Origin of the sequence: Microcoleus sp. PH2017_12_PCY_D_A (assembly GCF_020738565.1) — a bacterium.
In the GTDB taxonomy this organism is placed as follows: domain Bacteria; phylum Cyanobacteriota; class Cyanobacteriia; order Cyanobacteriales; family Microcoleaceae; genus Microcoleus.
Genome location: NZ_JAEQCI010000113.1, coordinates 1 through 41,780 on the forward strand (window position 1 = coordinate 1; position 41,780 = coordinate 41,780).

The window sequence follows — 41,780 nt, forward strand, 5'->3', positions numbered from 1 at the left end:
AAAAAGCCTCAAATGATTGCAGAGCAATTATTTGAGGTTTTGAGAATTCTGAATTCTTTTGAAATTAAATCCGATCGAATATCTGCGGAATGTGGGTAATAACATCAAGAAAGCGCTTAACTTGTTTTTCCCAAGTCCAATCGAGCATAAAATTCGCCGCAGCTAAACCGCGATTTTTGGCAGCTTCGCGATTAGTATAAACTTGCTCTAAAGCCTCGACCACTTCCTCAACATCAGACTCTCCCCAACCTTCTACACCGGGAAAATGAGCAGTCGGCTTAACTCGTCCCTGATGCGACAAAGGATAGCAAATATTGCTGTAAATTAAGTCTAAATGTCCGGTATTTGCTGATAAAATAGTAGGAATTCCGCAGGCCATACTTTCCATTGCAACTAAATTAGTGCCGCCTTCGCAGCGGTTGGTGAAAACAGCGCAGTCGGCTTCTCGCAATATTTGTCCGGCGAGGTGATTGGGGATTAAACCGATGTCGATAAAAGATTCAACTGGTAAACCGTTAGCTGCCAACCATTGGGAAATTCCTAAACTTCCGTCGCGGTTGATATTGGGAAGTCCCGCCACGTTTCCGGTTTGTTCGATTCCCAGCATATATTGAGGCCAGAAGTTGTGCCATGTTGTTAGTAGTAAAGCTTCTGGATGTTTGGCGCGAAATCGTTTGAAAGCGGCAATTACAATGTCTTGGCCTTTGCGATATTCGAGTTTGCCGCCGGAGAATATGACGAAGCGATCGCCAAATAAGTTAGATTTAGGTGCAGGATGGAAAATTGCGGGGTCAATTCCTTGATTTACCATCGCCACGTTAGTCAAGCCGCAGCTTCTCAAAACATCGGCATTCCAGTGGGAACCGGCGACGATGGCGCGATATTTTTTGGCTGTTTCTAGGGCTGCTGCGGTGATGCGGGTGTCTTCAAAAAAGATCACTCCTACTTGACAAGGGCTGATTAGGTGATTGTCAACTCCCGAGGATGCTAAGTTATTCCCCAAAGCGTACAGTACAGGAAAGTTACAACTAATTTGTTTGTCGGAATTTGCTGTTACTAATTCCTGAAATTGTTTCTGCTTTTCTACTGCGGGTAATAACAGGGATTTGTGCAGCGGATTGATGGATTCTGAGGTGATGGATGGCGGTACTAAAAGTGCAACTTCCCAGGCGGGATTTCGCAGCAGTTGCAGTGTTAAATTCATGCCGTAAATTCCCCAGCCGCTGGTGATGCTGACTGGCCAACTGATGCCAATTCCTGTTATTTGTGGCGGGGTTTCTGGGGGAATCTGTAGGGGTGGTGGATGGTGCGTGCCCGCCCCTTGGAAACGGGTAATTAGCTGTTCTAGGGCTGCTTTTATACGATCGCCCACGGCATCCCAATCACCCGCTTTTGACTGCCTAAACAACCGCACAGTGGGATACCAAGGGCTGTCTTCCCGTGTCAACATCCACCGCCAATCCGACATAAAAGAGAGCAAAATCCAAACCGGTTTACCCAAAGCACCGGCTAAGTGGGCGATCGCAGTATCAACACAAATTACTAAATCCAGTTGCGAAATAATCGCTGCGGTGTCGGCAAAATCGACGCAATGTTCGCTTAAATCGGGGATTTGCTGTTGATTTAATAAAGTTAAATCGCCCGCCGACAAGTCTTTTTGAAGGCTGTAAAAACTCGCTCCCGGAACATCTAAAAACTTCAGAAAATCGCTCAATTTACACGATCGCTCGTGATTCTTGCGGTGCAGCGGGCCGCCCGCCCACACAATACCTACTTTTAGTTTATTGTTCGATTCTAGGGAAATTTTACCATCATCGGGCGCAGTTAAATAAGGAATATTTGCCGGGATTGTTTCCAAAGTTGTTCCCAGAATTCGCGGCAAACTTAGCAGCGGCGCTTGCACCTGAAAATCTCGCAAATTCTGCGGGTTTGTTACTACATTATCTACGCCTGCCACTTTTTCAAACAAACGCTTCAGCGATTGATGACAAGCAACCATAACTTTGCCGCCTTTTTGCTTGACTAAAGGTGCGTAGCGGATAAAATGAATCGCATCGCCAAAACCTTGTTCTGGGTGCAATAAAATTGTTTTTCCATGCAAATCTGAACCATCCCAAAGCGGGTAATTGGTATATTGTTGTTCTAATTCTTGAGTTTGCCAGCGCGATTCGTATTCCGCAAAACCACGCTGGAAATTGCCAGTCAACAGCAAAGCAAATGCTAGTCTTAAACGTAACTCTGGAGATTCTGGAGAGAGTTGAATTGCTTTAGTATAGCAGTCGATCGCCTCCGCAACTCTTCCTTGTGATTCCAGGGCGCAACCTAAATATAAGTTGGTTTCGCCCAGGTTGGGATTGGTTGCTAGTGCTTGTTGGTAGTGCTCCATTGCCTCGGTTATTTGTCCGTTTTCCTGTTTGAGATAACCTAAATAAGTGTGGGCTTCGGCGTGGTTGGGCGAACCGGCAATTACTTGTTCGTAACGCGCGGCTGCGGCTGCTTTGTTGCCTTGTTTTTGTAATGCTTTTGCTATGTGAAACTGTACGTCTATTTCTGCGATCGCACTTGATGATTGTTTAGCTTCAGTGGGAGTGGGAATTAACTCTTGTAAAGCGGTTTTTATGCGATCGCCCACGCCATCCCAATCGCCCGGTTTTGACTGCCGAAACAACCGCGCAGTGGGATACCAAGGGCTGTCTTCCCGTGCCAGCATCCACCGCCAATCGGGCATAAAAGAGAGCAAAATCCAGACAGGTTTGCCCAACGCACCGGCTAAGTGCGCCACAGCGGTATCGACGCAAATCACTAAATCTAGTTGCGATATCACCGCCGCAGTATCGGCAAAATCGTTCAAATTGTCGCTCAAATCTATGACAGAAGTTTGAGTTAGCAAACTTCTGTCATCCGCCGACACTTCTTTTTGAAGGCTGTAAAAACTGACACCGGGAATGTCTAAGAATTTCAAGAAATAGCTGAAATCGCTCGATCGCACAAAATCCTTCAAATGTTCCGAACTTCCCGCCCAGACAATTCCTACTTTGAAATTGCGATCGCAATTTAGCGAAAATTGCCAATTCGGCGGCGCCGCTAAATAAGGAACATTCGCGGGTATATTGTCTAAAGTTGTTCCCAGAATGTGCGGCAAACTCATCAGGGGTGCTTGCACTTGAAAATCGGGCAATTCTTCCACCCGCACCGCCACTTGTTCGATGCCAGGAATCTGCTTAAATAAACGCTTCAGTTCTTGATAGCAAGATATAATGACTTTGCCGCCTTTTTGCCGGACAATTGCGGCGTAGCGCACAAATTGAATTGCGTCGCCCAAACCTTGTTCGCAGCGGAGTAAAATAGTTTGTCCGTTCAAATCTGAACCCTCCCAAACTGGCTTGTCAAAATTCAACCGCTGCAATTTCTTCGCCTGATCTGTGTGCCACCGCCACTCGTATTCTGCTAAACCGCGCGGCAAGTCGCCAGTTAACAGCAAGACTAAGCCTAAATTGAAGTGAGCTTTAACACAGTTTGGATCCAGTGCCAGGGCTTGATTGTAATATGAAATTGCCCGATTTACGTCTCCTAATAGTTCCACGGCACTGCCTAAATTAGTAAGAGCTTCTACATAATTTGGCTGCAAAGATATTGCTAGCTCAAAGCTAGAAATTGCCTGCTCTATTTTGCCCGCAGCCAAATATGAATTTCCCAGATTATAGTGTCCTTTAGGATTGTTCGGTTCTGCTTCAATGGCACGCTGGTAAAGCCGTTGGGCATCGGCTGGTTGACATTTTGCTTGCATCGCCGCGCCCAAATTTACTAGGGCGGACACGTAATTGGCATTGAAGGAAAGTGCTTGCTGAAAATAGACGATCGCACTTTGCAACTCGCCCTGCTGCTGGAGAGTCGCGCCGAGATTGTTCAAAGCTTTGACATAAACGGGATTTAGGGCGATCGCCTTTTGAAAACAAATTACAGCCTCGGCGATATTTCCCCGATCTTGCAGCAAAATACCCAAGTTATTTTGCGCTTGAGCGCAGTTCGGGTCAATTTCGATCGCGCGCTGATAATACGTCGCAGCTTCGGCTAAATCGCCTGTTTGGTGCAGCGTGACGGCTAAATTAGTAGCGGACTCGATCGAATCTGGCTGCAAAACCAAAGCATTTTTGAAATACGCGATCGCCTCGGCAAGATTTCCTTGGGATTTCAGCACGTTTGCGCGATCGAATTGTTTCCTAGCCAACTCAATATTAGACGGAATTTCTACGGGCTCTCTAGCTTCTTGATGCTGGGAAATTTTTGCTTTCAGCGCCAAAGTAGCCCGATCTAAAACTCCATCCCAATCCCCCGCTGCTGACTGGCGAAACAGCCTTGCACTGGGATACCAAGGACTATCTTCGCGCTCCAACATCCACCGCCAATCCGGCACAAAACACAGCAAAATCCACACTGGTTTGCCCAAAGCACCGGCCAAGTGCGCTACAGAAGTATCTACAGAAATCACTAAATCTAGAGCCGAGATTACTGCCGCAGTAACGGCCATATCGTGCAAATCAGAGCTTAAATCTGTGACGGGCATTTGCTCTAACCAAGTCCGATCTTCGGCTGTCATGTCCTTTTGCAAACTGTAAAAATCTGCTCCGGGAATATCTAACAGTTTTGCCAACAAATCTAGCGGGAACGATCGTACCTTATTTTGTGAATGTTGGGAATTTCCAGACCACACAATCCCTACTTTCAAATTAGGAGTGTTCCGCAGAGTGCATTCCAAACCGGGGGGCGGAGCTAAATAAGGAACATTAGCCGGGATTGTTTCTAAAGTTGTTCCCAGAATGTGCGGCAAACTCATTAACCGCGCGTGAACTTGAAAATCTGGCGCATCATCGGGATTAATTATTAACTCGTCGATTCCCGAAACTTGGGCAAATAAGCGGTGCAAGTGCGGCAAACACCAAACAATTACCTTGCCGCCTTTTTGCTTGACTAAATCTGCGTAGCGGATAAACTGAATTGCATCGCCCAAACCCTGTTCCGGGCAAAGCAAAATTGTTTTTCCCTCCAAATCTTTGCCGTCCCAAATCGGCTGAATAAAGTTGTGGAGCGGGAACTGTTTTTCTTTAATCAGGAGCCGCCATTCGTACTCGGAAAAACCGCGCTGCAACTCTCCAGACAGCAGCAAAGCCAAACCTAAATTTAGGTGAGATTCTGGGTTAGTCGCATTGAATTGAACTGCTTGACTGTAGCAGGTGACAGCATCGGCTAATTGCCTGCCATTGTGCAACACTTTTCCCAAACCGTTGAGGGAATTCATGTTACCGGGTTTCAACTCGATCGCCCTACGGTAACAATCGATCGCCTCTACCGTGTTTCCGGCTTCCTCAAAAGCTTTACCCAGATTGTTCAAAGCTTCGGGAAAGTCGGGTTGCAGGCTCAAAGCTTGCTGGTAACAGGCGATCGCACCTGCAATTTTGCCCTGTTTGTGCAGGACAATTCCTAGATTGCAGCGAGCGGCAGCATTGGCTGGTAACTGCTGAATCGCTTGCTGGCAAACGGCTAGAGCCTCATCTAACTTGTCTTGCTGTTGCAGGGAACTCCCCAAAGCGATCAGAGTTTCGGCTAAATTCGGTTGCAGCGCCATAGCTCGATCGTAATAGGCGATCGCATCTGCAATTCTGCCCTGTCGGATCGAGGCGTATGCTAAGTTGTGCAAGGCGTCCACATAATTGGGCTCCAGCGCGATCGCCCGTTGGTAATTCGCGATCGCGCGATCGTAATTCGCCCCCGCTTCCTCCCCTTGCTCCTCCAGCACAATGCCCAAATTCAAATAAGCCACAGCACAATCAGGATTGACTTGAATTGCTTGCTCGTAAAGCGAGCAAGCCTCCGCCACATCCCCTTGCTCTTCCCGCAGCAGGCCCAAATTAACCAGCGCTTCCGCGCAATTCGGATTCAAAGACAGCGCGCGCTCGTATTCTGCGATCGCCCCTTCATTCTCCCCTGCTTCCGCCAGCGCACTGCCCAAATTGCTCGCAGTTTCCCCCAAATTCGGGTCGATTTCTAGGGCTTGCCGGTAATGGGCGATCGCCTCTGTCAACCGCCCGCTTTGCTGTTTGACAACACCTAAATTGCTGTGGGCGGCTGCGTAATTCGGATCGATCGCGATCGCCCGCTGGTAACACTCGATCGCACCGCCCAAATTGCCCTGCTGCTGCAAATCTCGGCCCAGCCGCAACTCTGCATCCGCCAAATCCGACGGCACAAATCCAGCGGAAACAGCGCCTAGAGCCTCCGCCACCCGCTGAAAAACAGGTTCCCAATCGCCCCTTTCCCGTTGCCGAAACAGCCTTGCACTGGGATACCAAGGGCTGTCTTCGCGCTCCAACAACCACCGCCAGTCGGGGGAAAACGCCAGCAAAATCCACACCGGTTTGCCCAAAGCGCCCGCCAAATGGGCGACAGCGGTATCGACAGTAATTACTAAATCCAGTTTGGCGATCGCAGCAGCAGTATCAGCCAAATCGCCAAAATGCGGGCTCAAATCGACGATCGGCGTTCCATTCAACAGCGCGCGATCGGCCTCTAAAACCTCTTTCTGCAAGCTGTAAAAAGTTACGCCCGAAACGTCCAAAAGCGGCAGAAACTGACTTAAACCGCAAGAACGCTGCATATTTTTGCGGTGTTTGGGATTCCCCGCCCAGACAATCCCAACTTTCAAATTGCGATCGGGCAAAAGTCCAAATTCAGCATCCGCAGGCGGAGCTAAATAAGCAGCAGTTGCCGGAATTGTTGAGAGCCTTGTACCGAGAACATAGGGTAAACTCAACATCGGCACTTGCACGTCAAATTCCGGCAGCGGTTCACCTCTAACTATCAGTAAATCAATGCCATCAATCATGGCAAACAAACGGCGCAATTGCGGGTAACAGTCAACAATTACCCTACCGCCTCGATTTTTGACAATCTCAACGTAGCGAATAAACTGAAGCGAATCGCCTAAACCTTGTTCGGCGTGCAGCAAAACAGTCTTTCCCTGCAAATTGGAACCATCCCACAGAGGCCGGTATTCTCTCGCCGAAAGCGTATTTCCCGGCGCCGTCAAAAGACAGGAATGGCCTGTTTTAAATTCTTTAATTTGCCAGCGCCACTCGTATTCAGCGAGGCCATTTTCCAAATCTCCCGCCAACAGCAAAGCCAAGGACAAATTCAGGTGAGCGCTAGCATGATCCGGGCTGAGAGAAATTGCGCGTCTGTAACAGGCGATCGCATCTTCAACCGCGCCTTTTTCCAGAAAAGTCCTGCCTAAATTGTTGATAGCTTCCACAAAATCCGGCAGCAATTCCAGCGCTTTGTGATAATACTCCAGGGCCTCTTCTAAATTGCCCTGTTCTTGCAAAACCGTTGCCAAATTGTTGTAAGCTTCCCAGCTATGCGGCTGAATTTCCAGCGCCCGCCGGTACAAATCGAGCGCCCTTAAAAGTTCGCCCTTTTCTTGCAGCGCCACCGCTAAATTAATCAGTGCGGGCACGAAATCCGGTTCAGCAGCCAGAGCTTGTTCGTAATGTGCGATCGCCTCTTCAACTTTACCTTGTTCCTCAAAAATCTTTGCTAAGTTGTAAGCTGTTTGAGGAATATTGGGAGCGATGGCTAAAGCTTCCTGGTAATGCGGAATAGCTGCATCTAATTCCCCATTTTCGTGTTTGAGAAAACCATAATTAATTCGCGCTTGGAAACAATAGGGAGCGAGAAATATAATTTGTTCGTAAAGGGCGATCGCCTCTAGCTTATCGCCTGTTTCCATTAAATGTTCGGCTTGTTGCAATAAATCCTCTAAAACAGCCGAATTTTGGTCGCCCGTTGCGACAACAGATGTCTCAATTCCCTGGGAATGCTTGACTGCTGAGTCATTTCCTAAAGCTTCGCCCGCAGTCACAAATATTTGTTTGTTTTCCTCAACCAAGCTGGCGCCTGTTATTTCCAGCGGCAGATTTTTCGCAGCATCCTCGCCAGAAGTAGCAGAATTGGCGATCGCAAATAAACTCAAAGCCGCCTGCACATCCTGAAACAATTCTTGCCAACTTTCCGGCTGACTTTGGCGGAAAAGCCTTGCAGTTGGATACCAAGGATTGTCTTCGCGATCCAGCAGCCAGCGCCAGTCAGGAGCAAAAGAAAGCAGCACCCAAACCGGTTTACCCAAAGCACCAGCCAAGTGTGCAACAGAGGTATCGACACTAATCACTAAATCCAGTTGAGATATAGCCGAAGCCGTATCAGCAAAGTCGCTCAGATGCGGGCTCAAATCCGGTATTAAGTGCTGGTGCAACAAAGTGCGATCGCACTCCGACAAGTTTTTTTGTAAACTATAAAAAGCAATTCCCGGCACATCCAAAAATTGCATAAAATCGCTCAAACTGCAAGAGCGCTGATTATCTTTCCGGCGCTGCGGACTTCCCGCCCAAACAATCCCCACCTTCAATTTTGCATCAGAAGCCAGCGCAAAATTGCACTCAGCAGGCGGAGCCAAATAAGGAACATTTGCCGGGATTGTTTCCAGAGTTGTCCCCACAATCCTCGGCAAACTCATCAGCGGTGCGTGAACGTCAAATGCTGGCAAATTCTCAAAACAGACTGATAAATATTCAATGCCGGCAACAGTCGCAAACAACCGCATTAAATCTGGATAGCAAGCCACGATAACTTTAGCGCCTCGGCGGTGCAAAATCGGCGCGTAGCGAATAAACTGAATCGAGTCGCCGAAGCCTTGCTCGAGGTGGAGTAAAATAGTTTTCCCCTGCAAATCCGCACCATCCCAAAGCGGCTGTGGAAATTGTCTCGCTTCTACTTGGGAAGTGCGCCACCGCCACTCATATTCAGCAAAACCGCGCTGAAAATCTCCAAACAATAGCAAAGTCAAGGCTAATTCCAGATGTGCGATGGCGTTGTCTGGCTGCAATTCCAAGGCTCGACGGTGACAAGCAAAAGCCTCTTGAAATTCTCCTAAATCGACTAAAGCGTGGGCGAGATTGTTAATAGCATCCACGAAGTCCGGCTTAAATTTTAATGCTTGTCGGTAGTGGGAAATTGCTGCTTTAGTATTGCCTTGTTCGTGGTAAAATGCTCCGACATTGTTCTGAGCTTCGGGATTGTTGGGTTCTAATGCTATAGCTTGCTGGTAGCAGTCGAAAGCTTCGGCTAATTTACCTTGCTGCTGAAAAATTCTTCCCAACCCGATCAGAGAATATGTCAATTTTGGATTAATTTTTAAAGCGTGCAGGTAACAGGCGACTGCCTCATTTAATTGATTTTTATCTTTTAATAAGCCTGCCAAATTGTGGGCAGTTTCCAGCAGGCTTGGATCGAGCTGGAGCGCTGTTTGATAATAGGAAATTGCCGAGTCAATTTCGCCCAAGTGCTGTTTGAGCCAGCCCAAATTGTTGTATGCTAGTGCGGTATTTGGTGAAAGTTGGATGACTTGTTCGTAACTGGCGATCGCCCTTTGACTTTCCCCTCGATCCATCAAAACATGGGCTTTGTTTAAATGTGCCTCTACAAAATCGGGGTTTTGGGCGATCGCGCGATCGTAAAAGTCGATCGCCTCAGCCACTTTTCCCTGCTGTCTGACTGCAATTCCCAACAAACACAACACATTTGCTGATTCCGGCTGCACTTCCACAATTTGCCGATACAAATTTTCAGCTTCTAACAAACGCCCCGCTTGGTGATATTCCCAAGCTATGTTTAAAGAATCTTCAGCACGCATTTTGACGGCAGATTTTTGCAATTTTTTCTTAGAAGCCATAGTTGTCTTTGTTGTTTGGGAGTTCGCCAACTTGTAATTGCCAACTTATTCTACTAATCCGTTAACTATTCCTACCTTCTTCCCTCAACATCCCTGCGTTAAATCCGTTACATCCGTTACATCCGCTACAAAATCCGCTGCCGAACTTCTACCCCAACAAACAAGCTGCGGGAAAAATCAAATATTCCAAGAAAAACAACTTCCAGATAAACTGATAAAAATCAGCAATTTCTTTTTGCTCGTCCAAATTAACCTTCGCACTCCAAAACCACATCAAACCCAAAGCCACCAAATGAGCAACCGCCAAAAACACTAAATTAACATTACTAGACAAGGCGACAGATCCGGCTAAAGTCGCGCCCAAATAGCAAACCGTCAATACCCAGCGAGACAAATTAAAGACAGCAGGCTTGCCCAGCTCGATCGTAAACGTAGTAATATTGTATTGCTTGTCGCCCTCCATGTCAGGGATATCTTTGAAAATGGCGATCGCAAAAGTAAACACGATCACAAAAACCGTCAGCACCCAAACTTGGGCCGGAATCACCAAAGACAGACTATTTAAGCTCCAGCCCGAAAAAACGCTTTTCGCCCTAGACAAACCCAAAACCCAATTAAAGTGTAGAAACAGCCCTAAATTGACGATCGCCCCCCGCACGCCCAAAATGCACAGCGCCGCCCAAAAAGGAAACCGTTTCAACCGAATTGGCGGCAGAGAATAAGCAGTCCCGATCGCCAAACTAACGCCAACTGTAGCCAGCAAAAACGGGCCTTGCAAAACAGCAGTCACAACCGCGATAATTCCCGCGGCAATTACAATCCACTCCCCAGTTTTGCGAGAAAACGCTCCCGAGGCGATCGGCAAATAAGGCTTATTAATTTTATCAATTTCAACATCTTCTAACTGGTTCAATCCCACAATATAAATATTGCCGCCAATGCAAGCCAACCAAGCAAAAGCTAGCGGCAGAAGTATCGGATTCACAAATAATCGAGTGCTTTGGGCGATCGCATACAAAGCCATTACGCTCAACGTAGTCCCGATAATCGTATGCGGTCGAGAAAACTCCCAAAATGCACTCACCCAGCGCTGCATCACATCATTTTTATCAATCCCAGACTTGTCGATCGAATCCTTACCCATAAATCACACAAACGCACCAAAAATAATATTCTGTAGGGTGCGCATTGCGCACCTTACGCCTTAACTTAAAAGTCAGTAAGGTGCGCATTGCGCACCCTACTCATCACACTCAAAACTCAAAATTTCTCTGATATAGCGGTTCTCAAAAAAGAGAGGTATGCCCACGGCGGCCTAGGCCCGCGGCGGCCTAGGCCCACGGCGGCTTATGCCCTATAGCACCTCATGTTACTGAGAAAGGCTATATTCTTTTCCTGTTATTTTACAGCACAAATCAGCCCGAAACGAATCAATCCGCTCTCATATCCCCGGCTCATCAATCCGAGAGCAAGTGCAGCTTGAATAGTCGTCCAACCGCTAGTCAGTAAACCCCAAATAGCACTCGGAGTAAAAGCAGAATCGATCACCACATCCCAAAAAGGAGCCACAGCTTTTGACCAATCAGCGCTGCGAATACTTGTCAGAGGCAAACTGCGGACAATTTCCTCATATTCCGGCAAAGAAATCACGTAAGGCAAAGCATAAACTCGGTAAATTTCTGCCAATTCCCTCCTCTCTGCATCTGTCAATTCTCCCGCCGTTTCTCCCAGCGGGCGGTGACACCAAGTAGCCAAAATCAAAGTTCCTCCCGGCTTTAGTACGCGGCAGCATTCCTGCAAAAACTTAATTTTGTCCGGCATATGTTCCCCGCTTTCGAGCGACCAAACTAAGTCGAAGGACTCATCAGGAAAAGGCATATTTAAAGCATCTGCCACCAAAAAGTTAACATTGCTTTCTAGCCCAGCAATTTTAGCGCGTTCCTTTGCTCTGTTTGCCTGTACCGGACTCAGCGTAATGCCGGTCGCTGTCACCCGATCGCCCGCTTGATTTGGTTGGCCCGATCGACTAAAATCAGGCTCGACCCCACCATCCGACTTTAAATTATTTTGCGCGATCGAACCAAACTTTTCGGTTAAATACAACGTGCTCCCGCCAATGCCGCAACCGACATCCAAAATGCGGTAAGGTTCTGATAGTGCCTGCTCTGTCGGCACTCGGGCCCAGCCCAGCAGTTCCTCGATCAAATCAATCTGAGCCTGTCGGCGCTCTTTTTTCAAATTGCCATCCGGGCCGTAGTAACCGTGGTGCATATGTTCGCCCCACACCTGCTCCCACAAACCGCTAGAAGCGTCGTAAAGTTGCTGAATTTGCTGGTAAAGTGTTGATGTCATCGCACGATCGCAAGTTGTTAAAGGAATTCTACCGTTATTTTCCCGTTGTTGTCATCGAAGTTGGCGGCGATCGTGCGATCGACCGCAGACACTCGCAGACATATCCTTATTTCAAGCTCGACGATCGATTTGTGCCTTCCCTCTCAAATCTCAAATCTCAAATCTCAAAATCTCAAAATCCCCAATCTAAAATCCCCAATCTAAAATCTAAAATCGAATGACTGTCTCGCGAACCATTGCTTTGGGATTTCTCGCCGTCATTACCGCAGGTGCTCTATTACTGATGATGCCATTTTCCACAATAGATGGAACTTGGAGCGATCCAATCACAGCACTCTTTACCTCTACTTCCGCTGTCTGCGTCACAGGCTTGTCGGTTGTAGATGTCGGAAAATATTACTCTTTTTGGGGGCAACTGTGCCTAGTTTTACTGGTGCAAATAGGAGGCTTGGGCTACATGACAGCCACGACTTTCTTGCTGCTGTTATTGGGCCGCCGCTTTGGCTTGAAAGACAAAATTGCCCTGCAACAATCCCTTGACAAACCTGGACTAGCCGGTGTATTGCAACTCGTGCAGTCAATTCTAGCAACAACCCTGTTGTTTGAATTAACAGGAGTGTTTTTGTTGATGTCGGTTTTCGTCCCAAAATACGGATTTAACCAAGGCGTGTGGTCTGCTATATTTCACAGCGTTAATGCCTTTAACAACGCCGGGTTTAGCATCTATTCAGATAGTTTGATGGGCTACGTAAATTCCCCTGCGATCAACTTCACCGTCACCGGTTTGATCGTATTTGGGGGAATCGGCTATCAAGTAATTATGGAACTGTACCTGTGGTTGCGCGATCGCTTCAACAAAAGCCCGATCTGCACAGTTTTTTCCCTCAACTTCAAAGTTGTTACCACTACAACTGCTGTCCTTTTAATTTTAGGAACGGTAGCATTTTTACTGCTAGAATACAACAACCCAGCAACTTTCGGCCCTCTCAATTTTCCGCAAAAGGTGATGGCAGCTTGGTTTCAATCAGTTACTCCCCGCACGGCAGGATTCAATACAATTGATATCGGCAAAATGAGCGAAGCAGCGCTATTTCTGACGATCGCCCTCATGTTTATCGGCGCCAGTCCCGGCAGCACCGGCGGCGGCATCAAAACCACAACTTTTAGGATATTGTTTAGCTGTACCGCAGCAGTTCTAGAAGGCCAGGAAGAGGTGCAGTGCTATCAGCGTCAAATCCCGCCCGCACTGATTCTGAAAACCATTAGCGTAGTCTTCGGCTCGCTGTTAGTCGCCTTCACATCTGCAATTTTAATTGAACTGACCAATCCCCAACTAGAATTTATCCAAGTGCTATTTGAGGCAGTTTCAGCTTTTGGCACCGTCGGCCTTTCCACAGGGATTACAGCCAAGATTTCGGCGATCGGCAAATTAATTTTGATTGCTACGATGTACATAGGTCGGGTTGGCGTACTGCTGCTGATGAGTGCCGCTGTCGGCGACCCCAAACCCAAAACTTTTAAGTATGCTGAGGAAAGTTTGTTAGTCGGATAGCAAAATCATACCTCGTTCCTGATAATCTAAACAATGGGTAACAACCCAAATCCATTTTTACAAATCAAAAGGAGGCAGCGCTGTCTATGTTAAAATTTGAATATCCAGACCTTCAGCGCTGAATATGAGCGTGAACCTTTCATCTTTAAAATTTTTTCGCAGTTTGCGGGCCGAAAACAAGCAATTTGCAGTTATTGGTTTGGGGCGTTTCGGCAGAGCTGTGTGTTCGACTCTGCACGGCTTGGGCTACGAAGTCCTCGGGGTTGACACCGACGAAAAAAAAGTAACTCAAGCTTTGAGCGATCGCATTTCGGCTCACGTTTTGCAGTTAGATTCTACAGAGCCTAGCGCTCTACAGGAAGCAGGTATATTTGAATTTGAAACAGTGATTGTGGCGATCGGCAATTACCTCGCCGAAAGCATTACCACCACCCTCAACCTAAAAGAAGGCGGGGTAACTCACGTCATCGCCAAAGCTTCCTCGGAAACTCACTTAAAACTGTTGAAAAAAGTCGGCGCCGATCATGTAGTTTTTCCCGAACGAGAAATGGGCTGCTCTTTGGCCCGCATTCTTACACAACCCAGCATTTTAGAACGCTTTGACCTCGACCCTAATCACAGCATTGTTGAGTTGCTCGTTCCTGAAAAATTTGACGGTAAAACCATTGCCGATTTGGATCTGAGGCGCCGGTACGGTTTGAACTTGCTCGCAGTCGGCCGCGGCGACAATTTCGAGATCAATCCCCAGCCAAACGAACGCTTGAAAAACGGCGAGGTGATGGTAGTAATTGGTTCTAATAAAGATATCAATCGCTTGCCAATTTAACAGCTCGCCATTTGAGATACTCGATTCTGTAGGGTGCGCAGTGCGCACCTTATATTATGTCCGATATTATGTGTTCTGGAAGAACCACCTCGATCTTTTAAATTTTAACCTAAATATCTAGAGTTAATTTCACCAATGCTGGGGTTGCAGCTTCCGATGAGAAGACAGCCGGAACAATAGCCAAAAACGAAATTTTCTCAAAAAAGTAGAAGCACCCCTGAACCCTCCCGCAACTTAAGCAGCGCGCGAGGCTTGAAAAATTAGCCGAGTTTTAAAATCTTGTCCAAGTAAGCTTTGCCAAAAACCAGCACTGCCAACACTAGGGCGAGTTCAACAGGCCAAGGACACAGGGCCAAAAACCAAATTAGCGAACACACCCCAATAATTGCAGCTATGGGAGCCGGAATCCCGTCTAGCGTTCTGTTGTCAGTCCCAGCAGTCACGAGCCCAGCGATCAAGCAGAGCGTAAACGGAATCAAGCAACTTGCGATCATGGCTTTTACCTCATTAAATTTTTTTTACATATGGCAGATGAGCTTATTGTAACGATACATTAAAAATTCGGAAATATACCAGAAACTTTGATATTATTTAATGTTACGTAACGAATACCCTCTGACAAAAGTTGTTAAATTTTGAGCTTTGACTCTGTCCGAAGCCATGAAGTAGCTGAGCCGAAGGCAGAATTTGGGAATTTTGGTTTTGGCATCCGCGATCGCAGCCGAATACCTGGAGAGGAACTGCGATGCACCCTCGATCGCAGTTCTGGAATACATCACCGACAAAATGGGACACTACGGAGGCTGGGCTGATTTCCGGTAGCCTGCCTTTTTGCTGTCTGTACAGACACGATGTCTGTAGAAGGCCGATCGCCCCGCTAACCTTTGGCTCGATCGAACAAAAGATGATATTGCTGGGCGACCTTTTTGTGATGGATTGTGCGATCGGTCTTTGCTTCCCCATCTCTCACTAAAAAATAAATTCCCAAGCCATTAACCGCCTTTTTTGCCGCCATTAATTAATATAAATAATTAACAATAAATTGACTAAAATAACCCCCTATTGTATAATCGTAAACCCTCCCTATAAAAATAGCCGACACTTGACAACTAATCACCGAAAAAGTTAACTATTTAATAGATAAAACTCCTACAGCAATGATCTCATACCTCATCTCATTTTCCTACGGTATTTGCCTGCTACTATCCCTCATCGGTTGGGGAAAAGTCCTCAACCACATCCTGTTCCCCAACCAGCGAATTGACTGGGGACAAAGAGCCGCTTGGGGTCTAGCTTTTAGCATTCTAATTGGCGGCATCTTAAATGCAACCTGGACTATTTCCCAAACCACAATTCTATTTTTTTTAGGTTTGGGACTCATTTACTGTCTAATAGACTTAGTAAATCACAGACAATTAATTATTAATAATATCTTGCACCTATTTCAAGAATGCCGCAAAAATAGAGTCATCTTAGCAGGCATTGCCATAGTTAGTCTACTAATTTTAATTCAATACGCCGGATGGCTTTATACAGGCAGAATCAACATTGCAAATATGGTCTACGCTGACGGGTTTAATACCAGCGACGACTACCACGCTTACTTAGTATTTCCCCACAAAATGCTGCAACTCGGTTCCATGGGCCCAGACCCTTTTAGCGAACGAAGAATAGTATCTTTCGGTGGGCAGTCATTTCTCCAAGCATTGATTTTAAGCGGACTTTCCGACACTAATTTCAACCTCATCGATCCCGCTTTGCCCCTGATAATTACTGTCGGACTAATTCTCGGGTTTTTCAAAGAAAATAAAGCCTCAACCAAACGAATCATCTTCACTATTTTATTCTTGCTTTTGATTCCACTCCCCAAAGCTAACACTACAAGTATCATGCTACCCGTTGCTTTATTTGTAAGTTTGTTCGGGACGCTTGACAGTAAAGAAATAGAAGGCAACCATTGGGCGGCAAATGCTTGCATATTAGCTTTAATTGCTGCGGCTATTTGTGCTTTAAAATCCTCGCTGATACCCGCCTGTGTATTTCTATTTGCCGCGAGCTATCTTTGCTATTTAATTAGCTCCAAATCAAAACAAAAAGTTTTATTTGAATTGGTCTTGACAACCGTCTTAATCGGAGTATTTCTAATGCCTTGGATGATTTCAATGTATCAATCCTCAGGCACTTTATTGTATCCTCTATTGGGAAAAGGCTATCACGCCTCCGCCTACGGCATTACCTTCAAATCAGGTTCGACGTTATTCGGGACTGCTAAAAGCGCCATGACAGCATTCCAAGGTATTTACGTTTTTATACTGATATTGCTCGGCTGTTTGAGCTTGAGCATCCGACCTTGGAAGTTTGGCAATTTACCCGAAGAAACCTCCTTCTCGAACCGCCAAGCAGTTTTATCTATGACAATTGCAGCGGGATTGGCGACAATTGCTGTAGGCGTACTTACCGAAAATGCTGACCCTTTTCGCTATTCATTTTCTCACCTTTTCCCAGCAATTTTAATATTGATAGCGGTCGCAATGACCGACACTGGAGCATTAAACAAAAATGGAACAGCCAATTTCTTTATTGTTGCAGTATTTTGTGCGGGATTGGCAATTAGCTATAACTGGCCTATCGCTAAACAGACTTATTCAGCTTATGTAAAAAATATTGAATTTGGGCTAACAAATCCATCCTTAGTTACAGCAAAGCAAAAATCGCAGTACGCAGCAATGCAGGAGTCTGTGCCACAGGGAGAAACCGTTTTGACCAGACTAGATGCACCTTTTATCCTCGACTTCAAACGCAATCAAATTTTCCTAGCAGACTGGCCGGGGGGAGCGAGTTTGCCGCCCGGTATGCCTGCATTCAAAGGCCCTGAAGCCTTAGCCAACTATTTAGTTTCAAAATCTATTCGATACATAGCTTATTCGTCTTGGAGCCTCAATCATCCCGCAGATGTAGATACTTCTGGCCCTGGATTGTCATCTTGGTTTCGACTGCAAGCAAAACTCTCTCACGACTTTCGGGATAACGTGCGACAACTTGCAAAAACTCGCAAAAAACTTTATGAAGACGGAGAAAATTTTGTGCTGGATTTGGGAACTAAAGCCATCTCTACGGGTTTGTAGTTCGGAACAGTTGTTAGAATCAAAGCAAGCTGAAAAAGTCTTGCATGATACGCTAATGATAGCGGTAAGGTGCCCATTGCGCACCCTACAATAACTAATGATAGCGGTAAGGTGCCCATTGCGCACCCTACAATAACTTTATTCAGGCATTCTTTGTGAACAATAACTTTATTCAGGCATTCTTTGTGAGCGGTAAGGTGCCCATTGCGCACCCTACAATAACTAATGATAGCGGTAAGGTGCGCATTGCGCACCCTACAATAACTTTAATCTTTAGTCCGCGGAGGTGGACTTTGTTTGACAAGGAGCGGTTTCAACCGCGCCCGTCTTATCTAATCAAAGGGGATTTTTAACATAAAAGAGCAGATTGGATATCAAACCGAGAAGCCGAAAATGTCTGGTAGAAACTTGAGCATCTGCTGGCAACATCTTTAACACATCTTTCTCGGATAATAGGTTGAGATTCTCCTCTTTGGCGAAGAAGTTTTTGCCGAGCAATCTCAACAAAGCTCGAAACCAAGAAGGGGGAAACCAGTGTATTAGGGGAACAGCAGTATGGAATTCTACGGGATACCAGCGGTTGGGAGTGGTGATGCAGCAAGTTTTGCCGACTCGGCAAAGTTCCCGAACAAAGGCTTTTTGCTGAGTTCTATTGCCGACGTGTTCGATTACGGCAAAACTCACGACTAAATCAAAACTTTTGTCGGGAAATGGTAAGGTCAACCCGTCGGAACGGACGTATTTTAAACCGGGATATTCTTCTTCTAAAAACGCAGCATCTTCCATGCCGACTGCGGTTATTTTATGGGGGTACGGATAGAGTTTTTCAAAGAAATTGCAATCTTCGCGGCGGTCGGAAGTTACTCCTACATCGAGGACTGTTGTGTCGTCGCTGGGATTGGCTAATGCCAGGAGCAAATCGAACATTTTTTGGCGGGCGTACCAAGATAGTTTAGTTGCGAAACCGCCTAGCTTGGGACCGATATACTCGCTGGATTTGTTTTTAGTTACTGTCATAGGATTTGAGGTTTTGGATGCACTGATTATATGGGTGAAGCGTGATTGTTCGCGATCGCTTTAACACAGCATTTGGGCAAGTCAGTCGATTTTAGATTTTAGATTTTAGATTTTAGATTGACTCGATATATTAATTGGGGAGCTTGAAGCTTGGTCTAAAATCTAGGGATATCTACTCAGGAGCGTCGGCAGCCTGTATCTGTTTGTGGGCGGGTTGAAATCATCTTTGCTGACAATGGTAATAAGATTTGAGGTTGAATTATTTTACCTGCGTTTTAAGCTCAGGACGCTGAGAAAAAAGCTGGACAGAACCATCTGCAAACCGACGGTCAGGCAGGTGAGCGAGGGAATAACTAAACGCAGAGTTTTAGAAGGGTCTAGAGAACCGAAAGCAGTTTCGCTCCAGATAGTTAATGACAAGAACGAGCCAATTATTCCGATTAATATTAGCGTGAATCCGACAATCAATCCTGTCTCTAGGGTGACATAGCGAAATATTTTGTTTAGTTTGGGGTCTTCCGGCAACAGTTTCTCGCTGATGGCGAAAAATTTGGTGAAGAAAGCGAATGTTACTGCTTGAAAACCGACGATAATTGCGATCGCACTATAAAGCAGCGTATGTACATCAAAGCTGATACTTCCAATTTTTTGAGTACCGGGTAACAGCCAAATGCCAACAATTAAACCCAATATCATCAGCGCTGTACCGGGATACAGAAACAGCCACCGGGGGCTGTACAGCAGCAAAAATCGGAGGTGGCGCCAGCCATCTCGCCAAGTTCGCAGGTGTGGCGGGCGCGATCGGCCGTCGGGAGAGAGTACGGTTGGGACTTCAGTTATTCCCAACTTGTACAGAGATGCCTTGACGACCATTTCGCTGGCAAATTCCATGCCCGTTGTTTGCAAGTCGAGTTTCAAAATTGAGTCTCTCCTGAAACCTCTGAGCCCGCAGTGAAAGTCGCCGGCGGGACTTGAAAAGAATAAGCGCCCAACCCATGTCAGCACCGGATTTCCTAAATATTTGTGCAGCGGCGGCATGGCCCCCGGTTTGATGCCTCCTTGAAAGCGGTTTCCCATGACTAAATCGCAGCCTCCCCGCAATTTTTCGACAAAGGCGCCGAGGCTGGAAAAGTCGTAGCTGTCGTCAGCGTCGCCCATGATAATATAAACTCCGCGCGCTGCTACGATGCCTCCCATCAGGGCGCTGCCGTAGCCTTTGGCTGCTACGGGTACGACTCGGGCCCCCAATCTGGTGGCGATATCTTGAGAACCGTCTGTGCTGCCGTTGTCTGCTATGATGACTTCGCCGGCAATATCAAGTTCGCGCAGGGACTTCTGTGCTTTGTCGATACAGATTTCTAAAGTTTCTGCCTCGTTGAGGCAGGGCATGAGTATTGAGAGTTCGAGACTGTATTCCTCGCTGGTGTTGGTCTGTTCTGCCATATGTTTGTTCCAGGCGTTACTGGCGATCGACAATACTTACTGTTCCAGTATCTATGCTTAAATTATTAGTGGTGAAGAAAACTCAACAAAACTTAATTAAAGTTTTTCCGGTTTTTGGGGATGGCAATTTTTGCTGTAATACTAGGTTACTTAATTTATGAGTAGAAGCGTTTTTCTAGTTTTGCTCGCTGCTATTTTGTGCAGTGTGGTAGGTCAATTTAGCCTGAAAGCGGGAGCGAAAATATTAGGGCCGATTGGCGCTGCTAATTTAGTTGAAAAAGTTATCGCAATGGCAACTCAGCCTTTGATAGTTGGAGGTCTGTGTTTGTATGCAGTTTCTTCGATCGGCTTTATCGTAGTTTTGTCTCGCGCCAACATTAGCATAGTCTCGCCTTTACTGTCAATTAGTTACTTATTTACTGTTCTCGGCGGCAAAATTGTATTTAACGAGCCTTTGCCGCCGCTGCGGTTGGTAGGTGTGGGGCTAATTATGACGGGAGTAATTTTTGTACTCAGAGGTCAGGCTGGGGGAGTGACTGGCGGCAATTAATACGATTTTAGGTTTTAGATTTTAGATTTTATATTCAAGCGGTAGGGTGCGTCGCAATTAAAAATCCCTAGTATAAGATCGATCGTCTAATAGCCACGCACCTATGCTAATAGGATTTGAGATTAAAGACTTGAAGATTGAAGCAGTAGGGTGCGTCGCAATTAAAAATCCCTAGTATAAGATCGATCGTCTCATAGCGACGCACCTAGGCCATCGCCCATTGAGCAAACCAACTCAAAAATTATAGCGGTTCGATCGCGTAGTGAGGTATGCCTGCGTGCCCGCAAACCCCATGCCCGATGCCCTGTTTGGCCTATGCCCCATGCCCCATGCCCCATGCCCTAGACCGGATAGTACCTCATCTTTCTGAGAACCGCTATATGTTTGTGTCCTCTGAGTCTATGAATCCACTTCAATTATTGCGCGATCGCACGGCCGTTCTGGCTACTATGCACCAAAAAGAACGAGCGATGGCTCCCATTTTGGAACGAGAATTAGGCGTCAATATCCTAGTACCTGCGGATTTTGACACTGACCCATTCGGCACCTTCACCAGAGAAGTTAAACGCTTAGGTACTCAAATAGAAGCGGCTCGCCAGAAAGCAGAAAAAGCTCTAGAAATTGCGGGCGCAACTCTTGCCTTTGCGAGCGAAGGTACTTTCGGCCCTCACCCAATGATGCCGTATCTGCCAGCCAACAGAGAAATTGTAATCTTATTAGATAGAGCCAACAATCTAGAACTAATCGGCGAATCTTTGTCCGTGGAAACTAACTACAGTCACCAGCTAGTTGTCAGTATAGAAGAAGCCGAGGATTTTGCCCAAAAATCTGGATTTCCCGAACACGGACTGGTGGTTGTAGTTGGCGAGGCTGCACTAGGTAAGGGCGAAATTGTCAAGGGCATTGCGACTGAAAAACAACTTTTTGATGCTGTATCGGCAGGTTTGAAACAATCGTCAACTGGCAAAGTTCACGTCGAAACAGATATGCGGGCGATGTACAATCCAACTCGGATGAAAAACATCGAAAATGCAACTCTCGATTTAGTTAAAAAATTCAAGCAATTCTGCCCGGAGTGCGGTTGGCCGGGTTTCGAGGTTGCCCAGAGGAAAATCGGGTTGCCCTGCGGACTTTGCTATTTTCCGACTCAGTTGGTGCGATCGACAATTTATCTATGCAAAAATTGCGGTTATACTAAAGAAGAACTGTTTCCCGATGGTCGAGAGACTGCCGATCCGGCTCAGTGTCAGTATTGCAACCCTTAAAAATAAGTTACTAATGATAGCCGTAGCAACCGATCGCAACTGGAAACCCGTTATTAAAGAATTTGAGGCTGTAGTCGGCAAAAACGGCGTAGTGCAGCGCCGTGAAGAATTGATTGTTTACGAGTGCGACGGACTCGCCAGCTACCGCCAGCGCCCCGCCGTGGTGGTGTTGCCGCGAACTACCGAGGAAGTGGCGAATTTGGTCAAAATATGCGATCGCAATTCCATTCCCTGGGTAGCCAGAGGCGCAGGAACCGGGCTTTCCGGCGGCGCTTTACCAGTAGAAAACTGCGTGCTGATTGTCACCGCCCTGATGCGAAAAATCCTGAAAGTAGACTTAGAAAATCAGCAAGTAGTCGTACAACCGGGAGTAATTAATAACTGGGTAACGCAAGCAGTTAGCGGCGCCGGTTTCTACTACGCGCCCGATCCTTCGAGTCAAATTATTTGTTCGATTGGCGGCAACGTTGCCGAAAATTCTGGCGGCGTACACTGCCTGAAATACGGAGTTACAACCAATCATATTTTAGGATTAAAATTGGTAATTCCCGACGGTTCGATTGTCGAGGTTGGCGGCGAAATTCCCGAAATGCCAGGTTACGATTTAACGGGTATATTTGTCGGTTCCGAAGGCACTTTAGGCATCGCCACAGAAGTTACTTTGAGAATTCTCAAAGCGCCAGAATCGATTTGCGTTTTGTTGGCAGATTTTCCTAGCATAGAAGCAGCGGGCGAATCGGTTTCCGATATTATCAGCGCTGGCATTATTCCCGGCGGCATGGAAATTATGGACAACATCAGCATCAATGCTGTCGAAGATGTGGTAGCAACTGGATGTTATCCCCGGGATGCGGCGGCAATTCTGCTCGTAGAAATTGACGGTTTAGAAGTGGAAGTTGCTACCAACAAGCAGCGAATTGCGGATATTTGCAAGCAGAATGGTGCGCGAAATATCACCACGGCTCACGATCCGGAAACGCGGATGAAAATTTGGAAAGGGCGGAAAGCTGCTTTTGCGGCGGCGGGTCATCTCAGCCCGGATTATTACGTGCAAGACGGCGTAATTCCGCGCACGCAAATGGCTTATGTTTTGAAAGAGATTGAGGGTTTGAGCGAGAAATACGGCTACCGAATTGCGAATGTATTTCATGCAGGAGATGGGAATTTGCACCCGCTGATTCTGTACGATAATTCGGTAAAAGGTGCGCTGGAAAAGGTGGAAGAATTGGGCGGGGAAATTCTCAGGCTGTGCGTGAAAGTTGGCGGCAGTCTTTCGGGGGAACACGGGATTGGTGCTGATAAGAAGTGTTTTATGCCGGATATGTTTTCGGAGGTAGATTTGGAGACGATGCAGTGGGTGCGTCAGGTGTTTAATCCGAAAGGTTTGGCGAATCCTGGGAAGATGTTTCCGACGCCGAAGACTTGCGGGGAAGCGGCGAGGGCTAAGGTGGAAACGATGAAGAAGTTGGAGGGTGCGGAGGTTTTTTAATTCGCTATTTATGCGGTAAGGTGCGCATTACTGAAGTCATTGAGGCATAATCTCTATATGTAGGGTGCGCAATGCGCACGGCGGTGCGCATTGCGCACCCTACGTTAGTAAGTAGTTGGTAATTGCGCACCCGACGTTAGTGAGTAGTCGGTAACGCTAATGTGCGATCGGCATTTTGATAATAAATTCCGTGCCTTTCCCCAATTCTGAAGTACAATATAATTCTCCTTTGTGTTTTTCTACAATAATTTGATAGCTAATTGACAAACCCATTCCCGTGCCTTTACCAACGGGTTTAGTAGTAAAAAATGTATCGAATATGCGCTGCTGAACTTCCTCAGTGATTCCCGGCCCGGTGTCGGCTATTTTGATTTCTACAAAATTGCCGACAACTTCGGTACAAATTCTAATTTGGCGGAAATTTTCGGGCATTTCTTGAAAAGTTTGCTTACTGTTTGCATCATCTAAAGCATCTATCGCATTACTGAGAATATTCATAAAAACTTGATTGAGTGGGCCCGCGAAACACTCGACAAGCGGCAAGTTTCCGTATTCTTTGACAATTTGAATTGGCGGCTTTTCGCCGTTTCCTTTTAAACGGTGATTGAGAATTAGCAGGGTGCTGTCAATACCTTCGTGGAGGTTAACGGGTTTCATCTGTGAATCGTCGTGCCGTGCAAAGTTCCGCAGCGACTGCACAATCTGGCAAATCCGCTCGACGCCAACGCTCATTGAAGATACTATTCTGGGTAAATCTTCAGCTAAAAAGTCGAGATCGTTCTCTTCTGTTTCCTGTTGAATCTCTGCGACTGGATTGGGATAATGTTGTTGGTAAAGTTCGAGGAGGTGAAATAAGTCTTGGGTATAATCTTTGAGGTAAGCGAGATTGCCGTGAATGAAGCTGACGGGGTTGTTGATTTCGTGAGCCACTCCGGCAATTAGCAATCCCAGACTGGACATTTTTTCGCTTTGAATTAATTGGGAATGAGTATTTTTTAGTTCGTCAAGTGCTGCTGCTAGTTGCACTGCTTGTTCTCTGCTTTGTGCTTCGGAATTTCGCAAGGCTTCTTCGGCTTTTTTGCGATCGGTGATGTCTCTCTGTATGCCGATGAAATGAGTTAATTTTCCTGTTCGATCGCGCACGGGAGATATTGAGAAACAATTCCAGAAAGCGGTTCCGTCTTTGCGGTAATTTTTTAATATTACCTTGCATTCGCTCTCTGTTTGCAAGGCTTGGCGGATGATTTCTAGCGCCTCGGAGTCGGTATCGCTTCCTTGCAAAAATCGGCAGTTTTTCCCGATAATTTCTGCCCGCCGATAACCTGTCATGCTTTCAAATGCGGGATTGCAATAAATAATTGGATGTTCTGGGTTGGTGGCGTCAAAAATCGTAACTCCGGTGCTGGTAGCTGCCATCGCCCGATCGTACAACCAAAGCATTTCTTCTGCGCGCTTGCGATCGGTAACGTCCCGCAGCGTCGCTAAATAAGCCATTTCTCCCTCCCATTCCGTTTCCACCACCCGCATTTCTACTACAGCATTTGCTTTGTGCTTGCGAATAGCTGCAACTTCTGTTTGCACGACGCGCATTCCTGCTGCTTCTGTTTCTCCAACTTGGGGAATAATATCCGTGTCCATCTCAATGTCGCAAGCTGAACCTTCTACTACCAAATTGCCAAAAAATGCTTGGCCTAAAAGTTCTTCTGCTTTGCAGTTAAACAGCGCTTCTGCTGACGGGTTGGCAAAACATACAAGCCCTTGCTTGTTGACGATTGCGATACCGTCGGCATTTTTAGCGATCGCATTCCGAAACCGAGATTCGCTAGCTTTCAAATCCTGTTCTAACTGTTCTATTGCTTCCTGCATCTGCTGGATTTCGCACAGATTAACAAGATAAGCTTCTGAAATGTTTGCCTCTGCCGAATTCTCTGCTAATTTTTTGGGCAACTCTTGATAGTTTATTCTCTCGATCGTGTTTTTAGCAATTGTTTTCTGGGTACTGCTAATATTACTGAGCTTATTTTCTGGATGGGCTTCATGAAAAGACATATTTAAACCTCCCATTTTTTTTATTAATGTGTTGCAATCGCCCAATTTTCCTGCCAATTTAGGGAAATCCGAATTTCCACTCGATGCTAACACATTACTTTTAGAAGTCATCCTAAAATATCGTTAAAATTCAAGATCTATCTCCATCGAAGGATCTATTCCACTTGAGTAAGTAATTTCAACAACATCGGCATTTACGTAGTAGAGAGATGGGCTATTAAGGCGACAAATGGCTTCAAGCCCTCTGGCAGCGGACAAAATAACAGGAGCGAGGCGCCAGTTATAAATATTTAGAAGCAACTGCCAAGTATAAAATATTATATGATTTATATAAAAAATAAAGTTTAGAAGCAGGCTCATCTTTGATTGAGTAAAAAAATAATCACAATTACCAATTAGCAAATTATCTACCTGCCGCCAGATTTGATATAGAATGTAACCTGTCTATTTTTGCGATCGCAATTTCAAACCAATGGCACGTCTAGCACTTCTGAGCGTATCGAATAAAACCGGGCTAATCGACTTAGCGCGCAGTCTAGTAGAAGAATTTGAATTTGACATTATTAGCAGCGGCGGGACAGCAAGCGCCCTCAAAGAAGCAGGCATCCCAGTCACGAAAGTTGCGGAATATACTGGTTCTCCCGAAATTTTGGGCGGGCGAGTCAAAACACTTCACCCGCGCATCCACGGAGGTATTTTAGCGCGCCGCGATGTACCGGAAGACGTCGCAGATTTAACCGATAATCAAATTCGGGCGATCGACTTAGTTGTAGTTAATTTGTATCCCTTTGAACAGACAATTGCCAAACCGGGTGTTACTCTAGCAGACGCGATCGAACAGATAGATATCGGCGGGCCCGCGATGCTGAGAGCTTCCGCGAAAAACCACGCTCACTTGAGTGTTTTGTGCAATCCCGAACAGTACAATACTTATTTAGCAGAACTGCGGCAAAACGGCGGGGAAGCATCCTTAGAGTTTCGACAAAAATGCGCGTTAGAAACTTTTCAGCATACAGCTAATTACGATCGCGCGATCGCCAATTATCTCAGCAGCCAATCCGAGCCAGAATCGAAGCTACCACAGGAGTTTAGCGTATCGGGAACCGAGCTGCAAACACTCCGCTACGGCGAAAATCCCCACCAAGCGGCCACTTGGTATCAAAGCGGAAATGCACCGACAGGCTGGACAACTAGCACCATCCTGCAAGGCAAAGAATTGAGCTACAATAATTTAGTAGATTTAGAAGCAGCAAGGCGGCTAATTGTAGAATTTCCCGAGACTCCCGCCGCCGCGATTTTGAAGCATACAAATCCTTGCGGTACAGCCTTGGGCTCGACTATTTCGGAAGCGTATCAAAAAGCTTTTGACACGGATTCAGTCTCAGCTTTTGGGGGAATTGTCGCCCTCAACCGCCCGATTGATGCTGCTACCGCCACGGCGCTAACTCAAACATTTTTAGAATGTATTGTCGCACCGGGGTGCGAACCGGAAGCGGAAGAAATTATCAAGAAAAAGGCGAAAGTTCGAGTATTGATTTTGCCGGATTTGAATCGAGGGCCAGCGCAAACTGTGAAAGTAATTGCAGGCGGTTTGCTGGTGCAAGAATCGGATAATGTAGTAGAAGAAACTAGCAAATGGCGCGCCGTTACCGAGAAGCAACCGACGGCGGGAGAGTGGGAAGAATTGCTGTTTGCTTGGAAAGTAGCGAAACACGTTAAATCGAATGCGATCGTTGTGACGCGCGATCGCACTACAATCGGTGTCGGCGCCGGACAAATGAACCGCGTGGGTTCGGCTAAACTAGCGTTGGAACAAGCTGGAGAGAAGAGTAAAGGAGCGATTTTGGCTAGCGATGGCTTCTTCCCCTTCGACGATTCGGTAAAAACGGCGGCTGAGGCGGGGATAATTGCGATCGTCCAACCGGGAGGAAGTATGCGCGATAAAGATTCGATCGCAGCAGCCAACCAACTCGGAATCGCAATGGTTTTCACCGATATCCGCCACTTCTTGCATTAGGAATAATGCTTAGAAATTATCAATTGTGTAGCCTATTATAGGGATATAATGGTCTTAACTTAACCCGAAAGACCGCCAGGGACTTAAGTCCCTGGCTCATAGCGAAAGTCCTCTGAAGAGGACTAAAGAACTCATCAGTCCTCTTCAGAGGACTTTCGCTATTAGACAGGGGTTTTAACCCCAGGCGGACTGTGGGTTTAACGCGATTGTTGACATCAATCAACACTGTTATATCCCTAACGAGTTCCCAGTTGCATATTTCAAAAATCATGACTTACACTGAACAGCAAATTAAAGCCCAAGACATAAAAGTTAAAATCCTGCTCACCGGCGGACATCAGTGCACCGTCATTCTCAAATCCGATACACCATTATTGCACAGCCTTGTCAAAGCATTAGTCGATCGCGCGCAACAGACAGTAGGTTTTTCCACATTATTTCAAATTCCCATAGACGACGGGCGTTCCAGCCTTTCCTTTCCCGCCGAGCACCTAATCGGATTAGTCACCGAACCCCCAATTTTCTTGCAGCAACCGCAACCGCAGCAGCCCGCAATCCCCCTAGAAATTCCCGCAGAAATTCCCGCAGAAATTCCCGCCCCCGCACCCGTAAATGACGATTTAATATCTCGCTACGCCCAAATAGATAACTTTTTGACAACCGCAGAAAAGAACAAACTAATTAAATATGTTTTAGCCAAAGAATCAGAATTTGTGACTACCAGCACCTCAACAAATGCCGAAGATTACCGCCGCTCCATGGTGCTCCACTCCTTCCCCGAATTCTCTACACTGATGGTGAATCGCATCAAAGCAATTCTCCCCGACGTGCTGCGAAAATTAAATATTCCAGCATTTGCTATTGGTGACATAGAAGCTCAGTTAACTATGCACAATGATAACAACTTTTACAAACTTCACAACGACAGCGGCTCTCCCGATACCGCAACCAGATTTTTTACTTACGTTTATTATTTCAACCGAGAACCTAAGGCTTTTTCCGGCGGGGAATTGCTGATTTACGACAGCAAAGTCGAGAACAATTTTTATGTTGCAGATGAGACATTCAGAAGTGTTGAGCCTCGGAATAATAGCATTGTATTTTTTCTGAGTCGCTATATGCACGAAGTTTTGCGAGTTAGCTGTCCCTCGAAAGCTTTTGCTGATAGTAGGTTTACGATTAATGGCTGGGTGCGAAAAGCGGATTGAGATGAGATTTGTGGGTTAAGTCGCATATCCCCAAGCCGGATAGGGTATTACCCAAGATAAGACGGCGGTTAAAACCGCGCCTACAAAAACAAAACCCGGATGGTGCGCGGGTTGAAGAATGGATCGTTAACATGATATTTTTTTATTGACACCGCATTTTCCTCAGTCCGCGCACCATCCGGACATTGTTTGTATAGACGCGGTTTCAACCGCCGTCTGCATCTACATCTGCATCTGCATCTGCATCTGCATCTGCATCTGCATCTACGTCTCCCGCGATGCGATGTTTATTCCTGAGCTCCGGCATTTTTGAGCAATTTCACGACAGTGGAATAACCTTTAAATTCAGCTAACATTAAAGCTGTATAATTTCCCGGATTTTTGTGATTTAACTCTGCACCAGCGGCGATTAAAATCTTTACTGCATCAGCATAACCCCGATGGGCGGCCCACATGATAGCAGTTGCGCCGGAATCATCGAGCAAGTTGACATCTGCGCCTTTTTCGACTAATATTTGGACGATCGCCATATAACCGCGATCGCACGCCTTCATCAAAGCCGTTTTCCCCAAATCCGCCGGGATATTCGGATCCGCACCACCGTCAAGCAAGGCTTTCACCGTCTCAGTATGTCCGTGAAATGCAGCCAGAGTCAAAGCCGTTTCCCCAAAGTTTTTAGCATTCAGGAAATCTGGGCGATTTGAGTTTACTTTTTGCAGCAAAGCTGATACGATCGCACTGTGACCGTGAACCGCCGCCACCAGCAAAGGCGTATCGCCCAACCGATTTCTCGAACCGACATGAGCGCCTCGATTTAACAGCAATTCCACGACATCTTGACAGCCTTCAACCACCGCAAAATTCAACGCAGTTTCATCATCTCTGTCCTTAGCGTTGATATCGGCGCCAGCATCTAGTAATATATGTGCGATCGCGCAATTTCCCCCAGCAGCCGCCGCCATTAAAGCCGTCCCGCCATCTCCACTTTTGACATTCGCATTAGCACCCGCAGCCAGCAAAGCTCGCACCGCATCCACATTACCGCAATCCGCAGCCAAAGTTAAAGCAGTTTCGCCCTCTTTGTCGGGAATTTCCAAATCAGCACCAGCGGCTAGCAGCGTCTCGACTACCGCCAAATTGTCCGCCGTAGCAGCCTGCATCAAAGGAGTTTTACTCTGTAGATTTTTAAGATTAACATCCGCAGCGCGATCGAGCAAAACTCGGACAATTTTAGCGCTACCTTGACTGATAGCTGAAAACAGCATAGAATTATCAGCCACAGCACCCGCCTCAGCCAAAGCTTTTACAACAGCTTCGTGTCCCGACAAAGCAGCTATTTTCAAAGCCGAATCTCCATCTTTATCGCGGACATTCACATCAGCCTTAGCATCAAGTAAAAGCCGCACAACATTGATATCACCTTTGAGAGAAGCAGCCATCAAAGCCGTACTTCCATCATCATTTTTAGCCTCAACATCAGCACCCGCAGCCAACAACAGCCGCATAACATCAGCCTGTTTGTGAGCCGCAGCCAGCATCAAAGCCGTCAGCCCAAAACGCCTGCTCGCGAGGTTGACATTAGCGTCATTGTTTAGTAAAATACGCACGATTTCCGTATAGCCCTTTTGGGCGGCAAACATCAAAGCCGTCGTCCCCTCAGAGTCTTTGGCGTTAGCGTCAACCCCCTTAGCGAGTAAAGCTTGGACGTGAATAATGTTGCCAGTCTTGGCAGCTTGGATCAATACAGCGTCTTGTTTAGTGGCAGGCATAAATAGTCTCTCATCCCGTATATTTGTACCGTCGCACGAGACGGACTTACTGGTATGCTAAGTTTTATGAAGTATGTTTACTAATCCTGAGAACACTATGAATCTGGAAATTCCGCAGTCTGTAAAAGTTTGGAGTCAATTCTTCCACCCAGTTTTAATGTGGGTATTGCTAGCAATCTCATTTTATGCTTTGTATCTGGGAATTCAAATCCGCCGTACCAGAAGTGCCGAAGGCGATGTCAAGAAAGAGTTAATCAAAGGCAAATTCAATATCAAGCACCACCAGATGGGCTCTTTGCTGCTAGGCTTGATGGTAACAGGGGCGATCGGCGCCATGGCAGTCACCTACATCAACAACGGCAAACTATTTGTCGCCCCGCACCTAGTAGCAGGCTTGGGAATGACCGTAATTATTGCCATTTCAGCCTCCCTGACTCCGTTCATGCAAAAAGGTCAAAATTGGGCGAGATACACTCACATCTTCCTAAATGTGGGGCTGTTGGGGCTATTTGGCTGGCAGGCGGTAACAGGTGTAGAAATCGTGCAAAGAATTATCAGTAAAATGTAACCGTTAGAGTACGATTCAGGACTTGCGCGCGGGTATCCAGAAACCGGGTTTTTCACGAAAATACCCATTGTAGACGTAAATTCTGCGAAAAACCCGGTTTCTCTAATCGTAACAGTCCTAGGGTGTGTCGCGATCGACAATCCCTCGATCAAAATCGACAATCCCATAGCGACACACCTTGGTTGTTCAACAGTTGAATAAACAACCCTCTCTTTTACTTTTTCCCAACACTCGCAAAGTGCATCGCAATGAGATTCTCGATGGAATTCATAAATTTTTATAGCGGCGCACCATAAAAAGAATCAAAGCCATGCTAGAAACCCTCATCAACTATTTTGTTTGCGCCACCAAAGGCCACATCACAAAAACGCAATTAATCAAATTCTTATATTTAGCAGACCTTTATGCTGTCAAATGGACAAACAAACAGCTTACAGACCTCCATTGGCGTTATTATCACTATAGCCCTTGGAACGAAAACATAATAGTCGCCTTAAATAAAATGAATGGCAAAACAATAGTTCAAGAATTTGTGGGAGAAACCATATTTATCCGACTTGGTGCCGAAGCAAGTAATATCGATGACTTAGAATTACCTATAGGATTAAAACTAATGCTGGAAAACATTCGCAGAGAATGGGCAGGCTCAGGACAGGATAAACTCCAAAAGTTACTAAAGTATGTGCACAGCACCGCCCCAATGATTGAGATTAAAGATAGCCATCAACTAGAGCAAGTAGTGAGGCTAAATCTTGAGACAGAAAGACAAAAATTAATCAGTCAATTAGGGTGAAAACGTGGCTGGAAAAACACCTCGTCAAGGTTGGATTTATTTAGTAAATCCCCAGAAAATATCTGTTCGTTGCAAGCAAAATCACAATCACATTTATGATTTAAGTCAAACAGGGAAGATTGAATGCAAAACAGTTGATTGCAATCGGATAATTAATTATAGCAGAGTTTTTCGGGGAGAGCATCATTATCTTATTTGGACAAGCGACCAATTTCAAGATAACTCTAAATGCTTACAAACTTTTACGGTGATTCCCTTAACGTTCCAAGAAACCTTCAAAGGTTTACCAACAGCGTATCCCATTAACTCGACCAGCAAAAATGGTCTCGATCGCAATTCATTGGCTTTAGTGCATCAGATATGTACTATTGATGCTAATTGTTTTAAGGACTCCCAAGGGAATTGGTTTGAGCGAGTTGGACAAGTGGATAAAGGAGATAAGGAGTCGATAGAAGAACGTTTAAATTATTTTTTGAATCTTGAGGATAATTCTAGTAATGATTGGTTGATGAACAATGTGTCTGTGGAAGTTTTAGAGAAAGTCTTTGATTATTTGCCGAAGGAGATGACGAAAAACATTGATTTAGAAAAAGTCATAAGCGATCTAGAACTATGGTAAGATGCAGACGGCGGTTGAAACCAGGTTTATACAAACTATTCATCACCTCGATCCTAATATTGTTCAGATAAGACACGTTGTGTTTTTATAATAAACCCGGTTTGTAGGGGCGGGTTCACCAAAAATATCTGGCACAAACAAATAATATTGTAAACCCGCCCCCACCCAACCGACCATCAAAATGTACCATTTTGTAGGGGGGCGGGTTCACCAAAAATATCTGGCACAAACAAATAATATTGTAAACCCGCCCCCACCCAACCGACCATCAAAATGTACCATGAATTTATCGGCAAGATGTTCATGTAAACAATGGTGGGGATGGGGCGGGTTTATGAGATTTTTTGTGGGTTTTATAGATGGTTGGTGAACCCGCCCCTACAAAATTTTGTGATTTTATTGATTAATTATACCCCACCCTAAATAAAAATGTAGTGCTTCCTGGTAGGCGATTATCCGTTAATTTGGTTGCTTCAGTAAACAACTCTTTGCGAGTCTGGCATAATGCTGTTTGAATGTCGGTGTACTTTGCACACCATTCCATGATATTATCACAAACTTCATCCTCTGTTTCTCGGAAAGTATCTTTTGCTTGATTAAGGTTTTCATGCCTATTATCTATCAAAAATAGGGTTTTCTGATTTTTGATGAGGTGTATGAAGGCCTTGATATTTTTATGATTTATTTCCAGCATAATTATTTGATTGCTACTGACCAGTTGCACAAAATGCAGCCCAATGATAATGCGATCGAAAAGGTGGTTCTCCTGTGGACTCTAGATGATCGAGCATATCGTATAGATCCTCTTTTAGGGAGGGACGTATCGAAAGTTTGCTTGTCCACTGTTGTAACTTTTCTACTGTAACATCCCGCAGCCAAAGTTGAGCTTTGTTGAGGGCAAGAGCGACGCTTAACCCGGCTTTGAGATTCTGATAAAATTCTATCATCAGCAATGAAGTAGATACATCATTAACTGCCCAAAGTGTCGGTACTACACTGGAACTCCCAGCCACTAGGAAACCGCTAGGTAAGCTGATATATTCATCTCTGATGCTTTGAAAGTCGCTGATGCCGGTTTCGCAGGCGGAGAGGACTACTAGGCGACATTCTCGGAAGTCGAGGGCAAAGATGTCTGCTAAGGTGAGGCATTTGTCAAGGTCGAGAATGTTGCCATTTTGTAAGGGTTGATAACGGTTGGGGTTTGATTCTGCTGGCGCTGGCGGGAGTAATTCGCTGTCGGCTAGCAGCAATGCTGAGAGCAAAGGTTGCTGAAAGTTAAAGTAGCCGTGACAGCTAAAGTGGGCGCAGTGGGCGATACGGAGACGGCTGTCGTCTATGGCTGATTTTTTGGCATTATTTTGGATGAGAATATCTTGATTTTCTGGTTGGAAATTCTGACGGATTGCTTGTACTTCTACATCGGTAAATTCCAGGTCTTTGGTGGGATTTTGGACGGCAAATAGCTGTGTGAAATTGTGGCGTTTTCGCCTTTTTTGTGCCTGTTGCAGCAGTTGGCAACTGGGGGCGTAGCGGACACTTTGTTTGAAGCAATCTAGCAGGCAAGGATTAGTTGGTTCTGGAGATGGGGTTTCTGAATTAAACCGCTGCCAGGCTTCACGGCTAACTGGCAAGGCGTGAAGGGGGAGAAGGTGCAGGAAGCGATGGGGAATTAAAATTAGTTGACTGCACTGTTTGGGAACTCTTTCCAGAAGATCGTTGAGATGCAAAATATCACCTAGACTTTGGAGGCGGGAGGCTAGGCTTTGCTGCCATTGAGTTTTGTTTTCTTGGTAGTCTTTCAGATACTCGTTGAACCAATTTTCCAAGGCTTTAAAGTCGGCTTTTGAGGATTGCCAGACTGTAGGAGTTGGTGATTCTGGGGTGATGATGAAAGCAAGAAGTCTGTCGCTTGTAATGTACCACTGAAGGATAGCGGTGTTTTCTGCTGTGAGGGATTGAATCTCGCTGTAGGAGATGCCTTTAACTTCTTGGGTGAGTGCGAAATCGGGGTCGATGGGTTTGATGTCGCGGGCAATCAATTCATTTAGTTGTTGCCGCAATTGGGTGAGATGCGATCGCTCGCGAATGATGCTTTGTATGTTGCCGATTTGAAGGCTGCGTTCTCCCGATATCGTGCGGCCGTTGTTGTTACGATTTGTCTGTTCGATATCGAGTCGTCGCTGTTCGGAATCAATTTCTCGACGCAGGCGCGAGAGTTCGTTGAGAACGGTTTCGGGAATGTCACCTTTGGGGTAGATGTCGCGGGTGGCGAGGAGTTCGACTAAGTTGCGGGCTTTGCTGCGTTCGGCGTATTCTATGGCTGCGGTGTACTTTTTTAGTTCTAGGCAAACTTCCACCATATTTCGATAAAGTTTATTCCATTCCAAGTTATCCTGTAAAATCTGCGGTTCCTCACCGTTAGGACAATTCAGCAGTGCATTAATCAATTGCAGATAAGCAGAATTGCGGTGTGCATCTCCTCCCTGCATCTCTTGAGCCAAAGCTTGACTAATTTGACCCACTAATTGCTGCAAAAAACCCGCATTTTGTTCGCCATCCGCCGCCATCCGACTCGCCACTTCCTGCATCACTTCAATCAAGCCCGAGTCAACAAACTCAGAGTGCTCTTGCAATACATTCCCCTCTTCCCCAGACGGACAACTCAGCAGCAATTGAATCAGATTCAGGTAAGCTCGGACGCGGTTTTCATCCATGAGGCGTGACCTTCAACATTCTTTATTCCCTCATTTGTACCACAAATACAAGCAGCCCCAGCTAAACTGCAATAATTATTTAATTTTCCAATCTAGCGGCTTAGTTGCTCAGTTTTAATTGACAAATAACTTGATTTGTGTATATAAGGTTTGTCTGACGTTCTTAGGTAGTCGATTTTGATGAGATAAGTAGTTTGCGATCTGAGAAAATACGGGACATCGCAGTGCCGATATATGGTAACTTAACCCCAAAGTCCGCCAGGGAATTAATTCCCTGGCTAATAGCGAAAGTCCTCTCAAGAGGACTAAATAAATAATCAGTCCGAGAGGACTTTTGCTTTTAGGTAGGAGTTTAAACCCCTCGCGGACTGCGGGTGTAATGCAGAGAAACCCGGCTTTTTTACCCGCCATTAAAAATTTGCTCCGCCGTCAAAGTCAACTCTGGAAATACCACCGACTCAATTCTCTCATCTCCCCGAAACAGCTTAACCTGATACTCACCATCTACCAATTGACAAACCGACAAAGTAGGTTGTTTCGGAGAACCAATATAACGCCTACCTCCCAAACCCAAATAATCGACAATCCAGTATTCAGCAATGCCTAATGCTTCATACTCGATCATCTTATGTGCATAATCATCGCGCCAATTTGTGCTGACAACTTCAATCGCGAGAGGAATGGATGAGCCTTGAGTAATTGTTGAGGATTTTGCCCATAAAGGCTCTAGCGCTAAAGCATCACGATTAACTGCTAAAACATCAGGTAAATAACCAGTTTCTTGTTCGGGAGATTTAACGAGGGCATTCTTGGGGAATCGATAGGGAAGTTGCAGCCGCCGAGTTTCTAGAATTAGTTCTGTCTGCAAAAATTCAACAACTTCTTCATGTTTTCCTGTCGTCTGCATCTCAATAATAACTCCGTTATGTAGTTCATAGCGTCCGTTTTCTGGCTTCCATTCCAGAAACTCATCGAAAGTTATTAACTTGGATATTGCTTGAATCATGGGAAAACCTCCAATGTTCTAAGATCAGTTTAACATAAGAATAATTAGTCCTCAATTTTAGTTAAAGGTAGATGAATAATTTGATTTTGATATTCATTAGGAAAATAACATCAAAATCAAAATTGATTCATCTATGTTTTGCCCAAGGCTTAAATTTCCACTTAAAATAAATATACCGGGAATATGTTGGGGTGCGGAATTTTGGCTGCAAACCTTAATACAATTGGTTTGATTGTTGTGAATGCGAGTCCTTTGATTGATGCGGACTAAAGTCCTCACTACGAACCTTTATTTGAGGTTGGGGGTTGTGAATTTTGACAACCAGCGGTTTTTCAGTTTCTTTAAGTGCGATCGCCTTAAATTATCCACCAACCGCTGCAACTGAGCCAAATTTCCCGCTTCGCCGCCGTACTTCCACCGCACGTAAGCTTGCGAAACTTCCTCAATTACCTCAGCTTCATCGGTTCCATGATGTGCGCGCATTGCCTCAGCATACTCCAAAGGCGTTTGAGCTTTCTGTTTGGCAAAGCCCCGACTCGCCAAATCCTTCAGCATTTGCTGATAAACGCCCTCCACGGGCGGTAATTTACCCAGCCAACGCCGATAGCGCCACTTGCGCCACCCTTGCCACATTAACCAGCCTAGGAAGCCAAAGCCGATCGCACCAATCAACCCAGTAAACAACCCAACCCAACCCTTAGCAAACTGTCCCAGAAACCAGCCCACAATCAAAGTAATCCAGCCAATTACAAAACCGATAACCGAATCCAACCCGCTTCTCAGAGGCGTCGGTAGCCAACCGGCGATCCACTTCCAAAACGATTCCAGTGCGCTAAAAGTCTGGTTGTCTTCCACCGAAGCCGGAATCAACGGATAACCTGGAATCGGATTAAAACCAAACCAGCCGTATTTAGGAAAATATACCTCCGTCATTAAGAAAGCGTCGGTATTTTTCACAACATACAAACCAGTAAACGGGTTGAATTCTCCCGTATCGAAACCACCAGCTACTCGTGCCGGAATCCCGATCGATCTGAGCATAATTGCCAGTACCGTCGAAAAGTGGTCGGGATATCCGCCTGTAACCTTTTTGCCGTCTTGCGTGTTTTGATAGCCAAACAGAAAACCCTCGACTAAATCTTCTGTTTCTTCCAAGTAAGGCAAGGCTTTTACAAGTTTGTAATTCGGATTTTGCTTCAAATATTGAGCTAAATACAAAGCTTTTTCGTAGGGAGAATCGATCGCCCTCTCTGACTTAGCTACTCTAGTTCTCGCCAACAAAATTTCTTCTGTTTTTTCTCGCACCTTCTGGGCAATTTTCGGCGGCACGTCCAAATAGAACTTGCGAATATTTTTCGGATAATTAGTACCAGTTTGCCCCAACCCGGAGCGATCGCGAACAGGTACATTAGAAATCACCGTATAAGTCAAACCTTCCCGCAATTCCACAGGCGATCGCAAACCGCCCTCCGCATCCACCGCCACATCCATCGTCGGAAAATACAGTTCTTTCGGCTTAGCCAAAGCCGGAATCAAATTCGGCAACTGAGCAATAATAGTATAACTTTGAATCACCTCTTGAATCCGAGGCGCATTCGGAAACGGATTCAGATAAAATTGAAAAGACCACCTCGGTCTATTCACCTTTTGAGCTTGTTCGTTGCGAGAAATTTCCCAACCCTGACCCGTGTATTTGTCAAAGCCCAACACCCGCCAAAAACCCGCCGCTTGCGATCGCACGCGCATCACCACTTGGGGTTTCATTTCCCCCCGCAAATTCTGATTGATGCGCTGGTTGAAACCGTAATAAAAAGTAGAGTCCACCTCTCCTGGCCCTTTGTCTGGGTTTCTCCCCCTTCCTCCGCCACTTCCTTGTTCATTTCCCCCTCTGACATACCCCGGATTTAAAATGCTGCGCGAGTCAAACTCTCCCTGATATTCAATGGGAGCACTGACAGGAAAAGTCCGCAACTGATAGCCCGGGAGGCGCGGCAAAAACGCAAAAATAGTCAGCCCCAACCCCACAGTTATTACCAGCAGCCAACCAAAATACTTGGGGGATAGAGTAGCAGCAAACAGTGACAAGTTCTTATTTTTGCCTGCACCTTCTACTTTCTGCTTGCTACCGTCTGCTTTGGAAAGTCCCAAGCGCGATCGATAATCCAACACCAAAGTCGGCAGCGCTAAAGCCAAAAACACCACTAGCAACGGCCCAAAAGTCAGCGTTTGACTGATAGTCGCCGCTACACTCAACAAAATCAACCCGATGACGATCGAATAGCCCAAATCTTTGCGGCGGGGCAAATCGAAGCTGTGCAGCACTTGAATGTGAATTAACAGTTGCGCCAAAACTAACCGGGTATCGTTCAATTCCCCTATCAAACGGGTAAAAAAAGCGAACAGCGCCACCAGCATGGCAATAGCTATGCAGAACTTAGCAGCTACATTGCGATCGCGGCGGCGGTACCAACTCCAAGTTGCCCCCACAATGCTAACAGGCACAGCCCACAGGTTCAGCGCTTCTTCAGCAGCAACGTCTGTCGCCACAATGCCCACAATTACCAACAACTGAACTAGGATTCGCAGCAGCAAAGAATCCTCAATCACCGGCGGAGGCATGGCCTCAATCTGCTCCCACAGCTTACCCAAAACAGGTATCTTTCGCAGGTTATCAGTTGTCATGTGCACCCATCCAACGATTTTAGATTTTAGATTTTAGATTTTAGATTGAATCCACAGATAAATCTGAGAGGGCTTTAACTAAAATCTAATTTTTTTTGCTTTTCACGAGCGAGGTCGGGGGATTGAATTTGTTTGTGTGTGAGGTCAAACCCTAGAGGAAAAACATACATTATTTACTCTAATTTTACCAGAAAGACTTGGCTTAAAGCCTCTCCCTTGTAGGGAGAAAATAAAATTAGACTATTCATTACTCCAATCTTCTTCCTTCCAGGTAGAGGTAGCCCTCAAGCGGTCAACTATCAACTGTCATGAACGTCAACTGTCAACTGAACTTTTTAGTTGCTATCTTGTCCTGACAAAATTGGACGAATAGCAAACATCAGAGGTCTAGTCTCGAAGTTTTGGAATCGAACTTCTAAGGCATAAATCTTATCCGGTTGCGGATCGAACAACTCCACACTTAAATGCCCGGAATTCGGACGATGTGCAGTTGCTTCGGCATCTCCTCCCTTGAGTTCCAAACTTCCTCCCCCAGGAAATTCGCACTCAACCCTTAAACACGGTCTTGGTGGTTCTGTATTGCGGTTGGACAGGTATTGAGCTTGCAGAGTCAGCGAACCCAAAGCTGTCAACCATTCTCGGGAAACCGGCGGCTGATTTACAGGACAATTCAAAGTTAGAGAGTCAATGATTTCTCGGGCGGCCAACAGCGACATCAGCATTTGTTGATCGGTAGTTGCCACTTCGTAATTCGGTAAATCTTCTACTTCTACCTCTGAAGCTGTAGTTCCTCTGGCCGGACTCATGAGTACAAAACCAGCTAATTCGTTAAGTTCCTGAGACTGGCCCGGAAACAAGCTATCTACAGCGCGGACTAACTTCGCTCCTTCCCGCAGTGACGACATTACCAATTCCTGACAAGGTTCTAGCAGTTGAGCAAAAACCCCTTGGGCGATCGGAATTGGCAGGCGACCCCATCTAATATTTTGTAGTTGGGGAGTCCAGATGTGTAGGGGGGGAACCCATTGGGGGGCTACATCGTCTGGGTAGTCGTGGTCGTAACTTTTAATTTCTGTTTCCCAGGGGAACAGCGGCGGGTTGGATTCAATTTCGGCTCTAAGCCTTTCTTTTAACAAGGTCTGAAAACGGTCTTGCACGGTCGGTATATCTCCAATAGTCAGCGGTTGTGCGGGTGCATTGCTGTGCGCCCCCACTTGATAATCCAGCGGGTCTGGTTCGTCCCATTCCCAATATTCCACCCCAGAATTGTCTTCGTCGCCCCACTCTTCTGAGAGATGGGGCAGATTGAAGTTCTCCTCATCTTCGCTAGAGGCATTCTCGATCGGCGCCTGCAATACCCAGTCTAAAAAATGGCGCTCGAAAGCCTCTGCATCCCTGTTCGTTTCGTTATTCATCACTAGATGCCCCTTCTCCGGAATCTGAACGATTTCGCAATTCCCAGGCAAGTTCGAGTAATTTAAACCACCGTTTCTGTACCTGGGCTACCGTGCTGCCGAGGGTTTGCGCGATCGCTGACTCTGACAGACCCTGTTGCTTCAACTTTAACAAACGCTGCCCCTCTGGCCCGATTTGCTCGCCAAATATCTGCCATTGAGAAGGCAGCAAACCCAAATTTTTATCTAAGTCTGCTTCCAGCCACTGGTGAACCAGTTCCCAGCGGTGCGACATGGCAAACCTGAGCAAATGGTACTTAAAGCGCTGCTGCAAATAGTCTCTTTGGCGCGGAGTTATGTTTAGAAGCGACTCTATTTCATTAGTCGGCAAATCTTGCAAGCGCAATATGAAATAATCGGCGCATTCTTGTTGGTTGCGCTCTTTCAAGTAAGCGACTAATTCGTCAATCACATTTTGCCGCAGAGATTCTGACTCATCGCCTTGGGGGCGAATTGCCGAGGAACCCTGGCCCGCCATTGCTTCCCGCACCGAGTGCACCGAGGTGTCGTTCCAAGTTTGGTCGGAATCTGAAGCCCCTCCATCGGCGGCTTGTTCCATATCCACCGAGGTTTCTTTCGGTTGCTGCTGGGAAAAGGTTTGGGCCCGCAAAATAATTAGTTGCTGGCTCCGGTTGCGAGGCAAAGGAATGCGCCGCTTGCCGAAACGCTCTACAAAGGCCATGTACTCTGCTAGTTCTAAGCGAGTGCGAGGACTGTAGGTAGGTGGCAGTTGGGTTTCCCGCCGGAATGCCTTTAAAGCTTCCAGATAAAATCCTTGCAAGAAATCTTTGATCAGTTCTACTCGCGCCTGATAGCTAGACTGCACCTGGGGAGGGGTGATGTAGCGATAGACGATCGCGCTGAGGGTACTGTGCAATTCTACTCGCCCGGGCCCGGAGCCTAAACTGTAATAGTGGAGGCATTGTTGCAAGCGGTGCTGAGCTAGGCTCTGGGCTGAACCCTCTATGTCTCCGGAGTTTTGAATCCGCTGACTTTCTGTGCATATCCTGTTGACTTCTGCTGCGAGTCGCCCTGCTACATCTTGGCAATTCTGCTCTGACGCGCGAGTGGACTTTTTGAGTTCGTCTAACAGCAGTTGAAATATGGTTTCCACGCTCTGGCAGATTTCCCGCATGATTGTTTACAGCTCACATTGAAATTAGCACAGTTAGTAGCAGTATGGAGATTTTTTTTCTACCGCTACTTGCTCCGGTATTTCCGGCACAGGACAAACTGCAATGTCCTCGATCTCCTGTTCTACAAAAATTAGGGGGTTAGAGCCTCGTCCTTCCAGGACGACTTTATTCTAAAAATCCTCTTGCCATTTTGTAGAAATATAGTAAAATTAAACAAGGAGGTGATCCAAGTGTTCAATCTGACTTATGAATTCAAATTGAAACCGACAAAAACACAAGTAGCAATATTTGAGGATTGGTTGGAACAATGTCGCAAGGTATATAATTATGCCCTGCAAGAACGTAAAGATTGGTATAATTCGCGA

The 41,780-nt window shown here is 46.1% G+C and carries 29 protein-coding genes; 14 read left to right on the forward strand and 15 right to left on the reverse strand.

The genetic code is table 11. The annotated features are described in order from the left end of the window. Nucleotides 1–64: 64 nt before the first annotated feature. From JGK39_RS26675 to JGK39_RS26685, 3 genes are all read right to left on the reverse strand, one after another. Nucleotides 65–9,781 (reverse strand): tetratricopeptide repeat protein, encoded by a 9,717-nt coding sequence (locus tag JGK39_RS26675; protein ID WP_293297147.1) that lies wholly within the window; start codon nucleotides 9,779–9,781, stop codon nucleotides 65–67. Nucleotides 9,782–9,929: 148 nt separating this feature from the next. Beyond that, nucleotides 9,930–10,925, reverse strand: a complete 996-nt coding sequence (locus tag JGK39_RS26680; protein WP_293253504.1) for a homogentisate phytyltransferase — start codon at nucleotides 10,923–10,925, stop codon at nucleotides 9,930–9,932. A 254-nt stretch (nucleotides 10,926–11,179) separates the two neighbouring features. Further along, nucleotides 11,180–12,133 (reverse strand): methyltransferase domain-containing protein, encoded by a 954-nt coding sequence (locus tag JGK39_RS26685; RefSeq protein ID WP_293253507.1) that lies wholly within the window; start codon nucleotides 12,131–12,133, stop codon nucleotides 11,180–11,182. On the opposite strand from JGK39_RS26685, the gene JGK39_RS26690 reads away from it, so the two are divergent. The 3 genes from JGK39_RS26690 (at nucleotide 12,127) to JGK39_RS26700 (ending at nucleotide 14,511) form a co-directional block, all read left to right on the forward strand. After that, nucleotides 12,127–12,354 carry a hypothetical protein gene (locus JGK39_RS26690; RefSeq protein WP_293253510.1) on the forward strand — a complete coding sequence of 76 codons (228 nt, stop codon included), beginning with the start codon at nucleotides 12,127–12,129 and terminating at the stop codon, nucleotides 12,352–12,354. The genes JGK39_RS26685 and JGK39_RS26690 overlap by 7 nt on opposite strands. Next, the gene (locus JGK39_RS26695; RefSeq protein WP_293253513.1) at nucleotides 12,351–13,685 is read left to right on the forward strand and encodes a TrkH family potassium uptake protein; all 1,335 of its coding nucleotides are present in this window, start codon (nucleotides 12,351–12,353) and stop codon (nucleotides 13,683–13,685) included. The genes JGK39_RS26690 and JGK39_RS26695 overlap by 4 nt, the downstream gene beginning before the upstream one ends. A gap of 130 nt (nucleotides 13,686–13,815) precedes the next feature. Then, complete coding sequence (locus tag JGK39_RS26700) at nucleotides 13,816–14,511, forward strand: TrkA family potassium uptake protein (protein ID WP_293253566.1); 696 nt, start codon at nucleotides 13,816–13,818, stop codon at nucleotides 14,509–14,511. A 260-nt stretch (nucleotides 14,512–14,771) separates the two neighbouring features. On the opposite strand, the gene JGK39_RS26705 is transcribed toward JGK39_RS26700, so the two are convergent. After that, a complete protein-coding gene (locus tag JGK39_RS26705) occupies nucleotides 14,772–15,005 on the reverse strand; it encodes a hypothetical protein (RefSeq protein WP_293253515.1) in 234 nt (77 codons plus the stop codon). Nucleotides 15,006–15,207: 202 nt separating this feature from the next. On the opposite strand from JGK39_RS26705, the gene JGK39_RS26710 reads away from it, so the two are divergent. Further along, nucleotides 15,208–15,333 (forward strand): hypothetical protein, encoded by a 126-nt coding sequence (locus JGK39_RS26710; protein WP_293253518.1) that lies wholly within the window; start codon nucleotides 15,208–15,210, stop codon nucleotides 15,331–15,333. Between the two features lie 55 nt (nucleotides 15,334–15,388). On the opposite strand, the gene JGK39_RS26715 is transcribed toward JGK39_RS26710, so the two are convergent. Beyond that, nucleotides 15,389–15,526, reverse strand: coding sequence for a hypothetical protein (locus JGK39_RS26715; protein WP_293253521.1), 138 nt, complete (start codon nucleotides 15,524–15,526; stop codon nucleotides 15,389–15,391). A 142-nt stretch (nucleotides 15,527–15,668) separates the two neighbouring features. Between JGK39_RS26715 and JGK39_RS26720 the strand changes: the two genes are divergently transcribed. Next, the gene (locus tag JGK39_RS26720; protein ID WP_293253524.1) at nucleotides 15,669–17,636 is read left to right on the forward strand and encodes a hypothetical protein; all 1,968 of its coding nucleotides are present in this window, start codon (nucleotides 15,669–15,671) and stop codon (nucleotides 17,634–17,636) included. Between the two features lie 336 nt (nucleotides 17,637–17,972). On the opposite strand, the gene JGK39_RS26725 is transcribed toward JGK39_RS26720, so the two are convergent. After that, entirely contained in the window at nucleotides 17,973–18,653 is a 681-nt protein-coding gene (locus JGK39_RS26725; RefSeq protein ID WP_293253527.1) for a class I SAM-dependent methyltransferase, read from the reverse strand. A 264-nt stretch (nucleotides 18,654–18,917) separates the two neighbouring features. Beyond that, nucleotides 18,918–20,096 carry a glycosyltransferase family 2 protein gene (locus JGK39_RS26730; RefSeq protein ID WP_293253530.1) on the reverse strand — a complete coding sequence of 393 codons (1,179 nt, stop codon included), beginning with the start codon at nucleotides 20,094–20,096 and terminating at the stop codon, nucleotides 18,918–18,920. Between the two features lie 157 nt (nucleotides 20,097–20,253). On the opposite strand from JGK39_RS26730, the gene JGK39_RS26735 reads away from it, so the two are divergent. The 3 genes from JGK39_RS26735 to glcD all read left to right on the forward strand — a co-directional run bounded on the left by JGK39_RS26735 (nucleotide 20,254) and on the right by glcD (nucleotide 23,400). Continuing rightward, nucleotides 20,254–20,646 carry a transporter gene (locus tag JGK39_RS26735; protein WP_293253533.1) on the forward strand — a complete coding sequence of 131 codons (393 nt, stop codon included), beginning with the start codon at nucleotides 20,254–20,256 and terminating at the stop codon, nucleotides 20,644–20,646. A gap of 401 nt (nucleotides 20,647–21,047) precedes the next feature. Further along, complete coding sequence (locus JGK39_RS26740) at nucleotides 21,048–21,911, forward strand: DUF6671 family protein (RefSeq protein WP_293297151.1); 864 nt, start codon at nucleotides 21,048–21,050, stop codon at nucleotides 21,909–21,911. A gap of 13 nt (nucleotides 21,912–21,924) precedes the next feature. Beyond that, entirely contained in the window at nucleotides 21,925–23,400 is a 1,476-nt protein-coding gene (gene glcD, locus JGK39_RS26745; RefSeq protein WP_293253539.1) for a glycolate oxidase subunit GlcD, read from the forward strand. A gap of 156 nt (nucleotides 23,401–23,556) precedes the next feature. Here the strand turns inward: glcD and JGK39_RS26750 are convergent, their stop codons facing one another. Then, nucleotides 23,557–25,449, reverse strand: a complete 1,893-nt coding sequence (locus JGK39_RS26750; RefSeq protein WP_293253542.1) for a PAS domain S-box protein — start codon at nucleotides 25,447–25,449, stop codon at nucleotides 23,557–23,559. Between the two features lie 472 nt (nucleotides 25,450–25,921). On the opposite strand from JGK39_RS26750, the gene purH reads away from it, so the two are divergent. Beyond that, nucleotides 25,922–27,466, forward strand: a complete 1,545-nt coding sequence (gene purH, locus JGK39_RS26755; protein WP_293253545.1) for a bifunctional phosphoribosylaminoimidazolecarboxamide formyltransferase/IMP cyclohydrolase — start codon at nucleotides 25,922–25,924, stop codon at nucleotides 27,464–27,466. A gap of 269 nt (nucleotides 27,467–27,735) precedes the next feature. Next, nucleotides 27,736–28,674: a 2OG-Fe(II) oxygenase gene (locus JGK39_RS26760; protein WP_293253548.1), complete on the forward strand. Its 939-nt coding sequence runs from the start codon at nucleotides 27,736–27,738 to the stop codon at nucleotides 28,672–28,674. Between the two features lie 287 nt (nucleotides 28,675–28,961). Here JGK39_RS26760 and JGK39_RS26765 read toward each other — a convergent pair whose 3' ends face one another. After that, nucleotides 28,962–30,443, reverse strand: a complete 1,482-nt coding sequence (locus tag JGK39_RS26765) for an ankyrin repeat domain-containing protein (protein WP_293253551.1) — start codon at nucleotides 30,441–30,443, stop codon at nucleotides 28,962–28,964. Between the two features lie 97 nt (nucleotides 30,444–30,540). On the opposite strand from JGK39_RS26765, the gene JGK39_RS26770 reads away from it, so the two are divergent. From JGK39_RS26770 to JGK39_RS26780, 3 genes are all read left to right on the forward strand, one after another. Continuing rightward, on the forward strand, nucleotides 30,541–31,011 hold the full coding sequence (locus JGK39_RS26770; RefSeq protein WP_293253554.1) for a DUF4079 domain-containing protein: 471 nt from the start codon (nucleotides 30,541–30,543) through the stop codon (nucleotides 31,009–31,011). Between the two features lie 310 nt (nucleotides 31,012–31,321). Beyond that, complete coding sequence (locus JGK39_RS26775) at nucleotides 31,322–31,804, forward strand: type II toxin-antitoxin system antitoxin SocA domain-containing protein (RefSeq protein WP_293297154.1); 483 nt, start codon at nucleotides 31,322–31,324, stop codon at nucleotides 31,802–31,804. Nucleotides 31,805–31,808: 4 nt separating this feature from the next. Continuing rightward, nucleotides 31,809–32,423, forward strand: coding sequence for a type II toxin-antitoxin system PemK/MazF family toxin (locus JGK39_RS26780; RefSeq protein WP_293253560.1), 615 nt, complete (start codon nucleotides 31,809–31,811; stop codon nucleotides 32,421–32,423). Nucleotides 32,424–32,826: 403 nt separating this feature from the next. On the opposite strand, the gene JGK39_RS26785 is transcribed toward JGK39_RS26780, so the two are convergent. The 6 genes from JGK39_RS26785 to hetZ form a co-directional block, all read right to left on the reverse strand. Beyond that, nucleotides 32,827–33,117 (reverse strand): hypothetical protein, encoded by a 291-nt coding sequence (locus JGK39_RS26785; RefSeq protein WP_293297157.1) that lies wholly within the window; start codon nucleotides 33,115–33,117, stop codon nucleotides 32,827–32,829. Nucleotides 33,118–33,130: 13 nt separating this feature from the next. Continuing rightward, the gene (locus tag JGK39_RS26790; RefSeq protein ID WP_293297160.1) at nucleotides 33,131–35,137 is read right to left on the reverse strand and encodes a CHAT domain-containing protein; all 2,007 of its coding nucleotides are present in this window, start codon (nucleotides 35,135–35,137) and stop codon (nucleotides 33,131–33,133) included. 400 nt (nucleotides 35,138–35,537) lie between these two features. After that, complete coding sequence (locus JGK39_RS26795; RefSeq protein WP_293297163.1) at nucleotides 35,538–36,143, reverse strand: Uma2 family endonuclease; 606 nt, start codon at nucleotides 36,141–36,143, stop codon at nucleotides 35,538–35,540. 288 nt (nucleotides 36,144–36,431) lie between these two features. After that, nucleotides 36,432–38,825 (reverse strand): transglutaminaseTgpA domain-containing protein, encoded by a 2,394-nt coding sequence (locus tag JGK39_RS26800; RefSeq protein ID WP_293262030.1) that lies wholly within the window; start codon nucleotides 38,823–38,825, stop codon nucleotides 36,432–36,434. Between the two features lie 335 nt (nucleotides 38,826–39,160). Continuing rightward, a complete protein-coding gene (locus tag JGK39_RS26805; RefSeq protein ID WP_293262028.1) occupies nucleotides 39,161–40,240 on the reverse strand; it encodes a hypothetical protein in 1,080 nt (359 codons plus the stop codon). Further along, the gene (gene hetZ, locus JGK39_RS26810; protein ID WP_293262026.1) at nucleotides 40,233–41,414 is read right to left on the reverse strand and encodes a heterocyst differentiation protein HetZ; all 1,182 of its coding nucleotides are present in this window, start codon (nucleotides 41,412–41,414) and stop codon (nucleotides 40,233–40,235) included. The genes JGK39_RS26805 and hetZ overlap by 8 nt, the downstream gene beginning before the upstream one ends. 231 nt (nucleotides 41,415–41,645) lie before the next feature. Here hetZ and JGK39_RS26815 point away from each other — a divergent pair. Next, nucleotides 41,646–41,780, forward strand: a 135-nt coding sequence (locus tag JGK39_RS26815; protein WP_293297167.1) for a helix-turn-helix domain-containing protein, incomplete at its 3' end; no start/stop codon positions are given.

Coding starts and splice junctions, on each gene's coding strand:
- JGK39_RS26705 (WP_293253515.1), bottom strand. CDS start 15,005: ATGATCGCAAGTTGCTTGATTCCGTTTACGCTCTGCTTGATCGCTGGG.
- JGK39_RS26735 (WP_293253533.1), top strand. CDS start 20,254: ATGAGTAGAAGCGTTTTTCTAGTTTTGCTCGCTGCTATTTTGTGCAGT.
- JGK39_RS26715 (WP_293253521.1), bottom strand. CDS start 15,526: ATGGCGGCAAAAAAGGCGGTTAATGGCTTGGGAATTTATTTTTTAGTG.
- JGK39_RS26790 (WP_293297160.1), bottom strand. CDS start 35,137: ATGGATGAAAACCGCGTCCGAGCTTACCTGAATCTGATTCAATTGCTG.
- JGK39_RS26800 (WP_293262030.1), bottom strand. CDS start 38,825: ATGACAACTGATAACCTGCGAAAGATACCTGTTTTGGGTAAGCTGTGG.
- JGK39_RS26760 (WP_293253548.1), top strand. CDS start 27,736: ATGACTTACACTGAACAGCAAATTAAAGCCCAAGACATAAAAGTTAAA.
- glcD (WP_293253539.1), top strand. CDS start 21,925: ATGATAGCCGTAGCAACCGATCGCAACTGGAAACCCGTTATTAAAGAA.
- JGK39_RS26690 (WP_293253510.1), top strand. CDS start 12,127: ATGTCATCGCACGATCGCAAGTTGTTAAAGGAATTCTACCGTTATTTT.
- JGK39_RS26675 (WP_293297147.1), bottom strand. CDS start 9,781: ATGGCTTCTAAGAAAAAATTGCAAAAATCTGCCGTCAAAATGCGTGCT.
- JGK39_RS26775 (WP_293297154.1), top strand. CDS start 31,322: ATGCTAGAAACCCTCATCAACTATTTTGTTTGCGCCACCAAAGGCCAC.
- JGK39_RS26770 (WP_293253554.1), top strand. CDS start 30,541: ATGAATCTGGAAATTCCGCAGTCTGTAAAAGTTTGGAGTCAATTCTTC.
- purH (WP_293253545.1), top strand. CDS start 25,922: ATGGCACGTCTAGCACTTCTGAGCGTATCGAATAAAACCGGGCTAATC.
- hetZ (WP_293262026.1), bottom strand. CDS start 41,414: ATGCGGGAAATCTGCCAGAGCGTGGAAACCATATTTCAACTGCTGTTA.
- JGK39_RS26765 (WP_293253551.1), bottom strand. CDS start 30,443: ATGCCTGCCACTAAACAAGACGCTGTATTGATCCAAGCTGCCAAGACT.
- JGK39_RS26680 (WP_293253504.1), bottom strand. CDS start 10,925: ATGGGTAAGGATTCGATCGACAAGTCTGGGATTGATAAAAATGATGTG.
- JGK39_RS26785 (WP_293297157.1), bottom strand. CDS start 33,117: ATGCTGGAAATAAATCATAAAAATATCAAGGCCTTCATACACCTCATC.
- JGK39_RS26730 (WP_293253530.1), bottom strand. CDS start 20,096: ATGGCAGAACAGACCAACACCAGCGAGGAATACAGTCTCGAACTCTCA.
- JGK39_RS26795 (WP_293297163.1), bottom strand. CDS start 36,143: ATGATTCAAGCAATATCCAAGTTAATAACTTTCGATGAGTTTCTGGAA.
- JGK39_RS26685 (WP_293253507.1), bottom strand. CDS start 12,133: ATGACATCAACACTTTACCAGCAAATTCAGCAACTTTACGACGCTTCT.
- JGK39_RS26805 (WP_293262028.1), bottom strand. CDS start 40,240: ATGAATAACGAAACGAACAGGGATGCAGAGGCTTTCGAGCGCCATTTT.
- JGK39_RS26740 (WP_293297151.1), top strand. CDS start 21,048: ATGAATCCACTTCAATTATTGCGCGATCGCACGGCCGTTCTGGCTACT.
- JGK39_RS26695 (WP_293253513.1), top strand. CDS start 12,351: ATGACTGTCTCGCGAACCATTGCTTTGGGATTTCTCGCCGTCATTACC.
- JGK39_RS26750 (WP_293253542.1), bottom strand. CDS start 25,449: ATGTCTTTTCATGAAGCCCATCCAGAAAATAAGCTCAGTAATATTAGC.
- JGK39_RS26725 (WP_293253527.1), bottom strand. CDS start 18,653: ATGACAGTAACTAAAAACAAATCCAGCGAGTATATCGGTCCCAAGCTA.
- JGK39_RS26720 (WP_293253524.1), top strand. CDS start 15,669: ATGATCTCATACCTCATCTCATTTTCCTACGGTATTTGCCTGCTACTA.